This is a genomic window from Bacteroides sp. 3_2_5, from assembly GCF_000159855.2.
GTDB lineage: Bacteria > Bacteroidota > Bacteroidia > Bacteroidales > Bacteroidaceae > Bacteroides > Bacteroides fragilis.
On the sequence record NZ_JH636044.1, the window covers coordinates 1,475,373 to 1,533,043 of the forward strand.

Sequence of the window (57,671 nt, forward strand, 5' to 3'; positions counted from 1 at the left end):
GATGCTTACAAGCATCCTCTTTGCGTTTGAATATAGTAGGCTGATGCAGAAAGTATCTTTGTAAATGGAATACTAGACAGTCACATTAGTTCATTAAGTAGTCTTGTACTCCAGTGAAAATAGTCTATTCGTGTACTTTTATTTATTGATATATGAATTCCGTAGTATGATCCATACGATAATAGGGGATCCAAACAAGGCAGTAACCGCGTTGATAGGTAGGGTACCTTGCATTCCGGGTAGTTGGGAAATTAAATCGCAGACTAACAGTGTGATGGCACCACAGAGCATGGAGGTTGGAAGAATGATGCGGTGGTTGGGGCTGCCGAATAAGCCACGGGCTACGTGAGGCATCGTGATGCCGATAAAGGCTATGGGACCGGTAAAAGCAGTGGAGGTTCCTGCCAGGAGTGCTGTAGCCAGGATAATCCAAAGCCGCAGCCGGGGAACAGAGACCCCTAATCCGTTGGCGTAGTTTTTTCCCAGCAGCAAGATGTTGAGTTGTTTTTGTAATAGTAATGCAGTCAGAATTCCACAGGCAATGACAGGTGCCATCACGCTCATCTGTTCCCAGCCTACTGAAGAAAGACTTCCAAAGGTCCAGGTGATGAATAGTTTCAGGGTATCCGGATTACTCATACTTTGCAGGATACTCACGATGGCACCGGCAAAGTTACCAAACATCATACCTATAATCAGTAACGAGATGGTTTGAGGAATTTTGATAGAGACAATAATAACCAATAATAAAACCCCTATAGCTCCAATAATAGCAGCAGTCACTTGTCCCCAACCTGTAATGAGCCACAACGGAAGAGAAGAGGTGCCGAGAGTCAGTAAGGCTACTCCTAAGCTGGCACCGGAAGTTACTCCCAACACATCGGGACCAGCCAGTGGGTTGTGAAACAGAGTTTGCATTAACACTCCGGCAACGGAGAGTGAGGCTCCTGCCAAAATGGCTGTCAGTGCTTTAGGGAGTCGGTGGTTCAAGATGATTTCCCGGTAGATAAGGTTATCGTTGCTACCGATAAAAGTATTCCATACGTCACGTATAGACAAGCTAACGCTTCCGATGGCGATATCTGCCAGAAAGGCCAAAACTAACAATCCTATTAATAGTAAAAACAGTCGGTAGTGTTTCATTTACTCTTTAATTTATCCATGTAGGTCAATTCGTACTCTGGTAATAGGCTCGGATGAATGATTTTAATCATATCATTCAATAACAGATCCGGGCGGGCTACTCCACTTTCCCAATAATCGTTTCCTCCGGTAATGTTTGTCCGTTTGTTTATATGATATACATTACCATTTTTATAGGATTTAAATAGTTTGTATTTGGAATCCATCTTTCCCAAATCTTCGAGTGTGTTGGCTTGTACACCTACCCAGATATCAGCTTGGTTGAAGTGTATCAAAGCTTCTTCGATACTACTGGATATACTTCCGGAAACTGTGGTGTCATTGGCATAATAGTAGTTGGCACCTGCATCGCGAAAGAGTTGCGCATTGTAGCTTCTTCCACTTGGCATGGACCAAGTTCCCCTATAATCTTGTCCGGAAAGAATGGAAGGGGCGTATGATAATTTTTCAGCCTTCTTTTTGATTTCATTGTATTGTTCTGCTATCTGACTAAAGATACTGTCAGCAAGCTTTTCTTTATCGAAAAAAGCTCCTATGAACTTAATCCACTCTGCACGTCCCAAGATGGACTTTTCCTGCCATTCGATATTATACAAAATGGGTAATCCTGTTTGTTTCATACGCCGGCTGTTTTCATCCTCGGCATTGTAGGCAGAAGTCATTACGGCCTGCGGATGTAGTAGAAGTAGGTTTTCTATGTCCAGATTGAAAGCGTCACCTAAATCCTTTATTGTTCCATCTTTTACACCTTGAAGGATAGTAGGGTTATAAATGTAATTTGAGTTGCAGACTCCCGTGACTTTGTCCAATTCTCCAAGAAGTTCGAGGAATCCCAGATGAGTGGCTGAGTTGGTCATTATACTCTTTAGAGGAATTACTACTTTTAGTCCGTCAGTAGGAACTGCCTGACCTTCGTTTTTCACCAGATAGTAGGTATCATAAATTTCTCCTGGTTTCCAGGGATTGTATACTGTAATTGTGGTGTATCCGGAGGAATGTGTTATACCAAATCCTTGGGCGTATGAAAGTGGCACGGAAGTCCCGTTTTCGGTGTTGGAAACTACTTTCTGCTTATCTTGGCAAGCGGTTAGCAGAAGTGAGATTAATGCGAAAAGGACAAAAGAAAATCGGGTCATCATATCTGAATTTTGAATAGTCGTGGCGCAAAAATACAAGATTATTCCGGATTATAAGTCTGCTAAGTTGGGAAAATGCTATAAAATCGGGGATGAAAGAAAGTAAGTGGAATGTGTTTTTAGACGTACGTTTATTTGTTCACAAAGATAGGGCTAATATTTAAATATACAAAGTGTTTAATAAAAAGACTTGTTTTTTACTTCTATTTTAATTGAAATAACCTCATTTTCAAATAGGTGATAGTTGTTAGGGTTTATATTTTCTCTTTTCATTTTTATGTATCCTTTTTCGTAATAAATCACTCGTTTTTGATGTGTTTTTAAACGTACGTTTAAAAACACATCTTTTGGACTATAATGTGCTGATAATAAGAATGTTTTATTGAGAATTTATAAATAGTTAACTGCTATGGTTTTATTAGGATGTATTCTTGGAAGTGTGATATTGGGACTACTCGCTTGTCTGATATGGATACTTTATGATTTTCGGAGATTCAAGAAGAAAAATAATTTTATAGAATGAGTTAGAAAGATGGGCAAGAAAGTATTAGTCTTTTTACTGTTGCTATCATTTATCGGATGGACAAAGGCTCAACAGGAAGAGTTACAAAATGGTACGGAGCAGAGTAAACAACTCCAGGTTTTTGGACGCAATATATTTGCCAGCCGGAATTTGTCATTTGAGCCAAATTTAAATATTCCTACTCCGGAAAATTATAGGTTGGGGCCGGGGGATGAAGTGATTATCGATGTATGGGGAACTTCGGAAAATACGGTACGAGAGACTATTTCTCCGGAAGGTAGTATCATGGTGGAGAATATCGGTCCTATCTACCTGAGTGGTATGAATATGGAGGAGGCTGAACGGTATTTGCGGCATGAATTTAGTAAGATTTATGCAGCTATCTCCGGAGAATCGGCACATATCAAGGTGACGTTAGGAAAAATACGTTCCATTATGGTCAATGTGATGGGAGAGGTCGAAGTTCCCGGCACGTATCGGTTATCGGCTTTTGCATCGGTGTTTCATGCTTTGTATCGTGCCGGAGGAGTTAATCGTATAGGCAGTTTACGAACCATTCAAGTCGTACGAAGTGGTATGAAAGTAGCTGATGTGGATGTGTATGAGTATATTATGAAAGGAAAACTTACAGATGATATACGTTTGTCGGAAGGAGATGTGATTTTGGTATCTCCTTATGAAAATTTGGTTGGTATATCGGGAAAGGTGAAGAGACCGATGATCTATGAAATGAAACATGGAGAAAGTTTAGCTACTTTGATTGGTTATACGGGTGGATTTACCGGAGATGCTTATCGGAATACGGTCCGTCTGGTGCGTCGTAGCGGAAGGGAGAAGCAAATATATAATGTGGACCAACAGGATTACGATAACTTTATTCTGACTGATAACGATGAAGTGTCCGTTGAGGCGGTATTGGGACGTTTTTCAAATAAAGTAGAAATTCATGGAGCGGTTTATCGTGCAGGCATGTATCAGTTGGATAGTGTGACGGGGACTATAAAGCGGCTGATACAACAGGCGGAAGGTCTTCGTGGAGATGCTTTTCTTAATAGAGCCTTGTTGAGGCGGGAGCGTGAAGATCTGTCTCATGAAATGATTCCTGTTGATCTGAAAAAACTTATGGCAGGAACTGCACCCGATTTACCTCTGCAAAAGAATGATGTACTCTATATCTCAAGTATAAAGGAATTGGAAAAAGAAGGAGTTCTCTTCATTTATGGTGACGTGGCAAAACCGGGTTATTTTCCCTTTGCGCGGAATATGAGTGTTCAGGACTTGATTTTAAAAGCTGGCGGATTATTGGAATCGGCTTCGACTGTTCGTATCGATGTGTCACGACGAATTAAAGATCCTAAAAGTGTTTCTTCTTCTACTGTGATAGGGAAAAGCTTTACAGTAGAATTGAAAAATGGACTGTTGATAGGAGAGAGCAATACACTGAAATTGGAACCTTATGATATGGTGTTTGTACGTAGAAGTCCAGGGTATCAAAAGCAGGCAAATGTGACGGTCAATGGGGAAGTTACATTTACAGGAAACTATGCGCTGACTAAAAAGAATGAACGGCTGAGTGACTTGATAGCAAAAGCCGGAGGGTTATCGAAGAGCGCCTATGCGAAAGGTGCGCGTCTGATGCGCAGGATGACAGCGGATGAAATCCGGCAAAAGCAAGATGCAGTTCGGTTTGCAACAAAGGGAACCGGAAAAGATTCGGTCTCTTTATCTTCTTTGGAAGTGGATCAGACTTACTCTGTCGGTATTGAACTTGAAAAAGCTCTGGCAAAGCCGAAATCGGATGAAGATCTGGTATTACGGGAGGGCGACGTACTTTTTGTTCCTAAATATGTCAGTACCGTGACTGTTAACGGTGCTGTGATGTACCCCAATACTGTGCTTTATCAGAAAGGAAGTGGAATTGATTATTATATAGGACAAGCCGGTGGTTTTGGAAACCGGGCCTTGAAACGGCGTGCTTATGTTGTATATATGAATGGTACAGTCTCCCGATTGAGAAGAAATACGGCAAATGCCATTGAACCCGGGTGTGAAATAATTGTGCCCAGCAAAGGAGAACGGAAGAAAATGACTACGGCAGGAGCAGTTGGCATGAGTAGCTCCATTGCTTCTATAGCTGCGATGGTTGCTTCGATGGTGAGTTTAACAAAATAAGAAATAGATGAATACAAACGAAAGGCCCGAAATGACAGAAAAACAGTCATGTCATTGGTATCTTGCTTTTACTGCTTCTCGGGCAGAGCAACGCGTGAAGCAAGAACTGGATCAGCGGAAAGTCCGAAACTATCTTCCACTACGTAAAATTACTTATCAATGGCAGGGACGTTCCAGGGAGGCATTATGTCCACAAATAGCTCGTTGCGTCCTTATTTGGACGTCATTGTCCGACATTCGGCAGTTATCCGGAATATCAGGATTGATTATTCCTCAAAACATCTGGGATTATCGTGTTCCGGAATGGCAGGTGGAAAGTTATCAACTATTGTTTTCTCAAATGGATACCGCTGTGGAATGGATACCCGATTGCTTGGAATCCGCCACAATGGTTCGTGTTACAGGAGGTCCTTTGACTGGGTTAGTGGGCGAACTGGATACTTCGGACACAGGGTTTCGGATAAGGATCCGTTTTCATTCTATGGGATGTTTTCGTGTTGCTGTACCTGAAGAATGGATTGAAAAATTTTAAGAACCTGTTTGAATCTACAAGTTTGTATGAACAAAGATTGAATGCTTTTCTAAGTCCATCCTTAGGTTTGTTGCTGTCAGAGACATATCGATGGGTGTAGAGAAATAAGAGATGTTCGAAAACAGGATCTAACTATTACTTTTTCTTTTTTTCATCTCAACGATAATTCCTCGTCTGTTACAGGGCGGGGAATTATTATTTTATTTTCCCTGTAACTTTGACTCTTTTTCATCTTTCAAGTGACAATAGAATGTCAAAATCTGACTTTCTGTCAGAGTCCTGTCATTTTCGATCTTACTCAACCTTTTGGCACAAGGTTTGTTTTTTTATAGTCGTCCGCTTAAGACAAACTCCTGAAGGGGGTGCGGGAACAACCGGACAAAAGAAACTGAAATAATAATAAATAAAAGAATAACGATCATGGGAAAAATTATTGGTATTGACTTAGGAACTACAAACTCTTGTGTTTCTGTATTTGAAGGAAACGAACCTGTAGTAATTGCAAATAGTGAAGGTAAACGTACGACTCCTTCTATTGTGGCATTTGTAGATGGCGGAGAACGTAAAGTCGGTGATCCTGCAAAACGTCAGGCTATCACGAATCCTACCCGTACAATTTTCTCTATCAAACGTTTCATGGGTGAGAATTGGGATCAGGTACAAAAAGAAATAGCACGCGTTCCTTATAAAGTAGTGAAAGGTGATAACAACACTCCACGTGTGGATATTGACGGACGCCTGTATACTCCACAGGAAATTTCAGCAATGATTCTGCAGAAGATGAAGAAAACAGCTGAGGATTATCTGGGACAAGAAGTAACAGAAGCTGTGATTACCGTTCCTGCATATTTCTCTGATTCGCAGCGTCAGGCAACTAAAGAAGCCGGACAGATTGCCGGTTTGGAGGTTAAACGTATTGTAAACGAACCGACAGCGGCTGCGTTGGCTTATGGTCTTGATAAGGCTCATAAAGATATGAAGATTGCCGTATTCGACTTAGGTGGAGGTACATTCGATATTTCTATCTTGGAGTTCGGTGGCGGCGTATTCGAGGTGCTTTCTACAAATGGTGACACCCATTTGGGTGGTGATGACTTTGACCAGGTTATTATCGATTGGCTGGTTCAGGAATTTAAGAACGATGAGGGTGCTGACCTGACTCAGGATCCGATGGCTATGCAGCGTTTGAAAGAAGCTGCTGAAAAAGCAAAGATTGAATTGTCTTCTTCTACAAGCACTGAAATCAACTTGCCGTATATTATGCCGGTAGGTGGTGTACCTAAGCACTTGGTTAAGATGCTGACTCGTGCTAAATTTGAATCTTTGGCTCACAACTTGATTCAGGCTTGTCTTGAACCCTGTAAAAAAGCAATGCAGGATGCAGGTTTGAGTAACTCGGATATTGATGAAGTAATCCTCGTAGGTGGTTCTTCTCGTATTCCGGCTGTACAGAAGCTGGTTGAAGATTTCTTTGGTAAAACTCCTTCAAAGGGGGTTAATCCGGATGAAGTTGTAGCTGTAGGTGCTGCTGTTCAGGGTGCTGTGCTGACTGATGAAATCAAAGGTGTGGTATTATTGGATGTTACTCCGTTGTCAATGGGTATCGAAACACTGGGTGGTGTGATGACTAAATTGATTGACGCTAATACTACAATCCCTGCACGTAAGAGCGAAACATTCTCTACTGCTGCCGACAATCAGACAGAAGTTACCATTCACGTTCTGCAAGGTGAACGTCCGATGGCTGCACAAAATAAATCAATCGGTCAGTTCAATCTGACTGGAATTGCTCCGGCACGTCGTGGCGTTCCTCAAATTGAGGTAACTTTCGATATCGATGCCAACGGTATTCTGAAAGTATCTGCAAAGGATAAGGCTACTGGTAAAGAACAGGCTATCCGTATCGAGGCTTCCAGCGGTTTGAGCAAAGAGGAAATCGAAAAAATGAAGGCTGAAGCTGAGGCTAATGCAGAGGCTGATAAGAAAGAACGTGAGAAGATTGATAAACTGAATCAGGCTGACAGTTTGATCTTCCAGACTGAGACTCAGTTGAAGGAATTGGGTGATAAGTTACCGGCAGATAAGAAAGCTCCGATCGAGGCTGCTCTCCAGAAACTGAAAGATGCTCACAAGGCTCAGGATATGACAACTATCGATAGCGCTATGGCTGAACTGAATACTGCATTCCAGGCTGCAAGTGCCGAAATGTACGCTCAGAGCGGTGCACAAGGTGGTGCACAGGCCGGTCCGGATATGAACGCAGGTCAGTCAAATGCCGGACAAAATAATGGCAAACAAGACGATAATGTTCAGGATGCTGACTTTGAGGAAGTCAAATGATTCCGATAAGGATACAGATAATAAACAACAAGCAAAAGCGTGCAGCTCAATGAGTTGCACGCTTTTTGCGTTTATGGGGGTTCATGGTTGCTATGTGTTTTCTATGGGCTTTTTTATCTCTTATTTGCGACATGTTTGCGACACGTCTTATTTGGCGATAAGGTACAACTTAGATTGATATAAACCATTTAAAACGAGAAGAATATGCCAAGAGGAAATTACACCATTCAAAGAAGTTGCGAGGAGTGTGGTAAAATCTTTACTCCTTCCACATTAGTGTCGAAGTATTGTTGCCCTGCTTGTTCCAAGAGAGCATATAAGAAAAGACAAATCGCAAAAGAGAAAGAAGCGATACGCCAAGCACTGATTAGACGAATACCATCCTGCAAGGGGTATCTAACCGTAAAAGAGGCTATGTTGATTTACGGCATTAGTAAAGACGTTCTTTATCGTATGATACGGCAAGGCTTGATACCGTCATACAATTTTGGTCAACGTCTAACACGCCTTAGTCGGCAATATATGGACGAACACTTCAAAACAAAGGCAGGGAGTAGAAAGAGAAAAAAAGAAGCATTGTCTTTTGAACCCAAAGATTGTTACACCATCGGAGAGATTGCAAAGAAGTTCCATATCAATGACAGCAGTGTATTTAAGCACATACGCCGTCATTCTATTCCTATACGCCAAATCGGTAACTATGTTTATGTTCCCAAATCTGAAATTGATAAATTATACAAGTCGTGATGAAGAAAGCATTACCTAATACCAAAGTGACCGTCAAGCTCAGAAGGTCGAACTACAAAGAAGAGTGGTATTTGATTATAGAATCATACCCAGTTTATAAGCGAGGTTCAACTCGGGCAAGCCGTGTGGTAGAATCCATTAACCGGACTATATCCACACCCATTTGGGACAAGTCGTCCATTGCACGTATCCTGCCGGATGGAACATTCAACTATAAGCCTAAGCGTGATTTGAATGGGATTATCCAATGCCGTTCAACGATAGACCAAGAGGCTTGCATCTATGCCGACAATGTTCGTAAGTTACGCCAACACGAATACGATAGTGCCATCCTTTACACTGATAAGGAAAACGAAATCGCAGCACAGAATGAGCGGAGCGAACAGGATTTTATCAAGTATTTCAATCGTATTATAAGCACACGTCATCCCAACAGTTCCGATTCGATTATAGTCAACTGGAGGCGTGTAGGTGAATTATTGAAAATGTATTCGCAGGGGCAGCCAATTCCATTCAAGGCGATTTCCGTTAAACTGCTTGAAGATATTAAGATGTTCCTTCTCCGTGCTCCAATGGGAGGGAATAAGAAAGGTACTATCTCACAAAACACAGCATCGACTTATTTCTCTATACTCAAAGCCGGATTGAAACAGGCATTCATTGATGAATATCTGACCGTTGATATTAGTGCGAAAGTAAAGGGAATAACAAACATTGAGAAACCTCGTGTTGCGCTTACTATGAATGAAGTGCAAATGTTGGTTGGTACTCCTTGCAAAGATGATGTTTTGAAACGTGCGTTCTTGTTCTCTATTCTCACTGGATTGCGGCATAGTGATATTCAAACTTTGAAATGGAAACAAATTCAGCAAACAAGCAAGGGTACATGGCAAGCTGTCGTAATTCAGCAAAAGACAAAAAGGCCCGATTACAAGCCAGTCATTCAACAGGCACTTCAACTATGCGGCATACGTCCAGACGATGATGAAGCACTTGTTTTTGAAGGATTGACTGATGCCTCTTGGATTTCTCGCCCGTTGAAAGTCTGGATAGAAGCATCCGGTATCAAGAAGCACATCACCTTCCATTGTGGCCGCCATAGCTACGCTTCGCTGTTGCTGGAAAATGGCGTTGACATATATACCATCAAGTCTTTGATGGGACATACTAACGTCAAAACCACGCAGATTTATACGCACATCGTAAACGAACAAAAAGAGAAAGCCGCCAATACGCTGCATATAGACAATTTGGATTTATAGGTTGTGGTGGAGGCTCCCACCTCTGAGCACCAACAACTTATGTGATACCTATCATGTATTTACCACCGTTTACCCCTCATGAAGCATCGGCTTTTTGAGGGGTATTTTGTAGCATTGAGGCTTTCGACAAGGAATGTGTTAGTCCCAATAGTGGTTTATTCCCCTTTCATTATGTCTTCCAATAAATTCTCGTATTAATGAAACTTAAATCTGTCAGTGGTAAATGAGCGGTTGATTGGTGGCGGTCAAGCACCTATTTAGCACCTATAAGCATCCCTATACTTTTGCGGCATAAACTTTAATACGAAGAAAAAATGGCTTATAAAGTAAATTCATTGGAGGAAATGCCGAATGCGTTGTCCTACCTAATTGAGTCCGTAGAAGTACTGCAATCCAAAGTAAATGCCTTGCAACATAAGCAGGCAAGTAGCTCACCTAAGTGGATGGATATAGACGAGCTTTGCGCTTATCTGCCATCACATCCAGCCAAGCAAACGGTTTATGGATGGGTATCAACCAAACAGATTCCCGTACATAAAATAAATAAGGCATTAGCTTTCTTGCAATCGGAAATTGATGATTGGTTGAAGAATAAATCGCATAAGACACAGGATGACTTAATGGAAGAAGCCAGACGATTTGTCGAATCTAAAAAGATTATCAGATGATGGAAACGACAGACTATTGCTTTTCGTTCTTTCGCAAGCCCATTCAAAACATCGAACCGATAAGGGCGGTAGGTATTGTGGATGTGTATCGTTATATCATCGGGCATTATGCGCAACCACAAACCGAGTCTCTGCGTTCGATGCTATCTTCTCCCGAATCCAAAAGATACAAAGCCACCCATTTCGACTATTGTACTTTTTCGGGATTATTCCGTAAACGGAATGAAAAGGAACTGATTATGCACTCAGGATTGATGTGTCTGGATTTTGACCATGTGGAGAATATCGTGGAGCTAAAACAGCAATTACTCAATCATGAATATTTTGATACGGAACTATTATTTGTCAGTCCATCCGGTAATGGATTGAAGTGGATAATACCTGTAGACTTGAAAGGCTGGGAACATTCCCGATATTTCAAGGCTGTTGCTAATTGTATTAAAGCAACAGGTTTGCCATCAGCGGATATATCTGGCAGTGATGTAGCTCGTTCTTGCTTCCTGCCATACGACCCACAAGCATATATTAACCATAAATACAAAGATGATGTCGAAGAAAATATTTTCCGCCCAAGATTGGGAGAATGTCCCTTCTGAAATACAGCAAATACATACGCCAAGTATTGCCCCTATATATAATAAGGTGGAGGAAGATGTGGAAAGTGTTGTTCGGGAGATAGAACGGCGTGCCATTGATATAGCCCCTAATTATAAAGATTGGGTAGAGTTGGGCTTTGCACTTGTGGATGGATTAGGAGAGAACGGACGGGAGTATTATCACCGCATCAGCAGGTTTTACCCTACCTATCAAAGGGAAGAAACGGATAAACAATACACGCATTGTCTGCACTCCAAAGGGCAAGGCATTACTATCCGTTCTTTCTTCCATTTGGCAAATCAAGCCGTAATCTCATTGGCTCCGTTCAGTAAAGAGCATTTATCCATTTTACCAAATATCCAAAATGGTAAAACGGGTAAATGGATAAAATCAGAAGAAGAACTTCCTGTATTTCCTGAATGTGTGTTTGAGCATCTTCCTCCTTTTCTAAATGAGGTTGTCAATAATTCCATTTCAGTAGATGACCGTGATACGATACTGATTGGGGCTATTGTGTGTTTGTCAGTCTGCTTTCATAATGTTTGTGGTGTGTACGATGAGCGTATTGTTTATCCGAATCTATACCTGTTCGTTGTGGCAGATGCCGGTATGGGAAAAGGAGCATTGACTTTATGCCGAGAACTTGTAGCTCCTATCAACCGCCATTTGCATGAACTTTCAAAACGATTGGAACAGGAATACAAGGAAGCGATGAATGCTTATATCAAAGGTAAGAAAGATAGTGGAATGACTATGCTGGTCGAACCGCCCATGCGTATGCTTGTCATTCCAGCCAATAGCAGCGCAAGCTCTTTCTTGAAGATATTGGGAGATAATGACGGAATTGGGCTGTTGTTTGAATCGGAGGGCGATACGTTAAGCCAGACTTTGAAGTCGGACTATGGTAATTATTCCGATGTGTTGCGGAAGGCATTCCATCATGAGTTGGTCAGTTTGAGCCGTCGCAAAGATAGGGAGTATTGTGAAGTAGCTAATCCGAGAGTTTCTGTAGCTTTAGCTGGAACTCCCGAACAGGTAAGAAGATTGATACCTGATGCGGAGAACGGATTGATGAGTCGCTTTTGTTTCTATATCATCCGCTTCAAGCGAGGCATAAGAAATGTGTTTGCCACAAGCGACATTTCTCAATCCAAAAATGGAATGTTCAAACTATTGGGAGATAAATTCTGCCATCTGCATGAGGAATTTGTACGACAGGGAAATTATTCATTCTCCCTTCCCTCCGATTTACAGGAACACTTTATTGAATATCTCAGCCGTGTGAATGAAGAGTGTTGTGACGAAGTGGATAATAAGATGCAAGGAGTAGTCAGACGGATGGGACTGATTGCTTATCGTATAATGATGGTGTTGACTGCTATCCGACATTTGGATAATGTGATTCACAAATCTTCTTCTGACGAGACTGTACAATTGGTTTGCCATGAGTTTGACTATTCCATAGCCATGAGTATTTGCGACACCCTGCTTTATCATGCCGTATTCATTTATCAGAATTTGTCAGGAAACCAGTCTAAGCGATTACAACCCGCTTCACAAGAAATTGGCGTTTATGCACGAAGGAATACCCTTTATAATATGTTGCCCGAAACATTCACTAAAAAGGATTATGATGCGACAGTTTTAGCTTTAGGTGAGAATGGGAGTACGGCAAACAAGTGGATAGAAGCCTTTATTAAAGATAGCAAGCTATGCCGGATAGAGCAGGGGAAATATAGGAAGATTTTTTGAGTGGCAAGTTTGTGTTTTAGTGCCACTAAAACCTGTGGGGCAAGCGACAGACCTGCCACTCTCAAAAAAACAATTTATCAATATTGAGAATGAATATGAGTATAAAGGAAAAGAAACTTGGTGGCCGCCCAAAGTTGGCGAGCTATCAGAAACGTACCAAATGTTTTCGGGTAATGTTTACCGAGAACGACTACATTTATATCCAATCCAAAGCGGAACAGGCAGGATTATCTGTCAATGAATTTTGCCATCAGGCTGCAATGGATTGTCAAGTCTGTCAACGTATCAGTCCGGAAATGGTATCGGCAATTCGTGACCTTTCCGGTATCGCCAATAACGTCAATCAGATTGCCCATCAGATGCACATCTATGGATTGGAAACAGTCAAACAACAGTGTTTTTTGATTGTCTCGGAAGTTAGTAGAATTATCACCCAAGTAAAGAATACCTGTCATGATAGCGAAGATTAAAACAAGAGTTGATTTCGGAGGTATTGTAAACTACGCCAACGACCAAAAGAACAAGAAGAAATGCGCTACACTTTTAGCGCACGAAGGAGTATGTGCCATTAGCAATAAGTTGATTGCCGATTCTTTTTGCCTTCAAGCATCCATGCGCCCGAAAGTAAAGAGTCCTGTGAAGCACGTATCACTTGCTTTCTCTTCGCAAGATATTAGCCGTTTTCCCGATAATGAAGAAGGGGATGCGCTGATGGTGGAGATTGCCAAGAAATGGATGGAACAAATGGGGATTCGTAATACTCAATATATCATAGCCCGGCATCACGATACGAAACATCCTCATTGTCATTTGGTATTTAATCGGATAGACAATAAAGGCAATCTCATTTCCGACAGCAATGAAAGAATACGCAATGCAAAAGTCTGTCGGACTTTGACTAAAGAGTATGGACTTTACTTTGCCCCTAAAAATAGTAAAGCCAGAAATAAAAGCCGTTTGCGTCCTCATCAACTACGGAAGTATAATCTTCGTTCTTCTGTGCTTGATGCGCGAGCAAATTCTCATTCGTGGAATGACTTTTTTAGCATTCTCAAAGGCTTGGGTATAGATATGCGTTTTTATCATGCTGAGAATTCTGATAAAATTCGTGGTATATCATTCAGTCAGGATGAGTATAGCATGGCTGGTTCTAAACTTGACCGTGATTTGAGTTTTAACAGCCTTTGTGCTACATTGGGTAATATGGCAGCAGAACTGATTATTCAACCCCATCAAGCCATAACTCCCAGTGGAGGTGGAGGAACCAACAATGAACAAGGATGGCGAAACGATAAAAACAGAGACAACGAAAGAAACGAACCTTTTCATAAAACCACAAAACGTAGAAGATAATGAAAGAAGATGTAGTAGCTGCAAATCTTGCGAATTTGCGTCAAAGTATCAACGAACTGAAAGTGTGTATTGAAAAACAGAACACCACAGTTCCTAAACCAGAACAATCTGTAAAAGCGGATTTCAATGAAAAGACCATTTATACTGGAATTGCCAAAAGTTTCTGTACTTGCTGGAATGAAGCCTTGTCTGTGGTCAAGAAACATATCTGGCAACAGCAGCCCAACACATTGCCGTTTTCGCTATGGTTTCCAAAACTCATTGATTTATTCAAGCAAAAGTCTAAACTTCTTGAATATCTTTATAGGCATGTCTGCGATTACAATCAAAATCGTATGACTATCGAAACTAATACCCGATGTATATTGAAACGGCAGGATGAGATATTAGTAAAAATCAATGAATTGAAAAGCCCTGTAACCGTTATTCCTCCTAATATCAGTGGGTTGTTTATATGTGGCTATCATATAAAACTCCAGTATATAGTGCCCATTATTGCCATTATTATTATATGGGCTGTTGCTGCTTCTGCTAGTAGTATGAAATTTAAGGAAGAATCCTTTGCACATTATTCTATGTATAGGGCAGTGAAGGAACAGCATCAGTACTTGATAGAAACAATAAAAAGGGGAAATTAGTATATGCTTTTACATTTTACGTATATACTGTTTATTCCAATTTATCCCTTTACATTTCAATTAATTGTGAAGGGATTTTTTTATATTGGTGTATGTTAATATAAATTTTAGCGTTATGATTTACGGATACATTAGAGTAAGCAGTGATAAACAAACTGTAGAAAACCAACGTTTTGAGATAAGTAATTTCTGTAAAATTAATGAGTTAACAATTGACGATTGGATAGAAGAAACTATCAGTGGAACGAAAAATTACACAAAACGACAGCTTGGACGTTTACTGCGTAAAGTATGCAAAGATGATATTATCATCTGTAGTGAACTTTCACGTCTTGGACGTAATCTTTTTATGATTATGGAAATCTTGAATATCTGTATGACAAAGGAATGTAAGGTATGGACAATTAAAGATAACTATCGACTAGGGGAAGATATACAAAGTAAAGTCCTTGCCTTTGCTTTTGGATTGTCAGCTGAGATTGAACGCAATCTTATCAGTCAACGTACAAAAGAGGCATTAGCGAGAAAAAAATCAGAAGGGGCTATGCTCGGACATTGTCGTGGCTTTCGCTGTAGACTTAATCCCAAATGTGCCAACAAACATGATTATATTGTAAAAGAGTTGGCTAAAGGAACAGAAAAAACTGTTATATCTAAAAGGTTGAAAGTTTCAAAAACAACATTATATCGTTATCTCGTTTATACGGGGCTTCATTTGCCTATAAATTGTCAACAAGAAGGGTGGGAAGAGTATGGTATCTATCATTGATTTCTATGTACTACAGAAGCGACCCTCAAATGGGGGCGGCTTCGACATCACTATTGGCAACCCACCATACATCAGTGCACCGACACAGATAGCATCACCAGAATTGAACGAACAGCGGTCGCGTATAGTGGCAAGCAAGAAGTACAAATCGCTTAATGAAAAGTGGGATTTGTATGTTCCTTTCATGGAACTTGGTATGCAACTCCTATGTCCCAATGGAATATTTTCTATGATTGTTCCATATCCTTTGACAAATCAAAAGTATGGAAAGAAACTTCGTAAGATGATTGCAGAAGAATATCATTTGTTGGAGATAGCCGACCTAAACGGCACAAAGATTTTTGAGAATGCCACAGTGAGTAACTGCATTCCATTTATTAAGAACACTCAACCAGAGGGTGAACTTCGCATCACAAAAATCTTTGAGGACAAGACCATCCGTGAAGTGTTAAGCAAATCTCCAGAGGCATTAAAGCAGGACGAGAAAAATTATGTTTGGAACTTGACAGAAGAGGAAAGAACAGGAAATCGCTTCGCCAATATGAATATATTGGGTGACTTTTGCTATATAAGTGTAGGAATGGTCGTTAATGCCAATGAGAAGAATGCTCAAGGAGCATTTAAAAAAGAGGATTTGATAAGTGACTCATACGATGCCATCCATTGTAGGAAGTATATTGAGGCAAAGGATATAGACAAATTTCAAGTTAAACGGGTGCGCTATCTTGAATGGAACACGGAACGGTGCCCAGATAAACTACGTCGTCCGACGTTCCGTGAACTGTACGATTGTCCCAAGTTATTAATAAATCGCTTGGGTGTTCTAAAGGTATATCTTGATATGGATACTCATTTCTTGCATAGTGATTCAATGTTCTGTGCTGTCTTATGGAAAGACCTGAAAGGTGTCTATAATAAGAGCTTATCTTCAAGCATCAAAAAGTTCTGCAAACATAACCGTGCAGTTATGGAATCTCTGTCTGAGAAGGTTGACCTATATTATTTGCTGGGCATTCTTAATTCTTCTATGGCAGACCAGTTGTTGGCAGACCAACGAGGTGGCGACTATCACATATATCCTGAACACATTCGCAATCTTCCAATCCCTGCTCCGCAAAGAGAAGCACAAAACGCGATCGGCGTAATTGTAAAAGAGATTCTACATCGTCGAGAAGAAAATATTGATTACTCCGAATTGGAAGAACAACTCAATGGACTTGTGACCGCATTGTATCAATGACATATTGTTGACCCTCAAAAGAGGGCTTCGATATTGTCATCGGCAATCCACCGTATGGTGCTAAAATTTCATCTATAGACAAAGCATGCTTCAAACATATATTTACATCTGCTCAAACTATACCTAATATACAAAAAGGATCTTTAGATACTTTTTCGCTTTTCATTGATTTAGGTTACCAAATATTACACACTAAAGGAAATGCAATCTTTATTGTTCCACTAAGTGTTACTGCTTCCGATGCAATGTCAGGACTTCATAGACTACTAATAAATCACTGTGACGAAATCTATGTCAGTTCATATGGAGACAGACCACGCCGTATATTTGAAAGTGCAGAACAACAAGTATCCATTATTAGTTTTAAAAAATCCAGCAACAAGGCCACAAGAATTATGACTACGTATATCAACAAACGCTATTCTGATGAATCTCTGTGGTTACTCTTAGATGACCTAAAGTTTGTAAATGCCCTTCATCATATTCGCAATGGGAGAATTCCAAAGATAGGCAATGAAATAGAATTAGGAATATTATGCAAATTAGAGCGTTGTGTCACAACAATAAAAGATGTGTATAAACGAGAAGGTTTACCTATTTATTACCGGAAGGCAGGTGGTAGGTACTATAAAATAATAACTAAGATTCCTACTCATTCTTCTGCAGAAGGGGAATTGAAAGTCAGAGAAAAATATCAAAGTCTTGTAGGAGCAGCCTTGTCAAGTAACCTTTTCTATTGGTTTTGGCTGATACACTCAGATTGGCATAACCTACGATCATCCGAATTAGAAATGTTTCCTATCCCATTCGAATCATTTTCAGATGAAGAACTTGATAAAATAAATACTTTATATGATACTTATCTTAATGATTTATATTCAAAGAGCCAGACAACTAAAACGGGACTGAAATGTTTTTTTGCAAGACAATCTAAAATGCATATTGATGCAATTGATAAATTTATTGGAGAAAAATATGGTTTATCTGAGATTGAAATAAATTTTTTAATCAATTATGACTATCAATATCGAAATGCTGAATAAGCGTTAATTCTGAAAGGAAAGATTATGATAATTGGAGGGATTATCCTCCAATTATCATTCATTCTCCAGCCAACCTAAATTCTAATTCGTAATTTTTGATAAAATCGGTTTCCTCCTGCGTCAATCCGTATAGTGGACAGATGTAGTCATCTATCTCATCAATGATGGCTTTGGAGCGTACAATTTTGTATTCCTTGAATGAATCAACATTATAGGTGGACTCTCCAGAAGTTATTCTGATATTAGCTTTTGCCTCTATGTCAGAAAGATAACGAGAATACAACTTGTCAAGATAGTCAATATCCTCAGCTGAGAGCTGTGGAACTGTGAAATTCTCTATCTCGTATGTCTTCCAATTTAAATTATCAGAAAAAATCTGATAGAACCAAAATGACAAACTGCTACTGAGTATGCAGCCAACAGCATCTGCGATTTTGGAATTAGCGAAATAGATAGTTCTCTCTGCTGATGAACCGGTACTATAATTTGTTACGACTTTGAAATATCGCCCTCCTGCAAACCTATATATGATTGGACTCCCTGAAGTCTTGATAAGAGCTCCCAACTTTGTATAGTTGAAGAGTTTGTTTAAGATGGTTTTCTCTATTTCAGAACCTATCTTTGGAATACGACCATAAAGTGTTTGCCCTTTCACATCAACAAATTGCAAATTATCAATGAGCCTTTGTAATTCAAACTCATTCCCTCTTCTGTGCATCTTGGTTGAGAAAAGATACTGACATGGCGTTTCAGTCTTCTTAAAAAGAAGTATCGAAGTGTTTACTACAGCGTTCTCAAAAACAGGCTTAGGACGTACTGCATACGATGATATGTATATGGTATCACAGTTTCCCATCAAAAGACGGTGTACGCCTGTTAGGGAATCACTTGATGTCAAGGATATTGGAACGATATAGGCAAAACTCCCATTCTTCCTAAGCAGATTGTATCCCAATTCTATGAATAGTGTATATGTATCAAGAGACCCCTTCTGTAATCCTCGGATGCTATTTGCCGTCACATAGGTATTCTTATAATACCTCTTTGTTTGGTTGTCGTATTTAGCACCGTATGGTGGATTGCCGATGACAATATCGAAGCCCTCTTTTGAGGGTCGTGAGAAAACATCATGGAACCAGGTATGCCAGAGGAAGAACTGACTGTTTGCAGACAAGTCCATATCTTCAAAATCAATATGAATACCTTGTTCAACGAGTTCCTGCTTTACAATATCTGCAATGTCCTTTCTCAGCTGCATTTTCTTGTCATGTTCAGGGCAAGCGTAATATTCAGTAAGTTTGTCGCGTAGATTTTTGCGATAAACATCTAACATGCTATCAAAGAAAGTTAGACTTTCACCAGCTCCTATTTTCTTTTCTGTCATCGTTGAAAGGTCAACACCCTTATATTGCTCCAGAAGGGAATTCCCCTGCATAATCTTGAAATCAAGGTTAGGCAGAGCCTCTGGTGACTTTTCGTCAACAATCAGTGAGAGCCAGAAACGAAGTCGGGCTATATCCACTGCTCCACGTTCAATGTCAACACCATAAATGTTGTTTTGGATAATGTGACGTTTAATGTTAGCTGCATTCTCTACAATGTTTGGCTCAATAGCAGAACGGCAGAAGAACAGTTCGCGCAGCAATCCCATTGGAAAAGCACCAGAGCCAATTGCAGGGTCGCATATCTTCACATCGTACAGTTTCTGATCAATGTATTCCTTTAATTCGCCCAGCTGGGATGCATCGTGAGTTGTCACAAATTGACGTATACACTCCTTGTCTTCTTCCCTCATGTCTGTTTGCAGATATGCTATCAAGCTTTCTCGGCACATGTACTGCACAATCTCTTTCGGCGTATAGAATGCACCCTTATCCTTGTTGTCCTCCAGCAGGTTTTCAAAGATGCGTCCAAGCATTTCTGGGTCAACGCCCACTTCTGCATCGTTTGGGTCATTTTCATCGATGGTAAAGTTGTACTGCGAGAGCATTGTCAGCAGGCCATTAAAATAGCTGGCAGGAAAATGACTGGGCTTCTTGTCAAGAATGTCACGTTCAAACAGACCGCCGTTCAAATATGGAATACGACAGTTGCGGAAGCCTTCTACTTTTGTGTCGTAAAGGTCGCCCTGATCTGAACGGTTACGGTCTAAACCTTCTGTAAACAAGTCTTCTAATATGTCATCAAGAAAGTTTTCCTTTTGACGTTCATTTGCATTCTTGAAAATATTCAGCATGAAATCACGATCGCCTTCGCCCCATTCCTTGCTTGCAGGAACGCCAAGCCAGCCTTTCTTTTGGAGGAAGTGCAGGAACACAATGCGTCCAAGAAGTTTCTTCACATAGTCACGAATGGGTTTTTCCTCACGGTCACGAATTTTGTCAGCAGCCATACCCGTATGGTCAAAGCCTGTATCAATGAAGTGTTGACGCATTCCGTTTGTAGGGTCAACCATGTAATTGACAAAAGCTTCGTATTGAGCCTTGTACTTCCCAAAGAACTCTTTAGAAAGAGCTTCAACGTTGAATGCATTTTCGATGTCTTTAATTTCAAGAGAATTCCTTTTGTCGTATAGAGCTATGAAGTTGTCAGTTGCCGTGCGGCATGACTGACCAGGCCCCAGCAGGAACGTATAGCGTTTGCTGTTGGTGGATTCTTCTTTGTTGCCACTCTTTCGGCAATAGGTGAAACGCCAATCCCAACGAGTATCATCCTCGTAATGGAACAGCATGAAGGCACAAGAGAATTGATCCATGACAGCACGGATGAGCCGCTGGATGTTCACACGGTTATGCTCCATCATAACCCGGTCGCTGACTGTCACATCGAAAATCTGTAAAGGTTCAACGCCAACATACATCATTCCAACTTGCTTGATGCTGCGTATTCCCGTCGCTTCTGCCAGTTGTCTTCGTTCGGGCTGACTCTCCAAAAGCTCTGTTTCAAAACCATCCTCAAAGTCATCTTCACCGAAAATGGGAAAAATAACATTGTTGAGGAACGAACTCCAGCCTTGATATCGGCTGCTTAAATATTCTTTTAATGACTCCTTATTCATGGGGGTATTTGTTTACTTGATGGTTCCTAATACAATAGATGCTTCGCCTTGTTTACTTTCCACATGGGCTACGAGTTTGCCGATTTCTCGCTCCAGAATCTCGTCTATATCTTGTTGCTCTATGGCAAAGAGACGTAAACCCCGCTCTTCTAATTCCTGACCAATAGCCAATACTTTTTTGATAATATCAAAACTTCCTCGGTCAATAAACTTACGAGCATTTTTCAGCAAAATCTTGGATTGTAGTGATAAACTAGGTGTGTTGTTAATTTTCACCAACATTTCTTTTGCAGCCGTAGCCTTGTCACCAGCCCTTGACTTGTTGATGCGGACAAAGTATTGGTTATAAGTCTTTATGGCTTCTGCCGAAAGCTGTCGCCAGTTATCTGGTAATGGAACACGTTTGGCATTTTCTTTCACACGCATATCTTCAAGCAGTTCAAGCAAAGAAATTATTTTGGCGTTATACAGACCCTCGGCTTCTGTACGTATTCTAATTGCAAGCCTTGCAGAGTGTGGTGCTTTTACTATGAAATATGCCGTTCCACTTGCAGCCTGTGCTATCTGCCAGTCTTTATCAGCTTGTTCTATTTGCAGATAACGTTCAGGGTGAGTATCCTTGTATTGTTTCAGTTCATATACATACTTCTGCAAAGGTGATTCCTCACCTTCAACAGCTTTGGCAATATCGTAATGTACCACACTTTCCTCTTCCGAGAAAATCTTACTGTCTTCACCAAACAGGACATGGAAGGATTGTAACTTGGTATGTGCCTTGCGAACCAATTGAATCTGCGCATCGCCTTCTGCACTTGGCATGAAGTTATAAACATAGACAAAAGGCTCTTTACTGCCGATACGGTTTACACGACCTATGCGCTGCATCAGGCGAGTGGAGTTCCAAGGAGTATCATAGTTCAGAATAACATTGGCACGGTGGAGGTTCACACCTTCTGCCAAGACCTCTGTTGTAATGATAACATTGTAGTCATCCTTCCAAACACCTTCGTAATTGGCATCGAAATTTTCCTCAATCGTGTGTTCCATCTCATCACGATTGGCAGCAGTAATGACAAGTGCCTTATAACCCTTTGCCTTTACCGCTCTCGCAAGCGATTGTACTGTGTCTATAGCTTCCGAGAAGATAACCAATTTTCCAGAGGTATTCTTTTGTGGATTAAACAATTCTGGCTTGATATTCTCTTTGAATGCATCAAATTTCGGGTCTTGTGGGTTTTTCGCCCATCGATCATAGAGATTAGAAATGAGTCGGAAGTCTTCTTTCAGTTGGATATAGTATTCCTCCTTGAAGTCTTTGCGGTTATATTCTGCATTCTGTCCCTTCTCGTTACGCCCTTGTTCCGTCAATTTTGTTATCTTGGCTCTGATTTCTTCTACACAATCATTAAACGAAACACGTCTACCACGTTTCAATGTTTTGGTTTCATAGTCAAGTTCTTTGTTCACGTCAATTTGCGGACAAACGAAAATTGTGTCGTTCTCCCACATCTTAATCATGTTCTCTGTGTAACGTCGCAGGTTCAACAGGGATTGGGTGAAAGCAGTGAACGAACTTTCAAGACGCTTCACAAGAAGAATCTGCATGATGATTGCAAGCTGCTTGGCAACGTCGTTGACACCACGATTGCCTCGACCAGTATGTTTTCTTTCGTTGGCAGGGTCAGTAAAATATTCAATGGCACGATAGCGGAAATATTTTAACCACTCGTCAGTCTGCAACTTTTCTGCCTCCGTTGGAGCAATGATTGTCATAGTATCAGAGAACAGTTGAGCCAACTCGTCATCCATGATGTATTCAAGATTGTTAGGTCCAACAATTTTGGGAAATATCAAGCCTTGTGATTCCATATCATCCTTGTAATATTTCTCAACGTCAGTTCTTGTTCGGCGTTCTAGAATATCACTTAACACGCAATCACGTAGTCTCTTTGACACGGCATCCAAGCGTTGGTGGCGCTCATCTGCTGGTATGTCGTTGCTTCTATCTATCAGTGATTCATATTCTCGGTTGACATCTGCAAAGAACCTTTCGATATTACCACTTTCAGCCTTCTTCAATGTACTGTCATTGTGGTTTCTCTCAAAAAGGTAAATCTGATTCTTCAAGTCATTTGGTCGGTTGTTCTGCGGTGTGGCAGAAAGAAGACCCACGTATGGATATACCCCTGTATTAGAACAAATCTTCTGTATCAGTTCATCAAGAGACTGGTACATCAATGTGGCACTGTTGCGGAACTTATGGCTTTCGTCAATGACAATAAAGCCATAATTCTTTTCTTGGAGTGTTCCACCAAAATCGCCAGAATCGCGGCTGTCGTCATCGTCATCTTCGCAGCTCTCATCTTCGGCAACATTTCCGATGCGTCCAGTTGTAATGAAGTCAATGTATGGCGCAATCTTCTCGTCAGAATTTTTGTCGAACATGGCTATAGTCTTCTTCCAACCCGATTGAATGGCAGGAGGAGTAATGACCAATACTTTACGTTCTCGTCCATCGTCTTCTGGTACGGACAAGAAACGCTTGATGATGAGCGTACCAATAATCGTCTTGCCAAGTCCCACCACATCTGCCAACATAAAGCCACCATGTTCGTGCATAATGCCGATACACCTCTTAACAGCTTCTATTTGATATTCCAGTTTGTGGATGTTCGCTGGCAGATAAGTTTCTATCTGTTGTCCGAGTGATTTGTCTACAATGTCACCAAACTTAATTTGTAGCAATTTGATATATAGTTCGTATGGAGTGAATGATTGTTGTTCACTTTTGCGTTCTTTTTCCACGTCATCTGTTATAGGTGCAGATTTAAGGATTTGTTCTAAGAATTGTTTGTTCCAAGGTTCAGATATTTCCCATTTTTCATTAAACCATATCAAATGAGATTTATTACCAGGTATTTCATCAAGCGATAACACTTGATTTGGAGCTGTTTCAATATAGTTTAATTCAGCGTTACCTTGTAATCCTTTTTGTGTAAAATTTGTACTACCCACGATACCAATACCAATGCCGTTTGACTTTCCGTCAAAGATGTAACACTTAGAATGTAAAAATTGAGTTTCGTCATTTTCATTTTTTCGAAATACACGAATCTGAATCTTTGAATCATTGTTTTCCGTACAATAATCAAGAAGCAGACGTATAGCATCTTTATATTCCTCAGTAACATTAAGTTCGTGGATATCAGTTTTTATGAAGTCCAGCGGATAATTTGCATCTTTATATTTAGGTGACTTTAATTGATTTACGTATATATAAGGGTCTTTTCCTATAAGTAAACGAAGCGTTGTTCCTTCTTTTTCAATGAAAGACCTCAAATTTTCTTGTAGTATAGCTAAACCGGGAATATCCCAATAGCCTGTGGCAATACTAACTGTTTTAATACCATCAATGGCTAAGCATTTTCTCAATGTTGTTGTCATTGAAAGTGCTTCTATGGAATTATCTATAAGTGTATTATTCATTTTAATTCTATTCTATGGTTTGAAAATATGCGCTAATTACATTCTTTCTCTCTCCTCTCTTTTACTTTTTCCAATCCCGGCATCTTTTTAGCCAATGCACTTTCTCCTGCTGGAAAATAGAGAGGAAAAACTTTATATAAGAAACCCACAACTTCACTACGACTTTTATCCATATTGTAAAAAGCAGAGCAGACAAAGTACATTAGTTCTTGCTGACTACATGTTTCTTTGGGCTGTATGCTTATTGAGGGAGCAACTATCAAGTCATGTTCAGCAAATGATAGAGCACTGGCAAGAATAGCTTCCTGTTCTTCTTCGGTAAACATCTTTATTTTCCCAGTTAACCATTCAAGCTCTCTTTGCCGGAGTGCTTGTTGTTTTTCGTTTTGATGCTCCAATAGGATTGCTACATTTTCTTGTTGCTTTTCTGTCAAGGCGTTTTCTAATGCTTGGTTCTTTCGTTTAAGAACGTTGAATTTTAGCAAAGCAGCAATGTACATACAGAAATATCCTACTGCAATATCGAATATTAGGACAAGCAGATAATTGTTACTTGAGTTTTGTATGCCACCAGCCATATATTCACTAATAGGGATAACAGCTAATAGCATGATAATGGCTATTGCATAAAGCACTCGGTATCGCGTTTTATGGTTTACCTGTGGCAAAGAGGCAAACAAAAAGGCGATAATCAAAACGGCTATGATTGCAAAGAGTGGTATGAAAGAGGTCTCCATAGGTTTGTTGTTCTGTTTATGGTTTAACAATAATGCGCCAATAACCAGCCTTGTCTGAACCTTCGTGAACCAAAATTCCCATACCCCTAAGGCTCTTGATATTTTTCTCTATAGCGCGTTTAGTTACACCAATCTTGTTGGCCATATTATCAGCTGTGATTGAAGGATCTGAAATAACGAGGTCGATTATCTTTTGTGCAGTTTTACTGACTTTCTTCTGTGTTTCCGATGTATCTCCGAACTTATCCGCATTTACACCGAACTTTTCGACCGAACTTTCTTCATTTACACCGAACTCTTTTGTGTTTACACCGAACTTTTCTACCGAACTTTCTTCATTTACAGGGTACTTTTCGAGGGTACTATTTACCCTATTGGCTACTTCTTCCACAGGAATTCTTCCGTTTTCGCCCCAGTTTAGATTATAGAAGGTGGTGTAGAAAGAAGTCGCTTCCGTTTGATATTGAGGTTCTTTGCCTTGCAGGAAATTGGGTAGTTTTTCCGTAAGCTCCCGCATTTTGCGCAAACCGGAGCCACGTTTCTCCATATAGTCCAACTGTGTGAACACATCCGCAATGACGGGGTTACGGCGCATGGATGGCACTTTGTATATATCTCGGTCTTGAATCTGCGTACCGTCAAGCATTGCACCAGGTGATACCAGTTCTACACGGTCATCGTAAATATCGATATGTACTTCACCGCCCATCACGGTGTAATCCCGATGGATAAGGTGGTTTACCAATCCTTCGAAGATGGCACGGTCTGAATAGTCAGGGAGGTTTAGACGATAGTTCGGCATCTTTACCCATCCGCTCATGGTGTAGTTCTTGATGAAGTCTATGCCGTATTTTAAAAGTAGCACAAGATTAGCCCGATGTTCTATGGAACTGATGGCATCATCCTTATAGAGTCCAGTCCAACGGGTGCAGAAAATACGCGATTGAAATACTGTGCAATTATCCACAAACAGCAATCCTGCATTGGTCAGTTTGCCGTCAGGAGTTACCAGTCCGAATGATTCCAAATACTTATCGTTCCATTCCTGATGGGTTTGCTCACGGAAAGTATTGGCAAGGATGATGAAAGAATGTTTGCCGGCATCCACTTGGGTAGGAAGAGAATCCCATGTCATGTGCGTGCCTTTTAATACCAACGAAAGTAATTGTTGGGAGTTGCATTCTACACTTTCATTGCCAACTCGTACATATGCGGTACGTGTCCCATCCTGATAATAGTAATAAGGTGTAAGCGTTCCTGCCTTTACTTTCACTTCAAGCAGGGTATGCCCTTCATGTTCTATCGGAATAAGTTGAATTTCCGGCACAGGGTCAAGTCTTGCCTTTATCATTTCACTGATAAAATCAGCATCGGCTTGTGGATTCTCCAACCCTACAATTATGCCGTCATCATTCACTCCATAGAACAAACTGCCACCATCCGTATTAGCGAAAGCCGACACGGATTTAAGCCACGATTTTACTTTCTTACGTTCCAACATTTCCTTGAAATCGTAAGCCGAGCATTCCGCTATCAATGTATTGTTATGTATCTGCATCGTTTCCTTATTGTTATTTGGGTGTAACACCCTAATATCATACACAAAGGTAAGGATAAAACCGAAGAATCTGTTAAAAACATCGCTTTCTTTTGATTTTTATGCGTTTACATCTCGTTATTTATGAATAAAAATCGTACTTTTGTGAGCAAGAGCGTGTGTTGCTTATGGATGCTTATTTTCGGATTTGCGCTATATTTGCAACACGTGTACGCAAGTCGCTGATAGATATATTACGTTGACTTTGAAGAAGTGAAGTAAGTCCGGTTATCAATAGGTCTACATACAAAAGGCTGTTACAAGACAAGTGCTTGTGACGGCCTTTTTTCGTTTGAACCAATTTTAACTCTTCGTTTGAAACCAAGCTATCTCTTAGTTGTTGTACACTGCAACGGTATAACGGACAGAGATATGTTTGGGAAATCAGATGATTTAAAGGATATGAGGAAATGGCGGGTATGGAAGCTGAAGCTGATAGATGCTCGTCTTTATTTTGTCAGTATATTCGTAGGACTGTTGACAGGACTGGTTGCTGTTCCTTATCATTATCTGCTACAATTGTTTTTCAATACCCGTAGAGATTTTTTTGATTCGCATCCACATTGGTATTGGCATATTCCTATTTTCTTGTCCTTATGGGGAATACTTTTGTTTGTTATGTGGCTGGTGAAAAAAATGCCTTTAATCACCGGTGGGGGCATCCCTCAAACCCGTGGGGTTATTAATGGACGTATCTCTTACAAACATCCTTTTATTGAATTGGTGTCTAAATTTGTGGGAGGAGTGCTGGCTTTGAGTGCGGGATTGTCTTTAGGGCGTGAAGGACCTTCCGTCCAGATAGGTTCTTATGTGGGGTGCCTTGTATCGAAGTGGGGAAGAGTATTGGCCGGTGAACGAAAACAACTGCTGGCAGCCGGTGCCGGTGCCGGATTGGCTGCTGCTTTTGCCGCTCCTTTGGCTTCATCTTTACTGGTTATTGAGTCTATCGAACGTTTTGATGCCCCCAAGACTGCTATAACTACTTTGCTTGCGGGAGTGGTGGCCGGCGGTGTGGCAAGTATGATTTTTCCTATCAATCCTTATTTTCAGATTGATGCCATTTCTCCCGGACTGACTTTCTTTTCACAAGTTAAACTGTTCTTATTATTGGCTGCAGTGATTTCCGTATCCGGTAAGATTTATTCGGTTATTACTGTTTGGTTTAAGCGACTTTATCCCGCAATCAAGCATCCGGCCTATGTTAAGATGCTCTATCTCTTGTTTATAGCTTACTTAATATCGCTTACTGAGGTGAATTTAACCGGTGGAGGTGAGCAATTCTTGTTGGGACAGGCGATGCATGCCGATACTCATATTATGTGGATTGTGGGGATGATGATTCTGCACTTTGTTTTTAGCGTACTTTCATTTTCATCCGGATTGCCGGGAGGAAGTTTCATTCCCACTTTAGTTACCGGAGGGTTGATCGGGCAGATAGTCGCTTTGATTCTGGTACGTCAGGGGATCATCGGATACGAAAATATCAGTTATGTTATGTTGATATGTATGTCTGCCTTTCTAGTTGCTGTGATCAGGACTCCTCTGACAGCCATTGTCTTGATTACGGAAATCACCGGACATTTGGAAGTTTTCTATCCTTCTATCGTCGTGGGTGGACTGACCTATTACTTTACGGAAATGTTGCAGATACAACCGTTTAATGTGACACTTTATGATGATATGATTAATTCTCCTGAATTTCAGGAAGAGAAACGTTATACACTCTCTGTGGAAGTGATGAGTGGTTCGTATTTTGATGGGAAAACAGTCAATGAAATACAGTTGCCGGAACGTTGTGAAATTATCAATATACACCGGGACAGGAAAGATATACCCCCGGCAAAGCAGAAACTTGTTCCGGGGGATCAGGTGCAGATCGAGATGGATGCACAAGATATTGAAAAATTATACGAGCCTTTGGTAAGTATGGCCAATATTTATTGAGTTTGTTCTCTCAGCCAGGCTATTTCTTCGGGCCACAGTGTTTCGTCGATAGTCTCCAGAATCAACGGCATGTTGTCGAAACGGGGATCTTTCATTAGCTTCTCAAAGAAAGCGAAACCGATTAATCCCTTACCGATGCTGTCGTGACGGTCTACACGACTTCCCAATTCTTTTTTTGAATCGTTGAGATGCATTCCCCGCAGATATTCAAATCCGACCACTTCACCGAATTCTCCGAATACGTCATCATAATCATTCAGAAAGTCATAACCGGCTGTAAAGGTGTGGCAGGTGTCCAGGCACACTCCTACACGGCTTTTATCTTCCACGCGGTCGATGATGTATTTCAACTGCCAGAATTCATTTCCCAGGTTACTTCCCTGTCCTGCCGTGTTTTCAATAACAGCGGTTACTCCTTTGGTCTTTTCCAAAGCCAGATTGATACTTTCTGCAATTCGGTCCAGACATTCCTCTACCGATATCTTGTTGAGATGGCTTCCCGGATGGAAGTTCAGTAATTTTAATCCCAGTTGTTCGCAGCGTTGCATTTCGTCAAGGAAAGCAGCCCTACTTTTAGTTAATCCTTCTTCCTCAGGATGTCCCAGATTGATCAGATAACTGTCATGTGGGAGAATGTATTCGGGGGCAAAACCGAACTTCTCACAATTTTCTTTGAATAGACGAATACTATCTTCAGTTAGAGGCTTACTGACCCACTGGCGTTGATTTTTTGTGAAGAGGGCGAACGCATTGGCCCCGATCTCATGTGCATTAACAGGAGCAAACTCTACTCCTCCCGATGCACTGACATGTGCTCCGATATATTTCATAATTCTTTTCTTTGATTTGTCTGCAAAGATAACATTTCCATAACAATATATGTTTTGCCCCATAACAATATATGTAATCACTCATTACATATATTGTTATGGGGCAAAAGCTCAGATGGTCTTAATGATTAAGCTAAGTTTCCTATTTCGTCCAGATTCTTTTGGATATCATCGTCTGTAAGCGAATAGTTTACCAAGTCGCCGGACAGATATTTGTCATATGAAGCCATATCGATCAGTCCGTGGCCGGACAGATTGAACAGTATTACTTTCTCTTCTCCGCTTTCTTTGCACTTATTGGCTTCACGGATGGTGGCTGCAATGGCGTGACATGATTCAGGAGCAGGGATGATTCCCTCAACTTGTGCGAACAGGCATCCTGCTTCGAATGATTCCAACTGACTGATATCTACTGCTTCCATCAGTTTGTCTTTCAGGAGTTGCGAAACGATTACTCCGGCACCGTGATAACGAAGTCCGCCTGCATGGATATTGGCCGGGGCAAAGTTATGTCCTAATGTGAACATAGGCAACAGTGGAGTATATCCGGCTTCATCACCGAAGTCGTACTGGAACTTGCCTCGGGTAAGTTTCGGGCAAGATGCCGGTTCGGCAGCGATGAAACGTGTCTTTTTACCTTCAAGTATGTTGTGACGCATGAAAGGGAATGCGATACCACCGAAGTTGGAGCCGCCACCAAAGCAGGCAATCACCATATCAGGATATTCGCCAGCCATTGCCATCTGCTTTTCGGCTTCCAGACCGATCACTGTCTGGTGAAGGGTGACATGGCTCAAAACGGAACCTAATGTATATTTGCAGTTAGGAGTGGTTTGTGCCAGTTCGATTGCCTCGGAGATGGCGGTCCCTAATGATCCCTGATGATTGGGGTGTGCAGTCAGGATATCTTTTCCTGCACGGGTTGACATTGAAGGGGATGGGGTCACTTGGGCACCATAAGTCTGCATGATACTGCGGCGGTAAGGTTTCTGTTCATAGCTGATCTTTACCTGATAGACGGCTGCTTCCAGACCGAAGAGTTTAGCGGCATAGGCCAAAGAGGCTCCCCATTGTCCTGCTCCGGTTTCAGTTGTTACGTTTTGTACGCCTTCTTTTTTGCAATAATAAGCTTGAGGGATGGCGGAATTTAATTTGTGTGAACCCATCGGGCTGACACTTTCATTCTTGAAATAGATATGTGCCGGCGTACCCAATGCTTTTTCCAAACCATAGGCACGAACCAATGGAGTACTACGGTAATATTTATACATTTCACGAACTTCTTCCGGTATTTCGATCCATTGGTCAGTCTGGTTCAGCTCCTGACGGCAAAGTTCTTCTGCGAAGATCGGATACAGGTCTTCTGCCTTTAATGGCTGTTTGGTTCCCGGATGCAACGGAGGCATCGGTTTGTTCACCATGTCGGCTTGTATGTTGTACCAATAGTGTGGAATTTCTTCTTCAGGCAGCATGTACCTTTTTTTCTTGTCGCTCATAATATTGTAGTTATTTGATTATTCTGATGCCAAAAGTAAGTATAATTTTTAAGAATTATATGATTTCAGCAACAAAGAATCGGATATGTTTGTTATTTTAGTTAAGTTTGTGCGACTCAATTAATATGCAATCCGATGAAGATTTATCATAAATTCTTTTTATATCAGAATAAATTATTGCAGCCTTACGTACGACTTTTGTTACGATTAATGGCAATCATCACCTATCTGGCCTCCATTATGCTGATAGTGGGAGTGATCTATGAACATGGCTTTACGCTCTCTGCACATGAAGTTACGAAAATACATCTTCTCTATAAGACGGTCTGGATTATATTCTTGATTGACGTCACCCTGCATATATTACTTGAATACAGGGATACGAAAAAGAATTTCCGGAAACTTGCCTGGATACTGAGTTGGTTGTTATATCTGACTCTGATACCGGTCATTTTTCATCGTCCCGAAGAAGGAGGGGCTATCTTGCATTTGTGGGAGTTCCTACACGGCTACTTTTATCACATTGTCCTGCTGTTACTTTTTTCTCTTTTGAATTTATCGAACGGATTGGTACGCCTTTTAGGAAGGCGGACGAATCCTTCTCTGATTTTGGCTGCCAGCTTTCTGGTGATTATTTTAATCGGAGCGGGATTGTTGATGTTGCCTCGTTGTACAGTAGACGGTGTTACATTATCGTGGGTCGATGCACTGTTTACTTCTACCAGTGCCGTATGTGTAACAGGGCTGGTACCTGTTGATGTGTCTGCCACCTTTACTCCGGCGGGACTGACAGTGATCATATTGCTGATTCAGATCGGCGGTTTGGGAGTCATGACTCTGACCAGTTTCTTTGCTATGTTCTTCATGGGAAATACTTCTCTGTACAATCAGTTAGTGGTACGTGATATGGTAAGTTCCAATTCGTTGGGGTCATTACTTTCTACCTTATTATATATTTTAGGTTTCACTCTGGTGATTGAGGGAGTCGGTATGCTTTCTATCTGGTTCAGTATTCATGGTACACTGGGGATGGATGTACAGGATGAACTGGCTTTTTCTGCCTTCCACTCTATTTCTGCTTTCTGTAATGCCGGATTTTCTACATTGCCGGGTAATTTGGGTAATCCGATGGTAATGACTAATCATAATTGGCTTTATATAACCGTGTCGCTCCTGATCATTTTTGGGGGAATCGGTTTCCCGATTCTTGTTAATTTCAAAGATATTATTGTTTACCATGCCCGTCGCTTCTGGCGTTTGATTCGTACCCGTCAATGGGACAATCACCGGGTACACCATTTATTTAACCTGAATACCAAGATTGTTCTGATAATGACTGTCTTATTGCTTGTTTTCGGCACGGTGGCCATTGCAATTTTTGAGTGGAATCATTCGTTTGCCGGTATGTCGATTGCTGATAAGTGGACACAGGCTTTCTTTAATGCCACTTGTCCCCGAACGGCCGGATTCAGCAGTGTCGATTTGACTTCACTCAGTATACAGACCATTATGCTTTATATTGTTCTGATGTGGATTGGTGGTGCGGCACAGTCTACGGCCGGTGGTGTGAAAGTAAATGCGTTTGCCGTGGCCTCACTCAACTTGATTGCGGTTTTGAGAGGAACAGAGAGAGTAGAGGTTTTCGGTCGTGAATTGTCGCACGATTCTATTCGTCGCTCCAATGCGGCTGTGGTTGTTTCATTAGGAATCTTGTTTGTATTTATATTTATTTTAAGTATACTGGAGCCTAAGATGTCTATCATGACTCTGACCTTTGAATGTGTGTCGGCTCTCAGTACGGTTGGTTCCAGTCTGAATGCGACTCCTTTGCTGTGTGATGAAAGTAAATTGCTGGTATCATTGCTTATGTTTATCGGCCGTGTGGGATTTATTACACTGGTACTGGGCATTGTGAAACAGAAAAAGAATACGAAATACCGTTATCCGAGCGATAACATTATCATAAACTAATCAGTTGAATTCATTATGAAATACATTATTATTGGTCTTGGAAATTACGGTCATGTGTTGGCCGAAGAACTTTCTACCTTAGGGCACGAGGTGATAGGGGCTGATTTGGATGAAGGGCGGGTAGATAGCATAAAAGATAAGATTGCCACCGCCTTTGTGATCGATGCGACGGACGAGCAGTCTCTTTCCGTCCTGCCTCTCAACAGTGTTGATATGGTGATTGTCGCTATCGGTGAAAATTTCGGAGCTTCAATTCGTGTGGTGGCTATGTTGAAGCAAAAGCAGGTAAAGCATATTTATGCACGTGCCATTGATGGGGTTCACAAAGCGGTACTTGAGGCTTTTGGGTTGGAGAAGATTTTGACTCCGGAGGAAGATGCGGCTCGGAGTTTGGTGCAGCTATTGGATTTTGGTACAAAGATGGAAACCTTTCGGGTAGACTCGGAATATTATGTGGTTAAGTTCAATGTTCCCGAGAAGTTTGTCGGCTATTTTGTTAACGAGCTGAATTTAGATGAAGAATTCAATTTGAAGTTGATCGGATTGAAGCGTTCCAATACGATCAAGAATTGCCTGGGCATTTCTTTGGTGGAGCACAAGGTTGTAAACGAATTGCCGGAGGATGCCAAGATACGTCCGGATGACGTATTGGTGTGCTATGGTAAATATAGTGATTTTCAGAAATTGTGGAAGGCGTTGTGATAAGGATAAATTATAGTGAGATTGTGTTCTTTCTTTATGTAAATGCGCCTCAAATGTAACGGAATCACATTTGAGGCGCATATCGAAGAAGTTAGATTATTCTTTCAAGGCTTCTTCCAGATCAATACCTAATGCTTGAGCTACTCCTGTGCCATAAGCCGGATCAGCTTTGTAGCAGTTGCGTACATGCCGTTGTTTGATGAACAATTCTGCGTCACCCATGGCGCGTGCGGTATTTTCAAACAATAATTGTTGTTCATCCGCAGGCATCAGTCGGAACAAATCACCCGGCTGACTGTAGTAATCGTCATCATATTCACGTTCGTTATAGTTGAATACATCTCCGTGAACTTTTAAAGGCGGTTCTTTTTTCTCAGGCGAGTCTTGCCATTCGCCATAACTATTCGGTTCATAACCTTTGGCTGAACCATAGTTTCCGTCCACTCGCATTGCTCCGTCACGATGGAAGGCGTGGAACGGACAACGTGGCTTGTTTACCGGTATCTGCTCTGAGTTTACACCCAATCGGTAGCGTTGTGCATCACCATAAGAAAATAATCGTCCTTGCAACATCTTGTCGGGAGAGAAGCCGATACCTTCAACAATATTCATCGGATTGAAAGCCGATTGTTCTACTTCTGCAAAATAGTTTTCCGGATTACGGTTCAATTCAAGAATACCTACATCTTGCAATGGGAAATCTTTGTGTGGCCAAACCTTGGTAAGATCGAACGGATTGATACGATAGTTATCTGCTTCTTCTTCAGTCATCAACTGAATCTGGAACTTCCATTTTGGGAAATCACCCCGTTCGATGCTTTCGTATAGGTCACGTTGATGCGATTCACGATCTTTGGCGATGATTGCTTCAGCTTCCTGATCAGTCAGGTTTTTAATGCCCTGCATAGTCTTTAGATGAAACTTAACCCAAATTCGTTTGTTTTCTGCGTTTAGGAAACTGTAAGTATGGCTGCCGAATCCGTGCATGTGGCGATAGGAAGCCGGAATGCCACGCGGACTCATAGTGATAGTTACCTGATGAAGAGCCTCGGGTAACAGGGTCCAGAAATCCCAATTATTGTTAGCGCTACGCATGTTGTTGCGTGGATCGCGTTTTACAGCATGATTTAAATCAGGAAATTTTAGCGGGTCGCGTAAGAAGAAGACGGGAGTATTGTTACCTACCAAATCCCAGTTTCCTTCTTCTGTATAAAACTTCATGGCAAATCCCCGGATATCGCGTTCTGCATCAGCAGCTCCGCGTTCTCCTGCTACAGTGGAGAAACGTACAAAACATTCTGTTTGCTTGCCTACTTGACTGAAAATAGCTGCTCGTGTGTACTTGGTGATATCATGTGTGACGGTAAATGTACCGTAAGCTCCGGAGCCTTTGGCATGCATACGGCGTTCAGGGATAACTTCACGGTCGAAATGAGCAAGTTTTTCAATCAACCATGGGTCTTGTAACATAATAGGCCCGCGAGGTCCTGCTGTCTGGCTGTTTTGGTTGTCGGCGATAGGACGACCATTAGCTGCTGTGAGTTTTTTATTTTCCATATAATTTTGATTTTATCGGAAACAAAGCTTTCAATGATGTGGAGTCTTTTACAGCCCTTCTTCCGTGTTATTACCCGACAAATGTAGAGCTAAATCATTTACCTGTCAAATAGATAATTTCAATCCATAAATAGGTAATATCTATTTCTATCAAAGATATTGATATTACTTGAATATAATAGGTTCTATAAATGTTTTTTTGAAAAGAATTTGATCTTTTATCCGAATTCATCCGGTAAATTAGCCGTTTGGGAAAGAAATAGCCCCAATGTGATTTACCACAAGGGGGATGGAGAGTGGAAATAATAGGTAAACTTACCGGAAATTTTGTGTTTCTCTGTGATGAATTGGTTTTAAGGTATACATTATGATGTGAATTATAGGCAGTGCGTAAAGTGCAGTCTGGTGAAACATGTAATTTGTATATATCGTCGACAGAAATACATCCTGCCGACGATATTGGTGATATTATTATTTCTTCCAGCCGATTGCCTTCATAAACCATTGGCTATTGGCTTCGTTCAGTTTCTGTTCTTTGAGCATCTCCGGCATTTGACTGTAGTTTCTTTTAAACGTTTCTATCAGTTCGTTAAAACGTTCCGGCGAGTAGGTTAATGCAATGCTGGTAGCTTCGGTTGCTCCCATAGCAGGCGTCAATACAATTCCGGCGTCCCGGTATTTTAAAGCAGTGATTGCTTTGCTGAATCGTTTGAACTGTGAAACGATACCGTCGTTTAATTCCGGAATGGAGGTCGGGTATTGGATTTCTATTGTTTTTTCCTGATCACATGCTGTTTGAGGGATGGTGATCAATAAGGCTAATTCATCGCCGATGTACTCATATTCAGCTCTATTACCATTAATAGTGATTGTCTCCGGAATGGCAGAACCCAAAACTTTGATTTTAAATTGGCGGTCGGTTGGCATATTGCGATACTTACCTTGGCGAGGACCTACCGTTACAGTTAAGTGGTTCTCTTTCCGTTCAGTGTACATCCGGGTACGAGCATATTCATTGGCATAATATTTATCATTACCATTATCTTCATAAAAGGTAAATGAACCATTTTCTCCAGGGAATATGTTTACGATAATCTCTTCGCTATTACTATTAAGATTCTTCACACGGTTGTAAAGTGGCAGTACGGAACCGGCTTTTACGTAAACCGGATATTCGGTTAGGGTAAACGAACGTTCTATTATCTGTCCGCCTTTCAATAGGGTTCCGGTGGTCCATTCAAACCAGTCGTTTCCTTCGGGTAACCATACCTTTACAGTAGAAAGTCCGTTCTGCATGGGGGTGGTGATAGGTGCTACCAGAATTTGATCGCCAAACATGTATTCACTCTTGAAATCGTATGCCTCTTTGGCTTCCGGATAATCATAGTACATTGGACGACAGATAGAAATACCGTTGTCATAAGTTTCACGCGCCATTGTATAGATATAAGGAGCCAGTTGATAACGGAACAGAATGGAGTTGCGTAATGCTTCGAAATAATCTCCCTTGAAATTCCATAATTCTTTATTTAGAACAGAATTCTTTGTAGAGTGTGTGCGCATTACAGGTGTTAAGGCACCATATTGCATCCAACGGGTAAAGAGTTCCGGGTCGAGTATTTCTTTGTCTCCTCCCTTGAACATGTGGCCTCCGATGTCATGACTCCAGTAGCCGTATAGCACATTGGAAGCGCAGTTGGTAAAGTAAGGTTGGAATTCGAGTGATTTCCAAGAGATGACGGCATCTCCCGAGAAGCCAATCTGATAGCGGTGATTGCCCAGTCCTCCCCAGCGGTGGTAGAGCATCGGGCGAGTGTCACGGTTGCGTTCCATGTCTGAGAAGAAAACATAATTGATCCACCAGGTATTGCTGAGGCTGTCTACTTTTTTATCATACATCCATTGTTGCCAATCGAGCCACCAGAAGTCCACTCCCTGTTTTTCCATTGGGCGGAGTACCTTGTTGAACATACCGTTTATAAAGCGTTTGTCCGAAACCACCCAGGGAATACGTTCCTGTTTAGCTGTATCTACTCCCATCCATTGTGCCATTTCCGGATATTTTTCTTCATATGGAGCTACACCATCGGCAGGATGCAGGTTTAGTGTGATTTTCAGGTCATTGCTTTTCAGATAACCCAGAAATTTGGCGGGATTGGGAAATAGCCTGCGGTTCCAAGTCCAGCCTGTCCATCCGCCGAAGCCCGGATCGGTATAATGCCAGTCCATGTCTACTACCAATACATCCAAGGGGATATTATAAGTGTGGAAATTATCTACTAATTGGCGCATTTCTTTGTCTGAGTAGCTCCAATATCTTGACCACCAATAACCGAATGCATAACGGGGTGGAAGAGGTACTTTACCGGCAAATACAGTAAAATCTTTTAAGGCAGCTTTGTAATCATGCCCGTAAGCCATAAAATACCAGTCTTGTCCGTCTTTGTGTTCACGTTCTTTTACCCAGGCCCATTCCGAATTGTCAAATAAGAAATTCTTTGAATCATCAATCAAGGTCCATCCGTCTGTCGATAGAAGACCGTCTTCCAGCTTCATATCTTGGTGGCTGTATATATTGTGGTCTCCTTCAAAACCATCCAATGTACGGTCTGTCCCTTTCAAATTTCCTTTTTGTATTGTTCCGGGTGTCCATTGAAAGGGGAACATCCCTTTAGCTGATGTGATCGTTAAATTATCTTTCGTAAAGGGGCCTTGACCTTTCTTATATTTTAGTTTCATTCGGGCGGTACTGATCACTACCGTAGCATTTTTATTTTGTACTGTGTACTTGGGAACAGGTAGATTGCGGTGGATTGCTACAAAAGAGGGACCGTCGGTAAACGAACCCGAAGGATTCCACTCCATACGGATTACCCCATCTGTAAGGACGCTAAAACGCACGTTACCATCATGATAGGCTATTGCATTTTGGGGAGTTGCGGCCGAAAGCGAAAAACTGAACAGAACTCCTTGCAATACCAATAAAAAATAGACTGTTAAATGTTTCATGTTGTATTTATGTTAGTTTTTCACAAAGATAAGAGTAATATTCATAAATTAGTAATAATGAATTTTAAATCTTTTTATATCTTTGCAACCTGTGTAATAAATATCGCTTCTTTAGCTTACAACAGGATAATAGTATGAAAAAAGACGGTTTCTCTGAAATTTATGATATTTATTTTCCGAAGTTGCTGCGTTTTACTAGGACGTATCTGATTTCGGAAGATGAATCGGAGAATATTGTCCAAGAAATCTTTATTTATTTGTGGGAACACAGAGATATCATTGAGACTCTTCAGAATCTGAATGCCTATCTGTTTACGTTAGCAAAAAATCGTTGTATAGACTATTTTCGTAAGGAGATGGTCCGTGAAGTTCGTAAAGGTTCGCTTTCGGAAATAGAGAACAGAGAACTTCAATTGAAACTGTATTCATTGGAAGCATTTGATAATGATCGTCTTTCGGATGCCGATATTGAAGAAATACTGAATAATGCCATCAATCGTTTACCGGAGAGGTGCCGTGAAATATTTATTATGAGCCGTTTGCAAAATCTCCGTTATAAAGAGATAGCTGAAAAGTTGAATGTTTCTCCAAATACGGTTGAAAATCAGATTGTCATAGCGTTGCGTAAATTAAAAGAAGACTTGAAAGACTACTTTCCCCTCTTTGTTTTCATTATCTGAGAAATATTCCCTATTTTTGTCAAATCATTATTTATTTTTATATTCAAAACACAACAATGAAACACTTAGTTATTTGCATCGCTCTGTTGACAGTCGGTGCTTGCTGCTTTGCTCAGCAAAAGAAAGTGGCTTCTCATAAAGCCACAAGTGGGAACCCTGTATTTCAAGGATGGTATGCTGATCCGGAAGGCATCATTTATGATGATACTTATTGGATTTTTCCAACTTGGAGTGATCTTTACGAAAATCAGACTTTTTTCGATTGTTTCTCTTCCAAAGATCTTGTGAATTGGACGAAACATGCTTCAGTTTTGGACACTACTGCCGTAAAATGGGCTAAGAAAGCGATGTGGGCTCCTTCGGTAATCAGAAAGAATGGGAAATATTATATCTTCTTTGGAGCGAATGACGTTCATGAAGGAGAGATTGGCGGTATTGGCGTAGCGGTTAGCGATCGTCCTGAAGGACCTTATAAAGATTTATTGGGTAAGCCGTTGATTAATGAAATAGTGAATGGAGCGCAACCGATCGATCAGTTTGTATACAATGATAATGGACATTATTATATGTATTATGGTGGTTGGGGGCATTGCAATGTTGTACAGTTGAACGATGATTTTACAGGGCTCGTTCCTTTTGAAGATGGCACTGTCTATAAAGAAGTGACTCCGGAGAACTATGTTGAAGGTCCGTTTATGTTCAAGAAAGACGGTAAATATTATTTTATGTGGAGTGAAGGTGGTTGGGGAGGTCCCGATTACTCTGTAGCTTATGCTATTTCCGATTCTCCGTTCGGACCTTTTAAACGGGTAGCTAAGATTCTGCAACAAGATCCTTCGGTAGCTACCAGTGCCGGTCATCATTCATTACTGCATGCTCCCGGAACAGATGATTATTATATAGTCTATCATCGTCGTCCACTGAATGATAATGCACGCGATCATCGTGTGACATGCATTGATAAAATGACGTTTGATAAGGATGGATTTATTAATCCTGTAAAGATGACTTTCGAAGGAGTGCCTGCACAAAAGATTAAGAAGTCTAAAAAGAAATAGGACCAATGCTTTGAGGATGTGTAGAAACAAAAGGTTGCACAAACAAAGCTGATTTTACAAACTGGCTACAGATACTGGATTTTTCAAGTCACCGATAGTGATAGTGAACGGTTGTATCTGTAGCCGGTTTTGTTATCGGGCATCGATATTGTAAACGGAGGTGTATTCTTTGATATCTTTGCGTTAATCTATCTGTTGCGTTACGTATTCGTAAACGATGTGCGAAATTTCTGCGATAATCTCACTGTTTTCTCTGTTATCTGCTTCGGAATCTTTCACGAAGACGGCTATACTATAGACATGTCCGTCGGGAAGAAGAATAAACCCGATGTCATTGCAACCGATCTGTTGTCCTTTCGCATTACGGTCGCCTGTTCCGGTTTTATGCCCCATTGTTACTTTTTTATCGAGCAGTGGAGCAATCAGGCGGTCTTGTCCTGTCTGACATTCCACCATTGTTTGATAAATGAAATTCTTGTATTCTTTGTCAAAAAGGTTTTCATTGCGAAATATTTCCAGTAATTTGGCGGCTGCTAATGGAGTAGTCCAGTTTTGGTAACAGAACTCCAGATTCTTATGCATATCGTTTTCTGTATGGATGACAGCACATTCACGAATTCCCAATGAATGAAGATACTTATTCACGGCATCCGGACCACCTTGATAATTAAAAAGAATATCGCAGGCATTATTGTCACTTTGCTGAAGCGTATATTTCAGTAGATCGGCAATGCTCATTTCGATTCCTCCCTGTGGGTATGTTTCTCGAAGCGGACTATAGGTGTCCGGCTTTAAATCCGACTTTTTAATCAATAACCGGGTTTCCAAAGGTTGCTTTTGATGATGCATGTAATCGGCCAATGCCAATGCCTGATGAAATTTGAAAACACTCATCATGGGATAATGAATATCATTATTGACTGTTATCGTATCTTGCCCGTCGATAATGACTGCAATTCCTATTTCGGCTTTTTTCCCTTCTATGGCTTTCTTTAGTTGAGTTTCAAGAGGACTGTTCTGCGCAACTACCAGGGCAGGACATAGCAGAAAGAAGATAATGGATAAATGTATAAGTCTTTTTTGCATATATGATTGGGTCCTTTGTAATACGGTCCACAAAGGTATGAATAATAATTTTAGTGGAATTCAATATCACCAAGTATTCTGATTATTCAGTATCCGGCGCAGGAACTGTTTTCTTTTCAAACGAGCCTTGCCGTCTCTCATACGAAAAATGCATTTCGATCTTCCATCTTCCACCTTCATCTTTCATCTTCCACCCTCGATTTGGCAAGTCCGATTCAGAGTATATTCTTGATATGCAGATAGATGTATCTGTTATTCTATCTGTTTATACCATTTAAAGCAGTTTGTTTTTCTTAGTATCTTTAGTGAAAATGGTCAGTTTCTTATCTCGTCCCGCATACCCGGGCTGAGATAAAGATACTTTAGAATGATGTAAGATGTTTATTTACAATGTGTTATGTTTGCTATGGAGTTAGCTTGCTCTCTTGGTAATTTCTGTGCCGGTCGTTCTGAACTTCTGTTGATACGGAGTCGGTTATGTAGAATAACTCACATTAATTCTATAGGTAGATTCTAAAGTACTTTCATCGGTATATGGAGATTATATTCGATTTTAACTTCATTGTAAGTTAGGTTATGGATGGATTTTATTTCAATCAAAGTATGAACAATCGGAGCCGGGAGGATTCGAGAACTCATTTGTTCTTTGGTTTTTTCTTATTATTTTAGAAACGGAAAGATATAAGTGTTTAATCTTTAGTATTGATTGATAGGAATTTACCATGATAGGGAAAAATTTTCGTAAAAAAAGTCTCTTTTCTTTTAGTGGATTTTAAAAGCTATTACGCCTTATTAATAGAATATCCTAAAAATGAGTGAACTGATAGATAAATATTTTGCAGGAGAGATGACCTGTGAAGAGAAAAAAGATCTCTTCGACCGGATAGAAAGTGATGAGGCTCTGAAGAAAGAATTTCTTCGGATGCAAAATGTAGTGGCGTTGACCCAAATACTCTCCTGCCAGGATGATTCGGAGACCAGCCGTAAAGGGAAACAGCATTTTATGCAACTTCTTTTCCGTAAAAGATTAAAGCGCGCGATAACGGTTTCTTTGAAATATGCTGCTGTTTTCGCGGTATTAGTGGTAGGAACTTTCTATACTGCGAAGCTGTATTTATCTGAGGAATTCGGAAAAAGTTATACCATAGTTACGGCTCCCAAGGGACAGCGTGTAAAAATAGAATTACCTGATGGAACCATTGCCTGGCTAAGCCCCTGTAGTCGTCTTCGTTTTGCGGCCTCTTTCAATGAAACGGACCGTAAAATAGAGTTGGACGGTGCTACCTATTTTGATGTGGCAAAGAATCCCGAGAAGCCATTTGTTGTTTCGGCTAAAGGTTACCGTATCCGAGTACTTGGAACTAAATTCAATATATCGGCTTATAAAAATAGTAAAGAGTTTGAGACCGATCTTGTGGAAGGTTGCGTACATATCTATGATCCGGCGGATATAAGGAACGAAGTGTTTCTACAGCCTAAAGAAAAGGCAGTGTTGTGGGGAGACCGGTTGATGAAGCGGGAGTCTGACTTTGATAATGAAGAATATCTGAAGAACGGAGTTGTCAGTTTTCTGTCCGAGCCGTTTGGGAGAGTACTGAATAGTGTCGCTTTATGGAATGATGTGAATATTAAAATAGAACGGTCAGTCAACGCGACGCAGCGGATCTCCGGAAAATTCAGGCAAAGCGATTCTTTGGAGAGTATATTAAAAGCCTTGCAAGGCGCTATGCCTTTCAAGTATAAAATAGTTAGTGAAGAAGAAATAATTATTTATTGATAAATATAATGATATACTTAACTAAAAGCAGATGCCTATGATATAAAAAACAGTTTGAAATGAAAAAAGGAGGAAATGGTCTGGTACACCTTTCCCTCCCGATAAAGTCAACACATTTGGCAGAGCCAAATAAAAAAACAACAAAGTATTAACCTTATTACATTGCAAAAGTATGAAAAAAAACTTATTGCTGTTATCTTATGCAATTAAACAACGTGAAATTATTCAAATCTTGCGAATTATGAAATGCACAGTCTTGCTGTTATTTTTGCTTATTCTTCAGGCACATGCCAGCGTAAGCTCACAAAATGCAAGGGTAAACATGTCTCGAAATCAACTTCCGTTAAAGGAGTTTATGGCGGAGATTGAAAAACAAACCGATTATCTGTTTATCTATAGTGATGCAGAAATCAATGCCTCTCGCCAGGTAACTGTAAAGAAGGGAACACATAGAGTGGCCGATTTACTAAGAGAGGTACTCTCTAAAAATAATATTTCTTATAATTTTGCAGATAATTATATTTCTCTTCATGTACGCAAAGAGGCTGACGTACAGTCCTTGGCGGTATCTCCCCAACAAAAAAAGAATACGGTTTTGGTTTCGGGAACTATCGTAGATACCGCAGGCGAGCCTATAATAGGTGCTAACATCAAATTGAAAGGTGCTCAGGGAACCGGAACGATTACGGATGTGGAAGGTAACTTTAAATTGGAAGTGCCTACCAATGGTGTACTGATCGTCTCTTTTATCGGATATCAGCAGCAGGAAGTGGCGGTGAACGGAAAAACCATGTTGAAAATTAAGATGGCGGAAGATGCTGAAATGATAGACGAAGTGGTTGTAACTGCTTTGGGAATCAAGCGGGAAGAAAAGGCATTGGGATATGCCGTTCAGAAAGTGGGCGGAAGTAAGCTGTCTACTGTGAAGCCCGTTAATATTGCTACTTCACTGACTGGTAAAGTTGCCGGTTTGAATGTAACCAACAGTACGGAGTTCAATACAGCCCCAACTCTCAAATTGCGTGGTGAAACTCCATTGCTGGTAGTAGATGGTGTGCCATATAGCAATATCTCTCTGAATGATATTGCAGCAGACGATATCGAATCTGTTGACGTGTTGAAGGGGGCTACCGCATCGGCCCTGTATGGTGCCCGCGGAGGTTCGGGAGCTATTATGGTGACTACGAAGAAAGGTAGTCAGGAGGGACTTAATATTTCGGTAAACAGCAGTACGATGTTCAATGCCGGTTATCTGGTATTGCCGGAAGTACAACATGGATACAGTACCGGTCAGGGAGGTAAATATACCGCTGCCGACTTCGTTTGGGGTGATAAACTGGACATCGGCCGTACAGCTGTACAGTATGACCCGTATACTTATGAATGGAAAGAGATGCCATTGATATCGAAAGGTAAAGACAACTTTAAGAATTTCCTGGAGACAGGTTTCATTACCAATAATAACATCAGCATCAGCCAGACCGGTAAATATGGAAGCTTCCGTTCTTCTCTGTCGCATGTTTATAATAAAGGACAGTATCCCAATCAGAGATTGAATAAGATTACTTACTCGGTAGGTGGGGATATGAAGTTCGGCAAACTGAGTTTTGAAGGTGGTGCCATTTATAACAAGCGTTTCTATCCGAATGGAGAAGGAGCCGGCTATGGTGGCGGTGGATACATCTACAACCTGTTGGTATGGACGGGTACCGATTATGATGTACGCGACTATAAAAACTATTGGAGAAAGAAAGACGAAGAGCAGAACTGGATGAACGATGTGTGGTATGATAATCCTTATTATCTGGCTCATGAAATGACTTCATCCAATGACTACGATAAAGTAAACACTTACTTGTCCGGTAAATATGACATCATGCCTTGGTTGAACTTTTCGATGAGAGCCGGTGCCGATGCTTATGCCAGCCGTACGGAAAAGAAAAACGCAATGAGCGCCCGCGGCGGATGGGACAAGAACGGATACTTCTATACATCCAAATCCACCGGATTCAGTTTCAATGGTGACGCTTTGCTGTCTGCCAATCACAGCTTCGGTGATTTTGCTATCGACGGTTTTGTCGGAGGTACGATCTACTATTATTATGATGACGCTATTTCATCGAATACCCGTAACGGATTGAGTATTCCGGGATATTATTCATTGAAAGCATCGGTTGACCCAATTGCCTCTTCAAGTTCATACAAGCAGAAACAGGTAAACTCTATTTATGGAAAATTCTCAGCTTCATGGAAAAGCACTGTGTTTGTGGATGTAACGGCACGTAATGACTGGTCGTCTACTTTGCCTTCGGAGACTCGTTCTTACTTTTATCCGGCTGTATCGGGAAGTATCATTATGTCGCAGTTACTAAAGATGCCCGAATGGCTGAACTTCTGGAAACTCAGGGGTGCCTGGACAGTAACGAAGAGCGACTTGGGTATTTATGATACGAACCAGGCTTACAGTGTAAGCACGAATGTGTGGGATGGAATGAATACAGCCGTGTACCCGGAAATGATCCGCAGTACAACGCTTGAACCGACCGCTGCACGTTCTTATGAAATCGGTACTGCCTTCAATGTATGGGACAACCGTTTGCGTTTTGATATCTCTTACTACAATAAACTGAAATACAATCTGACACGTGAAGCCACTATCAGCGGTTCGTCCGGTTTTACTAAAACATTGGTGAACTATGATGAAGAGCAGGTTCGTAGAGGAGTGGAGGTTTCTTTGACTGCTTCTCTGATTCAGACGAAAGACTGGAATTGGGAAGTGAATGCCAATTGGGCCCGTGACCGCTATTTCTATGCGAAAGTCGATCCTGTATATTCTACACAGAAACCTTGGGTAGCTGCCGGCAAGCGTTGGGACTGGTATGGTATCTACGATTGGGAACGTGACCCTCAGGGAAACATTATCCATGAAAACGGATATCCGGTACAAAGTAAATATCAGTCAGTGATGGGCAATGAATATCCGGACTGGATCTGGGGACTCAGTACTACCTTGCGTTATAAAGACTGGACATTGGGAATTTCGTTGGACGGACGTGTAGGCGGTATGGCTTACTCTCGTACGGAACAGACTATGTGGAATACCGGTGTACACCCCGATAGTGATAACAAATGGCGTTATGACGAAGTAGTGAACGGTAAAAAGAATTATGTAGGCCAGGGTGTGAAAGTAGTATCGGGTAAAGTTGAATACGACACAACCGGAAAGATTGTGAGCGATACACGTGTGTTTGCACCGAATGACACTCAGGTATCCTATGAAAGTTATATCAAGAATTACAATCCATGGTCAGGTGGTAAGGTTTACCAGAACGTGCATGACTGTACATTCCTGAAATTGCGTGAACTTTCATTGTTGTACACAATGCCTAAGTCAGTTTGTGAAAAGATTCACATGAAAGGCGTTACACTCGGTTTGATCGGACAGAACTTATTGATTTGGATGAAAGAGTTTAAGTATGCTGACCCGGATGTGGATTCGGATGACCTGAATTCACCTTCTATGAGATATGTCGGATTTAATGTTAAGTTTGATTTGTAAAAAAGGAAATTATGAAACTAATAAATAAAACGTTGCTTTTACTTACAGCAAGTGCTACGATTCTGGCATCTTGTAACAAGTTTGATGATTTGAATACGAACCCCGATGCTGCAACCAAGGTGACAGCACCTATGTTGGCTACAAAACTTATCCTGAACATTACACAACAGGGCTCTGCTAAGAACTTTGTGTACCACAGCATGCTGAGCAAACAGATTGCATGGTCGGAGAATGCTTCGGATGAACAATACAATTTGTTTGGCAGGACAGATTTTGACGGCTATACCATCCTTACAAACTGTCAGAAGATGGTCGATGCAGCCAATGAGGGAGATAAAGATTCGTATGCAGCTCTGGCTAAGTTTATGAAAGCCTATAAACTGTTCTATAAATCGTTGGAAGTGGGTGATATTCCTTACAGTGATGCATTGAAAGGTGAAGAGGGTGTTCAGAAACCCAAATACGATACACAGAAAGAGGTGATGCGCCAAGTCTTGGAAGATTTGGAAGAAGCGTATACTTTATTCTCATCGGGCAGTGACTTTGACGGTGATCCTATTTTTGGCGGTGACACCGAAAACTGGAAAAAGACTGTAGTCGCCTTCGAACTGAAAGTGCTGACTCACTTGTGTAAGAAAGATACGGATGCGGATCTGAAAGTGAAAGAACGCTTTGCCCGTCTGGTATCTTCGGGCTCACTGATGACTTCGAATGCGGACAACTTCCAGTTGGTATACTCTAATAAGGCCGGACAACTTTATCCGTTCTATTACACTCAGAACAAACATTCTGATTATCTGATGATGTCGAGTGTGATTATCGATAACCTGAAGAAGTTCAACGATTATCGTATGTTCTATTATGCTTCTCCCGCCAAAGCCCAGACAGATAAAGGTATAAAGGATTCCGAGTGGGATGCTTATCTTTCGATTGATCCCTCGGACAGCTATTCAAATATCTCCGTGCTGTACGGAAAAGGTGAGTTCTGCCTGGCAAACCTACGCTATACCCGTGTTCCGGAAGGTGAGCCTTTGATGCGGCTGAGTTATGCAGAACAGAATTTTATTCTGGCAGAAGGAGCTGTACGTGGCTGGATTTCGGAAGATGCTTCTACTTATTATAAGAAAGGTATAGAAGCCAGCATGAATTTCATAGCAGACAATACCCCCGATAAAGAAGAATATACTCACGGACGTACCATAACGCAAGAATATATCCAGGAGTATCTGGCACAACCGGTTATACAGTTGTCCGGCGACAAGGAGAAAGATCTGGAAATGATTTTGCTGCAACGTTATCTCGCCTCGTTCCTGCAGCATCCGTATGATGCTTATTATGATTATCGCCGTACCGGATATCCGGTATTGCCTATCAACCCGAATACCAACCTGAATACGGAAAAAAATAAGATTCCTACAAGATGGATGTATCCGGAAGCTGAGTTCAGTTACAATCCTGATAATGCCAACGAAGCTGTTCAGCGTCAGTACAATGGTTCGGACGATGTGAACAAGTTAATGTGGATTCTCCAGTAAACATTACTCTTTTGAAGACAAGGGGATGTGTCATCTATGGTAAATTTTGACACATCCTCCCTTCTTTATACCTAAATAATCAAACCCATGAAACGAATTTATTTATTGTTGGCTATCCTGTTGGGAAGCCTTCAGCTGGCAAATGCACAGCAACAGACTCTTCAGTTTAACAAAGACGGTAAGTTTAAGATTGTCCAGTTTACCGATGTTCATTATATCTATAATGATCCTCGTTCGGATGTATCGATCGAACGTATCAATCAGGTATTGGATATGGAAAAGCCCGACCTTGTTCTTTTTACGGGAGATGTGATTTATGGTAAACCGGCGGAAGAAGGAATGCGTACAGTGCTGAATCTGGTATCTAAAAGAAAAATCCCTTTTGCGGTGACTTTCGGTAACCATGATAACGAACAGGGACTGAGCCGTGAAGAATTGTTGAAGATCATCCAATCTGTTCCTTTTAACCTGACACAGACTACTCCGGGTATTTCGGGAGTGACAAATTTTATCTTACCGGTGAAGGCTTCCGACGGCAAGCGCAATGCAACGGTTCTTTATTGTATCGACTCTCATTCTTATTCACAGATCAAGGGAGTGAATGGATACGATTACATCAAATTTGACCAAATACAGTGGTATCGTGAGAACAGTAAGAAGTTTACTGAAGAAAATAATGGCGTTCCGGTTTCGTCGTATGCGTTTTTTCATATAGCTTTGCCGGAGTATAATCAGGCTGCCTCTTCCGAGAGTGCAATACTTTATGGCATTCGTAAAGAAAAAGCATGCGCTCCCCAGTTAAATTCGGGCTTGTTTGCCGCCATGAAAGAGATGGGAGATGTGAGAGGTGTATTTGTGGGACACGACCACGATGATGATTATGCCGTGTCATGGAAGGGAATCTTGCTGGCATACGGACGCTATACGGGTGGCAACACAGTATATAATCACCTTACAAATGGTGCGAGAGTGATTGAGTTGGATGAAAATGCAAATAGTTTCCGTACGTGGATACGCCTGAAGGAAGGGGTCGTACAACAGGTAACCTATCCTGCCGATTTCATTAAAGAATAGAAGATACACAAAAGACAAAACTTAAATATAGATAGAATACCATGAAAAAGTTATTTGTTTTAGTATGTTTGCTTGCGATCGGATTCTGCAATGTGGCTTGGGCGGCTAAACGGCAGGCAAAACATGTAGTATTGATTGCGTTGGACGGCTGGGGTGCGTATAGTGTGCCCAAAGCAGACATACCCAACATTAAAAGCCTGATGGACGAAGGATGCTACACACTTCATAAACGTAGCGTATTTCCATCATCAAGCGCTATTAACTGGGCTTCCATGTTTATGGGAGTGGGTACTGAACTTCACGGATATACAGAATGGGGTTCGCGTACGCCCGAGATACCATCGCGGGTTGTCAATGAACATGGTATTTCTCCTACTATCTTTTCGGTTATGCGTCAACAGTATCCGGAGGCTGAGACCGGTTGCCTGTACGAGTGGGAAGGAATTAAATACCTGGTCGATACACTGGCACTGAGCTACCATGCACAAGCTCCTGATTATGATAAATACCCGACTGCTCTCTGCGAGATGGCTGAGAAGTATATCAAAGATAAAAAGCCTGCCATGCTTGCAGTTTGCTTCGATCAGTTGGATCATACCGGTCATGCTGTCGGGCACGACACTCCGGGCTATTATGAAAAGCTGAAAGAACTGGACGGTTATGTGGGACGTATCATTGCTGCCATTAAAGAGGCCGGAATATATGATGATACGATTATCATGATGACAGCCGATCACGGTGGCATTAAAAAAGGGCATGGGGGGATTACACTCCAGGAGGTAGAGATACCTTTTATCATTGCCGGTAAGAATGTCAGAAAAGGGGGAGAGTTCCAGGAAAGTATGATGCAGTTTGATACTGCTGCCACCATGGGATACGTTTTGGGAGTGAAGCAACCTCAAGTCTGGATAGGACGTCCCATGATACAGGTTTTCAAATAAACACTACTGTCACAACCTGAAGAAAAACAATGCACATCATATAAATTTGATAAAATGAAAAAGATTATTTTTATGACGCTTTTCCTGCTTGTCGCCATGACGGGACAAAGTAAAGGAAAGGGTGAGTTTACGGTTCTGCAATGGAATGTATGGCAGGAAGGTACAATGGTTCCGGGAGGATATGATGCAATCGTTAATGAGATAGTGCGCTTGCAACCCGACTTTGTGACATTCAGCGAAGTGCGTAATTATCATAACACTCGTTTTAACGAGCGTATTGTGGCTTCTCTGAAAGAGAAAGGACTGGATTATTATTCTTTCTATACGTATGACACAGGTTTGCTGAGTAAGCATCCGATCACAGACTCGCTCACTGTATTCCCCGAAAACGGAGACCACGGAAGTATCTACAGGCTGACAAGTTCCGTAAACGGACACAAGGTGGCAGTCTACACCAGCCATTTGGATTACCTGGATTGTGCTTACTACAACGTACGGGGTTATGACGGTTCCAGCTGGAAAGAGATACCTATTCCGACTACTGTAGAAGAAGTTTTGAAGGTGAATGTGGCTTCTCAGCGTGACGATGCCATCAAGATGTTCATTGCACAGGCTCAAAAGGATATTGCAAATGGTTATAGCGTGATTATAGGCGGTGACTTCAATGAACCGTCACATCTGGATTGGATTGAGGCTAATAAGAATCTGTACGATCACAATGGCCTGGTAATTCCCTGGACAGTAACTACATTGCTAGAGCAAAACGGGTTTGTGGATACATATCGTCACATTTATCCGAATCCACTGACTCATCCGGGATTTACATATCCGGCAGATAATCCGTTGAAAGAACCCGGTAAACTGACATGGGCACCGAAAGCGGACGAACGTGACCGTATCGACTTTATTTTCTACAAAGGAAAGAATCTTGAAGCAAAGAAAGCGATTGTCTTTGGCCCGAAAGGCTCTATCGTACGTAATAAGAGAGTACAGGAGACATCAAAAGATAATTTCCTGTTACCGTTGGATGTATGGCCAACCGACCATAAAGGACTGCTGGTGACATTTAAGATTAAGTAATGTTTCACCACAGAGTAACACAGAATAACACGAAGTAACGCAGAATAACCCAGAGTATTCATGTCGACAATCCGTGACTTAATACTCACTCTGTGGAACTCTGTGTTACCCTGTGGTGAATAAATGCCCCCTTGATATTATCCTGTCGTTTAAATTTCTCCTCGCATCCGATCCTCGAATGCGGCTAATGCGGCTTTGGCGCCTTCTCCCATTGCGATGATAATCTGTTTGTAGGGGACGGTGGAAACGTCTCCGGCAGCATAAATTCCCGGCACGTTGGTACGGCAATGTGCATCGATCACGATCTCGCCCGGACGATTTACCTCAACCACATCGCGGAAAATACCACTATTGGCTACCAAACCGATCTGTACAAAGATGCCATCCAGGCTGATCACCCGTTCTTCTTCTGTTTTGCGGTCTTTGACACGGATGCCGGTCACCTTATCTCCATTGCCTACCACTTCGGTTGTCTGCGAGTGAACAAGAACTTCTACATTCGGCAGGCTTTTCAGTTTTTCCTGTAAAACCTGATCCGCTTTCAGCTCGTCCATAAACTCGAGCACCGTAACTTTGGAGCAGATACCTGCCAGGTCGATGGCTGCTTCGATTCCGGAATTTCCTCCTCCCACGACAGCCACCTGCTTCCCTTTGTAGAAAGGTCCGTCGCAGTGTGGACAGAAAGCCACCCCACGGCCGATATATTCCGCTTCGCCCGGTACGTTCAGTTTGCGCCAGCTTGCACCGGTGGCAACGATTACCGCCGGAGCTGAGAAACGTTCTCCTCCTTTGGCTGTCAGAACCTTATCCTTTCCATCAAGCTCTATCTTTTCGATCTGGCGATGTTCGAGCAAATCGATGGGATATTGTGACATGTGGGTTTTCAGATTATCGGCCAACTGGCTTCCGGTTGTCGAAGGTACGGAGATCAGGTTCTCTATGCCTACTGTTTCTTTTACTTGTCCGCCGATCCGTTCGGCAATGACCGCTACATTCAAGCCTTTACGGGCCGAATAGATGGCAGCGGCCGAACCGGCCGGACCTCCGCCGGCTACAATCACATCATATTTTTTGATGGAAGTTTCCGCACTGTTCGTCTCCGTTCCATATTGTTCTTCCAGTTTGGCCAACAGTTCGCCAAAGTCACCACGCCCCACGTGGATCAGTTTACCGTCTGCGAAGACAGAAGGAACCCCCTGTATTTTCAGTGCCTCTACTTCCGCCTGGTTGATGGCTCCGTCCACAGTCTGGTGCTGAATCTGTCCGTTCAGCGTGGTCATGGCGTTGAGTGCCTGCACCACGTCGGGGCAGTTGGTACAGGTCAGTGACACGTAAGTTGTCAGGCGGACAGGTCCTTTCAATGATTTTACCCGGTTGCAGATGCCTTCGTCCGGAAAGTTCTTTCCTTTTCCGTCCGTATTCAGGATGGCAAGCAGTAGGGAACTGAATTCATGCCCATTGGGAACGGCCCGGAAGGTGATACCTGTCCTGTGTTCTCCTTTGAGAAGTGTAAATTCCAGTCCTTTGCCTTCATTGATCCGGCAAGAGAGTTTCTCGGAGCAGGATGCCACATCGTTCAGGAGTTCCAGAAGTTCGGTGCGGCTTTCGTGTTGCGGTGAGACGGTGATGTCGAATGTATAGTTCGCCTCCAATGCGGCGAAGATGGTACGTAATTGTTCTTTTATAGCTGAGTCTAACATTATATCGAAGATTGATTAGAGATGAATGATTTAGAAAGATTTATCGTCAAGAGCTAAAAAAGACCGATATGGGGGATACCGGTCTTCATAGGATTGCTGTTTAGATCTTACCGACCAGGTCGATGCTCGGTTTCAGGGTTGCTTCGCCTTTTTTCCATTTAGCGGGGCAAACTTCTCCGTCGTGAGTAGCTACAAACTGTGCGGCCTCTACTTTGCGGAGCAACTCGTCGGCATTACGTCCGATGTTGTTATCCTGTATCTCGGCAATCTTGATTTTTCCTTCCGGATTGACGAGGAACGTTCCGCGGTAAGCCATTCCGTCTTCTTCGATCATCACACCGAATCCACGGCTCAATACACCTGTCGGGTCTGCCAACATCGGATATTTGATCTTACGGATGCTTTCCGAAGCATCGTGCCATGCTTTGTGTACGAAGTGTGAGTCGGTGCTTACCGAGTATACTTCTACACCCATAGCCTGAAACTGTTCGTATTTCTCGGCAACGTCTACCAGTTCGGTCGGGCACACAAAGGTGAAGTCCGCCGGGTAGAAGAAGAAAATAGCCCATTTTCCCTTTACGTCTTCGCTGCTTACTGTTTTAAAACTTCCGTTCTGAAAAGCCTGTACTTTGAATTCAGGCATCTGTGAGTTGATAATTGGTTCCATAATTGTTTCTTATTTAGATTCATTCTTATTTGTTTCCGATGCAAAAATAGGGCGAATTTTCCCGTTTCAGCAAAAAATCCAATTGATAATATTTATCGGCTGATAGATGAAATCTTATAGGCTGCCTTGTTTCGTATGTCCGGTGCCCGATAAATGGGGAGTGGCTTTCGTTTTGATACCTTTTTCTTCTTTTAGCTGTCAGAAAGAGAAGAATATCCCTTGGGGAGTAACCGGGTCTTTTGCGGTTCAAGTCAAACGGGAGGAGCGGAGGTGCCAAAACAGGGCGTTTTTTCCTCAGAAAGCAGGCTTTTGATGTCCGAAAGCCGGTGTTTGGGTCGGGAAGTGCCGGTGTTTTCCGAAAAAGAAGTAAGCATTTGCTCCGAAAGACGTAAGCAAGTTGAGAAAATGCTTACTTCTTTTTGGAATATCTCTATATGTTTTCTCTCATTACATATATTGTAATTGTTCCGAAGAGGAAAAAAGAAGGACTTCTTTCTGGTTGCTCTCCGGAAATGAACATGCTGAAAAAGATAAAAGGGAAGCATCAGGATTGAATACTGTCCTTTTTGTTCTTTTCTTTCTTGAAGAACCGCTTCTTTGCATAGAAACAGGAACTTAAAGTGATAAAACGGAAATTGCTGACAGGAAAAGGAGACGAAAAAATCGCTTCACCCTACCTTTGCCCGGAAAAAAGCCAATCTGGAACCATTCGATTATCAATATGACAGAATGTAGTTTTACCCCCCCCCTTCCTTATCCGCCATCCAGTACCTAAGAGTCGTTAGTGTGTGAACTCGAGTTATCTAATCAAAATAGAAAGAAGTTTGCGTTTTGTTAAAGTTGCCCTCACCTTTAAACTTCCCTCTTACTTTTTAGTCATATAGACAGTTGCAACAAAAAAGACAGATGATTATTTGATAACTTAAAAAAGGAAAGAACAATGAAAAGAATAAGTTTTTTATTAGCAGCCCTATTAATGATGGGAGGAATGGTGATGGCACAAGGTCCGCGCAGAGGCGGTCAGGATATGGACCCGAAAACACGTGCCGAACGCATGACCGAGCGTATGGCGAAAGAATACTCTTTGAATGAAACTCAGAAGAAAGAGTTGCTTGAGGTCAATATGGCTTTCGTACAAAAGATGGGAGAGCGTCCCGGAAGAATGAAGCCGGAAATGAGACAAGGTAAGAAGGGGCAGAGTCAGGCTACCGACAGCTGCACTTGTAAACAGGATAGGAGAAAAGCTCCTCGCATGTCCAAAGAGGACAGAGAAAAGATGCGTCAGGAGATGAAAGCTTCGCGTGAGTCCTACGAGGCTGGTCTGAAGAAAATTATGACGAAAGACCAGTATGCTGCTTATACCAAGAAGCAGGCCGAGCGGGAGCAGAGAAGAGGAGGCGGAAGATAAGCTTCAGCGTTGATGATTAGTGATGGGCGGACATCGACATGGTGGCCGGTCCATCACTAATCATCAATTACTAATTACCAAAATACTTGTATATTTCCCCCGCTTTTTGTTCCTTTGCCGTACGATTTAATAAACTGATAATTCGAATATGAAAAAGCTTATTTATCTGCTTGGGTTGGCAATGCTTATGGCTGTCGCAGCTTGTTCCGGTTCGGCTGAAAAGAAAAAGAGCGATATCCGTGTTTTGATGCAGGATAGCACCGATGCACATGGAGTGCAGCGCATGACGGCCCGTAAGAGCGAGGTAGATATTAAATATAAAGGCAAAGAGTACCATTCGTTTATTTCCCGTACGCCCAATGATTCGCTTCCCCGGGTGGTAAGCCAGATGGGGAATACGTATGTCGACAATCAGATAGTGCTTAGGCTGACGCGTGGAAACGAACGTGTTTTCAGCCGTACTTTTACCAAAAAGCAGTTCGAGTCTCTGATAGGCGATGATTTTATGGCGAAATCTATCCTGGAAGGGATTGTTTATGATAAAACGACTCCTGAGGGAATAGTCTATGCTGCCAGTATCTGCTATCCGCAGACAGACCTGTATGTACCTATCTCCATCACGATCTCACCCGATGGAAAAATAAGTATGAAGAAAGAAGAGCTTCTGGAAGAGGTGTACGATGAAGATACATCCGCCCGTTAAAAAATACAAAAAGAACCCTTCTCTTTATTTATTCCCAAATCTTTCCCGTTTCTATCTCGTTATTTGCAGTGTGAAATAGTTCCGAAACTTATTATTGACACTAAAAAAATAACGATTATGAAGAAGATTTTGTCTATTCTTGTATTGGCCATTGCAGCCGTCCAATTTGCATTTGCAGGTGATATCATCACGAAAGATGCGATGAAATTGCCTCTTCCGGCACGTAATTTTATTAATCGGCACTTTTCCAATCCGCAGATTTCGCATATTAAGATAGAAAATGAGATTTTGCAAACAAAGAAGTACGATGTGTTGTTGACTAATGCAACCGAGATCGACTTTGATAACCGGGGCAACTGGATTGAAGTGGATTGTAAAAAAGCGGCTGTTCCTGCAACAATTGTTCCTGACTTCGTGAAGGAATATATGAAAGCCAATGGGTATCACTCTGAGTTTGTGACTCAGATAGAGCGCGACCGCAAGGGGTATGAAGTCGAGTTGAATACGGATTTGAGCCTGAAGTTTACCAAAGACGGTAAGTTTCGTAAAGCGGAGCATTGATAAATTGGAATAAACCTATTAAAAAAAGACCTTGATTATGAAATTTTTGAAATTTAGTTTGTTGACAGCCGTGTTGCTGTCGGTCGTGTTTGCTTTCAGTTCGTGTGGCGATGATGACGATACGGGATATCTTCCGCCGAGCCAGGCCATTCAGGATGCACTGAAGAAGCTTTATCCCAATGCCACTGCCATTAAATGGGAGCAAAAGGGCGTCTATTACGTAGCCGACTGTCAGGCGGACGGCAGAGAGAAGGAAGTTTGGTTCGATGCCAATGCCAACTGGCTGATGACGGAAACAGAGTTGAACAGTATCAATAACCTGCCGCCGGCAGTGTTGACGGCTTTTATGGAGTCGAGTTACAACAATTGGGTAGTGGATGATGTGGTGATATTGGAATATCCGAATGAACCTTCTACGGAATTTGTGGTAACTGTGGAACAGGGTAAAAAGGTAGACTTGTATTTTTCGGAAGGCGGTGGTTTGCTGCACGAAAAAGATGTTACCAACGGTGACGACACACATTGGCCCAGGATTTAAAGGTTGAATGTGCCGCCCGAGGCATGTGAATAGTAAAAACAAGAGGATGTGCAATCTGTGGTGAGTTTTGCACATCCTCTTGCGCTTTATGGGGAATTGCTTTTTACATCGGCTTATAATCCTTTGCCAGTCCGCCTTCACTTGTTTCTTTATAGAGTGAGGGTAGGTCGTGGCCGGTTTGTTTCATCACTTGTATTACTTTGTCGAAAGAGACACGGTGCATTCCATCGGTAAATGAAGAGTATAGATTGGCGTCCAATGCGCGGGCGGCCGCGTAAGCATTACGCTCGATACAAGGAATCTGTACCAATCCGCATACCGGATCACAAGTCATGCCCAAGTGATGTTCCAGTCCCATTTCGGCAGCATATTCAATTTGAGCCGGACTTCCTCCGAATAGCTGGTTGGCGGCAGCCGATGCCATGGCACATGCCACGCCTACTTCTCCCTGGCAGCCTACTTCTGCTCCGGAGATGGAAGCATTTTGCTTGACGATGTTACCTATCAATCCGGCTGTTGCCAATGCACGAAGGATACGCATCTCACTGAATTCACGGCTTTTGGCAAGATGATAAAGAACGGCAGGCATCACTCCGCACGATCCGCATGTGGGTGCTGTTACGATTTTGCCTCCCGAGGCATTCTCTTCACTTACGGCAAGCGCGTAGGCAAATACCAATCCGCGTGACTGCAAAGAAGCCTTGTATCCGGTAGCGCGGATATAATATGTGGAAGCTTTACGTCTCAGGTTCAATGGGCCGGGCAGCACTCCTTCTTGTTCGAGACCACGCTGGACAGACTCCTTCATCGTATCCCATACTTCTTTCAGATAGTCCCATATATCAGGATCTTCGCATTCTTTCACGTATTCCCAGTAACTTTTTCCGGTATGTTCGCACCAATCCAGAATTTCGGTCATGCTGTTCATGGAGTATACTTCCGGGCTTTCAATAGACGGCTGTTTGTTGTTTTCGGCCAATGCACCTCCCCCTACACTGTAGA

The 57,671-nt window shown here is 41.7% G+C and carries 43 protein-coding genes and 1 pseudogene (1 of these 44 only partly in view); 30 read left to right on the forward strand and 14 right to left on the reverse strand.

Annotation, left to right across the window (positions count from 1 at the left end; all coding sequences use genetic code 11):
* Nucleotides 1–138 precede the first annotated feature (138 nt).
* Together BSHG_RS11960 and BSHG_RS11955 are read right to left on the reverse strand one after the other, a co-directional pair.
* Complete coding sequence (locus BSHG_RS11960; RefSeq protein ID WP_008658982.1) at nucleotides 139–1,143, reverse strand: FecCD family ABC transporter permease; 1,005 nt, start codon at nucleotides 1,141–1,143, stop codon at nucleotides 139–141.
* The gene (locus BSHG_RS11955; protein ID WP_008658983.1) at nucleotides 1,140–2,279 is read right to left on the reverse strand and encodes an ABC transporter substrate-binding protein; all 1,140 of its coding nucleotides are present in this window, start codon (nucleotides 2,277–2,279) and stop codon (nucleotides 1,140–1,142) included. Before BSHG_RS11955 ends, BSHG_RS11960 begins: the two co-directional genes overlap by 4 nt.
* 532 nt (nucleotides 2,280–2,811) lie before the next feature.
* On the opposite strand from BSHG_RS11955, the gene BSHG_RS11950 reads away from it, so the two are divergent.
* From BSHG_RS11950 to BSHG_RS23455, 15 genes and pseudogenes are all read left to right on the forward strand, one after another.
* Nucleotides 2,812–4,974, forward strand: a complete 2,163-nt coding sequence (locus BSHG_RS11950; RefSeq protein WP_008658985.1) for an SLBB domain-containing protein — start codon at nucleotides 2,812–2,814, stop codon at nucleotides 4,972–4,974.
* Between the two features lie 7 nt (nucleotides 4,975–4,981).
* The gene (locus BSHG_RS11945; protein WP_005795676.1) at nucleotides 4,982–5,506 is read left to right on the forward strand and encodes a UpxY family transcription antiterminator; all 525 of its coding nucleotides are present in this window, start codon (nucleotides 4,982–4,984) and stop codon (nucleotides 5,504–5,506) included.
* A gap of 420 nt (nucleotides 5,507–5,926) precedes the next feature.
* Nucleotides 5,927–7,846 carry a molecular chaperone DnaK gene (gene dnaK / locus BSHG_RS11940; RefSeq protein ID WP_008658986.1) on the forward strand — a complete coding sequence of 640 codons (1,920 nt, stop codon included), beginning with the start codon at nucleotides 5,927–5,929 and terminating at the stop codon, nucleotides 7,844–7,846.
* Between the two features lie 204 nt (nucleotides 7,847–8,050).
* On the forward strand, nucleotides 8,051–8,593 hold the full coding sequence (locus BSHG_RS11935) for a helix-turn-helix domain-containing protein (RefSeq protein ID WP_008658987.1): 543 nt from the start codon (nucleotides 8,051–8,053) through the stop codon (nucleotides 8,591–8,593).
* On the forward strand, nucleotides 8,593–9,855 hold the full coding sequence (locus BSHG_RS11930) for a site-specific integrase (protein ID WP_008658989.1): 1,263 nt from the start codon (nucleotides 8,593–8,595) through the stop codon (nucleotides 9,853–9,855). The genes BSHG_RS11935 and BSHG_RS11930 overlap by 1 nt, the downstream gene beginning before the upstream one ends.
* 314 nt (nucleotides 9,856–10,169) lie before the next feature.
* Entirely contained in the window at nucleotides 10,170–10,523 is a 354-nt protein-coding gene (gene mads1, locus BSHG_RS11925) for a methylation-associated defense system helix-turn-helix domain-containing protein MAD1 (RefSeq protein ID WP_008658991.1), read from the forward strand.
* Nucleotides 10,520–11,119 (forward strand): BT4734/BF3469 family protein, encoded by a 600-nt coding sequence (locus tag BSHG_RS11920; RefSeq protein WP_032497372.1) that lies wholly within the window; start codon nucleotides 10,520–10,522, stop codon nucleotides 11,117–11,119. The genes mads1 and BSHG_RS11920 overlap by 4 nt, the downstream gene beginning before the upstream one ends.
* Nucleotides 11,070–12,872, forward strand: coding sequence for a DUF3987 domain-containing protein (locus BSHG_RS11915; RefSeq protein ID WP_008658994.1), 1,803 nt, complete (start codon nucleotides 11,070–11,072; stop codon nucleotides 12,870–12,872). The genes BSHG_RS11920 and BSHG_RS11915 overlap by 50 nt, the downstream gene beginning before the upstream one ends.
* Before the next feature lie 95 nt (nucleotides 12,873–12,967).
* The gene (locus BSHG_RS11910) at nucleotides 12,968–13,342 is read left to right on the forward strand and encodes a MobC family plasmid mobilization relaxosome protein (protein WP_008658995.1); all 375 of its coding nucleotides are present in this window, start codon (nucleotides 12,968–12,970) and stop codon (nucleotides 13,340–13,342) included.
* Nucleotides 13,326–14,225 (forward strand): relaxase/mobilization nuclease domain-containing protein, encoded by a 900-nt coding sequence (locus BSHG_RS11905; protein WP_008658996.1) that lies wholly within the window; start codon nucleotides 13,326–13,328, stop codon nucleotides 14,223–14,225. The genes BSHG_RS11910 and BSHG_RS11905 overlap by 17 nt, the downstream gene beginning before the upstream one ends.
* Entirely contained in the window at nucleotides 14,225–14,863 is a 639-nt protein-coding gene (locus BSHG_RS11900) for a hypothetical protein (protein ID WP_008658997.1), read from the forward strand. The genes BSHG_RS11905 and BSHG_RS11900 overlap by 1 nt, the downstream gene beginning before the upstream one ends.
* A gap of 115 nt (nucleotides 14,864–14,978) precedes the next feature.
* Nucleotides 14,979–15,632: a master DNA invertase Mpi family serine-type recombinase gene (locus BSHG_RS11895; RefSeq protein ID WP_008658999.1), complete on the forward strand. Its 654-nt coding sequence runs from the start codon at nucleotides 14,979–14,981 to the stop codon at nucleotides 15,630–15,632.
* Nucleotides 15,616–16,872, forward strand: a complete 1,257-nt coding sequence (locus BSHG_RS11890) for an Eco57I restriction-modification methylase domain-containing protein (RefSeq protein WP_008659000.1) — start codon at nucleotides 15,616–15,618, stop codon at nucleotides 16,870–16,872. The genes BSHG_RS11895 and BSHG_RS11890 overlap by 17 nt, the downstream gene beginning before the upstream one ends.
* Nucleotides 16,873–16,901: 29 nt before the next feature.
* Nucleotides 16,902–17,144 (forward strand): annotated as a pseudogene (locus tag BSHG_RS23450) (Eco57I restriction-modification methylase domain-containing protein); the annotation flags it as partial.
* A gap of 123 nt (nucleotides 17,145–17,267) precedes the next feature.
* Nucleotides 17,268–17,915 (forward strand): hypothetical protein, encoded by a 648-nt coding sequence (locus BSHG_RS23455; protein ID WP_032497373.1) that lies wholly within the window; start codon nucleotides 17,268–17,270, stop codon nucleotides 17,913–17,915.
* Nucleotides 17,916–17,973: 58 nt separating this feature from the next.
* On the opposite strand, the gene BSHG_RS11885 is transcribed toward BSHG_RS23455, so the two are convergent.
* From BSHG_RS11885 to BSHG_RS11870, 4 genes are read right to left on the reverse strand one after another with little or no spacing between them, the layout of a single operon-like run.
* Nucleotides 17,974–20,973 carry an Eco57I restriction-modification methylase domain-containing protein gene (locus BSHG_RS11885; RefSeq protein ID WP_008659002.1) on the reverse strand — a complete coding sequence of 1,000 codons (3,000 nt, stop codon included), beginning with the start codon at nucleotides 20,971–20,973 and terminating at the stop codon, nucleotides 17,974–17,976.
* 12 nt (nucleotides 20,974–20,985) lie between these two features.
* Nucleotides 20,986–24,459 carry a helicase-related protein gene (locus BSHG_RS11880; RefSeq protein ID WP_008659003.1) on the reverse strand — a complete coding sequence of 1,158 codons (3,474 nt, stop codon included), beginning with the start codon at nucleotides 24,457–24,459 and terminating at the stop codon, nucleotides 20,986–20,988.
* 32 nt (nucleotides 24,460–24,491) lie between these two features.
* Entirely contained in the window at nucleotides 24,492–25,196 is a 705-nt protein-coding gene (locus BSHG_RS11875; RefSeq protein WP_008659006.1) for a hypothetical protein, read from the reverse strand.
* A 16-nt stretch (nucleotides 25,197–25,212) separates the two neighbouring features.
* Nucleotides 25,213–26,754 (reverse strand): ATP-binding protein, encoded by a 1,542-nt coding sequence (locus BSHG_RS11870; protein ID WP_008659007.1) that lies wholly within the window; start codon nucleotides 26,752–26,754, stop codon nucleotides 25,213–25,215.
* Between the two features lie 411 nt (nucleotides 26,755–27,165).
* Here BSHG_RS11870 and BSHG_RS11865 point away from each other — a divergent pair, with 411 nt between their 5' ends.
* Complete coding sequence (locus BSHG_RS11865) at nucleotides 27,166–28,737, forward strand: ClC family H(+)/Cl(-) exchange transporter (RefSeq protein WP_005801020.1); 1,572 nt, start codon at nucleotides 27,166–27,168, stop codon at nucleotides 28,735–28,737.
* Here BSHG_RS11865 and nfo read toward each other — a convergent pair.
* Nucleotides 28,731–29,567, reverse strand: a complete 837-nt coding sequence (gene nfo / locus BSHG_RS11860) for a deoxyribonuclease IV (protein ID WP_005795638.1) — start codon at nucleotides 29,565–29,567, stop codon at nucleotides 28,731–28,733. The two genes, BSHG_RS11865 and nfo, sit on opposite strands and share 7 nt — an antisense overlap.
* Nucleotides 29,568–29,695: 128 nt before the next feature.
* On the reverse strand, nucleotides 29,696–31,063 hold the full coding sequence (locus BSHG_RS11855) for a TrpB-like pyridoxal phosphate-dependent enzyme (RefSeq protein WP_005795636.1): 1,368 nt from the start codon (nucleotides 31,061–31,063) through the stop codon (nucleotides 29,696–29,698).
* 135 nt (nucleotides 31,064–31,198) lie between these two features.
* On the opposite strand from BSHG_RS11855, the gene BSHG_RS11850 reads away from it, so the two are divergent.
* Complete coding sequence (locus BSHG_RS11850) at nucleotides 31,199–33,034, forward strand: TrkH family potassium uptake protein (protein ID WP_005785879.1); 1,836 nt, start codon at nucleotides 31,199–31,201, stop codon at nucleotides 33,032–33,034.
* 15 nt (nucleotides 33,035–33,049) lie between these two features.
* Complete coding sequence (locus BSHG_RS11845; RefSeq protein WP_005785882.1) at nucleotides 33,050–33,736, forward strand: potassium channel family protein; 687 nt, start codon at nucleotides 33,050–33,052, stop codon at nucleotides 33,734–33,736.
* 96 nt (nucleotides 33,737–33,832) lie between these two features.
* Here BSHG_RS11845 and BSHG_RS11840 read toward each other — a convergent pair whose 3' ends face one another.
* Complete coding sequence (locus BSHG_RS11840; protein WP_005785885.1) at nucleotides 33,833–35,293, reverse strand: catalase; 1,461 nt, start codon at nucleotides 35,291–35,293, stop codon at nucleotides 33,833–33,835.
* Between the two features lie 471 nt (nucleotides 35,294–35,764).
* On the reverse strand, nucleotides 35,765–38,302 hold the full coding sequence (locus tag BSHG_RS11835) for a TIM-barrel domain-containing protein (protein ID WP_008659019.1): 2,538 nt from the start codon (nucleotides 38,300–38,302) through the stop codon (nucleotides 35,765–35,767).
* 134 nt (nucleotides 38,303–38,436) lie between these two features.
* Between BSHG_RS11835 and BSHG_RS11830 the strand changes: the two genes are divergently transcribed.
* Both BSHG_RS11830 and BSHG_RS11825 read left to right on the forward strand, forming a co-directional pair.
* Nucleotides 38,437–38,982 (forward strand): RNA polymerase sigma-70 factor, encoded by a 546-nt coding sequence (locus BSHG_RS11830; protein WP_005785889.1) that lies wholly within the window; start codon nucleotides 38,437–38,439, stop codon nucleotides 38,980–38,982.
* Nucleotides 38,983–39,038: 56 nt separating this feature from the next.
* Entirely contained in the window at nucleotides 39,039–40,040 is a 1,002-nt protein-coding gene (locus BSHG_RS11825) for a glycoside hydrolase family 43 protein (protein ID WP_005795630.1), read from the forward strand.
* 183 nt (nucleotides 40,041–40,223) lie between these two features.
* On the opposite strand, the gene BSHG_RS11820 is transcribed toward BSHG_RS11825, so the two are convergent.
* Nucleotides 40,224–41,126: an extended-spectrum class A beta-lactamase CepA-49 gene (locus BSHG_RS11820; protein WP_008659027.1), complete on the reverse strand. Its 903-nt coding sequence runs from the start codon at nucleotides 41,124–41,126 to the stop codon at nucleotides 40,224–40,226.
* An 811-nt stretch (nucleotides 41,127–41,937) separates the two neighbouring features.
* Between BSHG_RS11820 and BSHG_RS11815 the strand changes: the two genes are divergently transcribed.
* From BSHG_RS11815 to BSHG_RS11790, 6 genes are all read left to right on the forward strand, one after another.
* Entirely contained in the window at nucleotides 41,938–42,903 is a 966-nt protein-coding gene (locus tag BSHG_RS11815) for a FecR family protein (RefSeq protein WP_008659029.1), read from the forward strand.
* A gap of 172 nt (nucleotides 42,904–43,075) precedes the next feature.
* Nucleotides 43,076–46,462, forward strand: coding sequence for a SusC/RagA family TonB-linked outer membrane protein (locus BSHG_RS11810; RefSeq protein ID WP_008659030.1), 3,387 nt, complete (start codon nucleotides 43,076–43,078; stop codon nucleotides 46,460–46,462).
* 11 nt (nucleotides 46,463–46,473) lie between these two features.
* Nucleotides 46,474–47,997, forward strand: a complete 1,524-nt coding sequence (locus BSHG_RS11805) for a SusD/RagB family nutrient-binding outer membrane lipoprotein (protein ID WP_005785902.1) — start codon at nucleotides 46,474–46,476, stop codon at nucleotides 47,995–47,997.
* 87 nt (nucleotides 47,998–48,084) lie between these two features.
* The gene (locus BSHG_RS11800; RefSeq protein WP_005785904.1) at nucleotides 48,085–49,071 is read left to right on the forward strand and encodes a metallophosphoesterase family protein; all 987 of its coding nucleotides are present in this window, start codon (nucleotides 48,085–48,087) and stop codon (nucleotides 49,069–49,071) included.
* A gap of 41 nt (nucleotides 49,072–49,112) precedes the next feature.
* On the forward strand, nucleotides 49,113–50,012 hold the full coding sequence (locus tag BSHG_RS11795) for an alkaline phosphatase (RefSeq protein ID WP_008659031.1): 900 nt from the start codon (nucleotides 49,113–49,115) through the stop codon (nucleotides 50,010–50,012).
* Between the two features lie 72 nt (nucleotides 50,013–50,084).
* The gene (locus tag BSHG_RS11790; protein WP_005785910.1) at nucleotides 50,085–51,092 is read left to right on the forward strand and encodes an endonuclease/exonuclease/phosphatase family protein; all 1,008 of its coding nucleotides are present in this window, start codon (nucleotides 50,085–50,087) and stop codon (nucleotides 51,090–51,092) included.
* A 149-nt stretch (nucleotides 51,093–51,241) separates the two neighbouring features.
* Here BSHG_RS11790 and ahpF read toward each other — a convergent pair whose 3' ends face one another.
* Nucleotides 51,242–52,792, reverse strand: a complete 1,551-nt coding sequence (gene ahpF / locus BSHG_RS11785) for an alkyl hydroperoxide reductase subunit F (RefSeq protein ID WP_005785913.1) — start codon at nucleotides 52,790–52,792, stop codon at nucleotides 51,242–51,244.
* 100 nt (nucleotides 52,793–52,892) lie between these two features.
* A complete protein-coding gene (ahpC, locus tag BSHG_RS11780) occupies nucleotides 52,893–53,459 on the reverse strand; it encodes an alkyl hydroperoxide reductase subunit C (protein WP_005775969.1) in 567 nt (188 codons plus the stop codon).
* 940 nt (nucleotides 53,460–54,399) lie between these two features.
* Between ahpC and BSHG_RS11775 the strand changes: the two genes are divergently transcribed.
* The 4 genes from BSHG_RS11775 (at nucleotide 54,400) to BSHG_RS11760 (ending at nucleotide 56,669) form a co-directional block, all read left to right on the forward strand.
* Entirely contained in the window at nucleotides 54,400–54,867 is a 468-nt protein-coding gene (locus BSHG_RS11775) for a DUF4890 domain-containing protein (RefSeq protein ID WP_005816384.1), read from the forward strand.
* Nucleotides 54,868–55,015: 148 nt separating this feature from the next.
* Nucleotides 55,016–55,570, forward strand: a complete 555-nt coding sequence (locus BSHG_RS11770) for a DUF4738 domain-containing protein (RefSeq protein WP_005785920.1) — start codon at nucleotides 55,016–55,018, stop codon at nucleotides 55,568–55,570.
* Between the two features lie 117 nt (nucleotides 55,571–55,687).
* Nucleotides 55,688–56,131: a PepSY-like domain-containing protein gene (locus BSHG_RS11765; protein WP_005785921.1), complete on the forward strand. Its 444-nt coding sequence runs from the start codon at nucleotides 55,688–55,690 to the stop codon at nucleotides 56,129–56,131.
* Nucleotides 56,132–56,168: 37 nt separating this feature from the next.
* Nucleotides 56,169–56,669, forward strand: a complete 501-nt coding sequence (locus BSHG_RS11760; protein WP_005816392.1) for a PepSY-like domain-containing protein — start codon at nucleotides 56,169–56,171, stop codon at nucleotides 56,667–56,669.
* A 103-nt stretch (nucleotides 56,670–56,772) separates the two neighbouring features.
* On the opposite strand, the gene BSHG_RS11755 is transcribed toward BSHG_RS11760, so the two are convergent.
* A protein-coding gene (locus tag BSHG_RS11755; protein WP_008659034.1) for an L-serine ammonia-lyase crosses the window boundary here: on the reverse strand, nucleotides 56,773–57,671 show its 3' portion. 310 nt of this gene lie beyond the right edge of the window; the window shows 899 of its 1,209 coding nt (coding positions 311–1,209); the start codon falls outside the window, past its right edge; the stop codon is at nucleotides 56,773–56,775.

Coding starts and splice junctions, on each gene's coding strand:
- BSHG_RS11960 (WP_008658982.1), bottom strand. CDS start 1,143: ATGAAACACTACCGACTGTTTTTACTATTAATAGGATTGTTAGTTTTG.
- BSHG_RS11955 (WP_008658983.1), bottom strand. CDS start 2,279: ATGACCCGATTTTCTTTTGTCCTTTTCGCATTAATCTCACTTCTGCTA.
- BSHG_RS11950 (WP_008658985.1), top strand. CDS start 2,812: ATGGGCAAGAAAGTATTAGTCTTTTTACTGTTGCTATCATTTATCGGA.
- BSHG_RS11945 (WP_005795676.1), top strand. CDS start 4,982: ATGAATACAAACGAAAGGCCCGAAATGACAGAAAAACAGTCATGTCAT.
- dnaK (WP_008658986.1), top strand. CDS start 5,927: ATGGGAAAAATTATTGGTATTGACTTAGGAACTACAAACTCTTGTGTT.
- BSHG_RS11935 (WP_008658987.1), top strand. CDS start 8,051: ATGCCAAGAGGAAATTACACCATTCAAAGAAGTTGCGAGGAGTGTGGT.
- BSHG_RS11930 (WP_008658989.1), top strand. CDS start 8,593: ATGAAGAAAGCATTACCTAATACCAAAGTGACCGTCAAGCTCAGAAGG.
- mads1 (WP_008658991.1), top strand. CDS start 10,170: ATGGCTTATAAAGTAAATTCATTGGAGGAAATGCCGAATGCGTTGTCC.
- BSHG_RS11920 (WP_032497372.1), top strand. CDS start 10,520: ATGATGGAAACGACAGACTATTGCTTTTCGTTCTTTCGCAAGCCCATT.
- BSHG_RS11915 (WP_008658994.1), top strand. CDS start 11,070: ATGTCGAAGAAAATATTTTCCGCCCAAGATTGGGAGAATGTCCCTTCT.
- BSHG_RS11910 (WP_008658995.1), top strand. CDS start 12,968: ATGAGTATAAAGGAAAAGAAACTTGGTGGCCGCCCAAAGTTGGCGAGC.
- BSHG_RS11905 (WP_008658996.1), top strand. CDS start 13,326: ATGATAGCGAAGATTAAAACAAGAGTTGATTTCGGAGGTATTGTAAAC.
- BSHG_RS11900 (WP_008658997.1), top strand. CDS start 14,225: ATGAAAGAAGATGTAGTAGCTGCAAATCTTGCGAATTTGCGTCAAAGT.
- BSHG_RS11895 (WP_008658999.1), top strand. CDS start 14,979: ATGATTTACGGATACATTAGAGTAAGCAGTGATAAACAAACTGTAGAA.
- BSHG_RS11890 (WP_008659000.1), top strand. CDS start 15,616: ATGGTATCTATCATTGATTTCTATGTACTACAGAAGCGACCCTCAAAT.
- BSHG_RS23455 (WP_032497373.1), top strand. CDS start 17,268: ATGACTACGTATATCAACAAACGCTATTCTGATGAATCTCTGTGGTTA.
- BSHG_RS11885 (WP_008659002.1), bottom strand. CDS start 20,973: ATGAATAAGGAGTCATTAAAAGAATATTTAAGCAGCCGATATCAAGGC.
- BSHG_RS11880 (WP_008659003.1), bottom strand. CDS start 24,459: ATGAATAATACACTTATAGATAATTCCATAGAAGCACTTTCAATGACA.
- BSHG_RS11875 (WP_008659006.1), bottom strand. CDS start 25,196: ATGGAGACCTCTTTCATACCACTCTTTGCAATCATAGCCGTTTTGATT.
- BSHG_RS11870 (WP_008659007.1), bottom strand. CDS start 26,754: ATGCAGATACATAACAATACATTGATAGCGGAATGCTCGGCTTACGAT.
- BSHG_RS11865 (WP_005801020.1), top strand. CDS start 27,166: ATGTTTGGGAAATCAGATGATTTAAAGGATATGAGGAAATGGCGGGTA.
- nfo (WP_005795638.1), bottom strand. CDS start 29,567: ATGAAATATATCGGAGCACATGTCAGTGCATCGGGAGGAGTAGAGTTT.
- BSHG_RS11855 (WP_005795636.1), bottom strand. CDS start 31,063: ATGAGCGACAAGAAAAAAAGGTACATGCTGCCTGAAGAAGAAATTCCA.
- BSHG_RS11850 (WP_005785879.1), top strand. CDS start 31,199: ATGAAGATTTATCATAAATTCTTTTTATATCAGAATAAATTATTGCAG.
- BSHG_RS11845 (WP_005785882.1), top strand. CDS start 33,050: ATGAAATACATTATTATTGGTCTTGGAAATTACGGTCATGTGTTGGCC.
- BSHG_RS11840 (WP_005785885.1), bottom strand. CDS start 35,293: ATGGAAAATAAAAAACTCACAGCAGCTAATGGTCGTCCTATCGCCGAC.
- BSHG_RS11835 (WP_008659019.1), bottom strand. CDS start 38,302: ATGAAACATTTAACAGTCTATTTTTTATTGGTATTGCAAGGAGTTCTG.
- BSHG_RS11830 (WP_005785889.1), top strand. CDS start 38,437: ATGAAAAAAGACGGTTTCTCTGAAATTTATGATATTTATTTTCCGAAG.
- BSHG_RS11825 (WP_005795630.1), top strand. CDS start 39,039: ATGAAACACTTAGTTATTTGCATCGCTCTGTTGACAGTCGGTGCTTGC.
- BSHG_RS11820 (WP_008659027.1), bottom strand. CDS start 41,126: ATGCAAAAAAGACTTATACATTTATCCATTATCTTCTTTCTGCTATGT.
- BSHG_RS11815 (WP_008659029.1), top strand. CDS start 41,938: ATGAGTGAACTGATAGATAAATATTTTGCAGGAGAGATGACCTGTGAA.
- BSHG_RS11810 (WP_008659030.1), top strand. CDS start 43,076: ATGAAAAAAAACTTATTGCTGTTATCTTATGCAATTAAACAACGTGAA.
- BSHG_RS11805 (WP_005785902.1), top strand. CDS start 46,474: ATGAAACTAATAAATAAAACGTTGCTTTTACTTACAGCAAGTGCTACG.
- BSHG_RS11800 (WP_005785904.1), top strand. CDS start 48,085: ATGAAACGAATTTATTTATTGTTGGCTATCCTGTTGGGAAGCCTTCAG.
- BSHG_RS11795 (WP_008659031.1), top strand. CDS start 49,113: ATGAAAAAGTTATTTGTTTTAGTATGTTTGCTTGCGATCGGATTCTGC.
- BSHG_RS11790 (WP_005785910.1), top strand. CDS start 50,085: ATGACGCTTTTCCTGCTTGTCGCCATGACGGGACAAAGTAAAGGAAAG.
- ahpF (WP_005785913.1), bottom strand. CDS start 52,792: ATGTTAGACTCAGCTATAAAAGAACAATTACGTACCATCTTCGCCGCA.
- ahpC (WP_005775969.1), bottom strand. CDS start 53,459: ATGGAACCAATTATCAACTCACAGATGCCTGAATTCAAAGTACAGGCT.
- BSHG_RS11775 (WP_005816384.1), top strand. CDS start 54,400: ATGAAAAGAATAAGTTTTTTATTAGCAGCCCTATTAATGATGGGAGGA.
- BSHG_RS11770 (WP_005785920.1), top strand. CDS start 55,016: ATGAAAAAGCTTATTTATCTGCTTGGGTTGGCAATGCTTATGGCTGTC.
- BSHG_RS11765 (WP_005785921.1), top strand. CDS start 55,688: ATGAAGAAGATTTTGTCTATTCTTGTATTGGCCATTGCAGCCGTCCAA.
- BSHG_RS11760 (WP_005816392.1), top strand. CDS start 56,169: ATGAAATTTTTGAAATTTAGTTTGTTGACAGCCGTGTTGCTGTCGGTC.